42 protein-coding genes and 2 pseudogenes are annotated in these 57671 nt (G+C 71.3%); 25 read left to right on the top strand and 19 right to left on the bottom strand.

Going from position 1 to position 57671, the window contains the following annotated elements:
* The first annotated feature begins 1 nt into the window (after window position 1).
* The 6 genes and pseudogenes from ACZ5SK_RS29635 (at window position 2) to ACZ5SK_RS29610 (ending at window position 8112) form a co-directional block, all read left to right on the top strand.
* Window positions 2–973, top strand: coding sequence for a hypothetical protein (locus ACZ5SK_RS29635; RefSeq protein WP_334580419.1), 972 nt, complete (start codon window positions 2–4; stop codon window positions 971–973).
* A 144-nt stretch (window positions 974–1117) separates the two neighbouring features.
* Window positions 1118–2224 carry a multiple monosaccharide ABC transporter substrate-binding protein gene (gene chvE, locus ACZ5SK_RS29630; protein ID WP_334580417.1) on the top strand — a complete coding sequence of 369 codons (1107 nt, stop codon included), beginning with the start codon at window positions 1118–1120 and terminating at the stop codon, window positions 2222–2224.
* A 30-nt stretch (window positions 2225–2254) separates the two neighbouring features.
* Window positions 2255–3805, top strand: a complete 1551-nt coding sequence (gene mmsA / locus ACZ5SK_RS29625; RefSeq protein ID WP_334580415.1) for a multiple monosaccharide ABC transporter ATP-binding protein — start codon at window positions 2255–2257, stop codon at window positions 3803–3805.
* On the top strand, window positions 3802–5046 hold the full coding sequence (gene mmsB, locus ACZ5SK_RS29620; RefSeq protein ID WP_334580414.1) for a multiple monosaccharide ABC transporter permease: 1245 nt from the start codon (window positions 3802–3804) through the stop codon (window positions 5044–5046). Before mmsA ends, mmsB begins: the two co-directional genes overlap by 4 nt.
* Before the next feature lie 63 nt (window positions 5047–5109).
* Window positions 5110–6171: pseudogene (locus ACZ5SK_RS29615) on the top strand (aldose epimerase family protein); the annotation flags it as partial.
* Window positions 6172–6333: 162 nt separating this feature from the next.
* The gene (locus ACZ5SK_RS29610; protein ID WP_468576709.1) at window positions 6334–8112 is read left to right on the top strand and encodes a pyridoxal phosphate-dependent aminotransferase; all 1779 of its coding nucleotides are present in this window, start codon (window positions 6334–6336) and stop codon (window positions 8110–8112) included.
* Between the two features lie 19 nt (window positions 8113–8131).
* Here ACZ5SK_RS29610 and ACZ5SK_RS29605 read toward each other — a convergent pair whose 3' ends face one another.
* The 7 genes and pseudogenes from ACZ5SK_RS29605 to ACZ5SK_RS29575 form a co-directional block, all read right to left on the bottom strand.
* A complete protein-coding gene (locus ACZ5SK_RS29605; RefSeq protein WP_334580411.1) occupies window positions 8132–9130 on the bottom strand; it encodes an arabinan endo-1,5-alpha-L-arabinosidase in 999 nt (332 codons plus the stop codon).
* A gap of 32 nt (window positions 9131–9162) precedes the next feature.
* Window positions 9163–10419 (bottom strand): RNA-guided endonuclease InsQ/TnpB family protein, encoded by a 1257-nt coding sequence (locus ACZ5SK_RS29600; protein WP_468576725.1) that lies wholly within the window; start codon window positions 10417–10419, stop codon window positions 9163–9165.
* A gap of 388 nt (window positions 10420–10807) precedes the next feature.
* Window positions 10808–11389 (bottom strand): hypothetical protein, encoded by a 582-nt coding sequence (locus tag ACZ5SK_RS29595; RefSeq protein WP_361703292.1) that lies wholly within the window; start codon window positions 11387–11389, stop codon window positions 10808–10810.
* A gap of 207 nt (window positions 11390–11596) precedes the next feature.
* The gene (locus ACZ5SK_RS29590) at window positions 11597–11998 is read right to left on the bottom strand and encodes a hypothetical protein (protein ID WP_334580408.1); all 402 of its coding nucleotides are present in this window, start codon (window positions 11996–11998) and stop codon (window positions 11597–11599) included.
* A 382-nt stretch (window positions 11999–12380) separates the two neighbouring features.
* Window positions 12381–12614: pseudogene (locus ACZ5SK_RS29585) on the bottom strand (polymorphic toxin-type HINT domain-containing protein); the annotation flags it as partial.
* 65 nt (window positions 12615–12679) lie between these two features.
* Entirely contained in the window at window positions 12680–13087 is a 408-nt protein-coding gene (locus ACZ5SK_RS29580) for a hypothetical protein (protein ID WP_334580407.1), read from the bottom strand.
* A 2-nt stretch (window positions 13088–13089) separates the two neighbouring features.
* Window positions 13090–19953: a polymorphic toxin-type HINT domain-containing protein gene (locus ACZ5SK_RS29575; RefSeq protein ID WP_468576708.1), complete on the bottom strand. Its 6864-nt coding sequence runs from the start codon at window positions 19951–19953 to the stop codon at window positions 13090–13092.
* Window positions 19954–20251: 298 nt separating this feature from the next.
* Between ACZ5SK_RS29575 and ACZ5SK_RS29570 the strand changes: the two genes are divergently transcribed.
* Together ACZ5SK_RS29570 and ACZ5SK_RS29565 are read left to right on the top strand one after the other, a co-directional pair.
* A complete protein-coding gene (locus tag ACZ5SK_RS29570) occupies window positions 20252–23404 on the top strand; it encodes a VCBS repeat-containing protein (protein WP_361703299.1) in 3153 nt (1050 codons plus the stop codon).
* A 422-nt stretch (window positions 23405–23826) separates the two neighbouring features.
* A complete protein-coding gene (locus tag ACZ5SK_RS29565) occupies window positions 23827–24945 on the top strand; it encodes a terpene synthase family protein (RefSeq protein WP_334580404.1) in 1119 nt (372 codons plus the stop codon).
* A 64-nt stretch (window positions 24946–25009) separates the two neighbouring features.
* On the opposite strand, the gene ACZ5SK_RS29560 is transcribed toward ACZ5SK_RS29565, so the two are convergent.
* From ACZ5SK_RS29560 to ACZ5SK_RS29525, 8 genes are all read right to left on the bottom strand, one after another.
* Complete coding sequence (locus ACZ5SK_RS29560; protein ID WP_334580403.1) at window positions 25010–25660, bottom strand: DUF4360 domain-containing protein; 651 nt, start codon at window positions 25658–25660, stop codon at window positions 25010–25012.
* A 183-nt stretch (window positions 25661–25843) separates the two neighbouring features.
* Window positions 25844–26305 carry an RrF2 family transcriptional regulator gene (locus ACZ5SK_RS29555; RefSeq protein WP_334580402.1) on the bottom strand — a complete coding sequence of 154 codons (462 nt, stop codon included), beginning with the start codon at window positions 26303–26305 and terminating at the stop codon, window positions 25844–25846.
* A gap of 35 nt (window positions 26306–26340) precedes the next feature.
* Complete coding sequence (locus ACZ5SK_RS29550) at window positions 26341–26604, bottom strand: hypothetical protein (RefSeq protein WP_334580401.1); 264 nt, start codon at window positions 26602–26604, stop codon at window positions 26341–26343.
* A gap of 62 nt (window positions 26605–26666) precedes the next feature.
* Window positions 26667–28178: an arabinosylfuranosidase ArfA gene (gene arfA / locus ACZ5SK_RS29545; protein ID WP_361703305.1), complete on the bottom strand. Its 1512-nt coding sequence runs from the start codon at window positions 28176–28178 to the stop codon at window positions 26667–26669.
* A gap of 105 nt (window positions 28179–28283) precedes the next feature.
* Complete coding sequence (locus ACZ5SK_RS29540) at window positions 28284–29225, bottom strand: arabinan endo-1,5-alpha-L-arabinosidase (protein WP_334580398.1); 942 nt, start codon at window positions 29223–29225, stop codon at window positions 28284–28286.
* 44 nt (window positions 29226–29269) lie between these two features.
* Entirely contained in the window at window positions 29270–30133 is an 864-nt protein-coding gene (locus tag ACZ5SK_RS29535; RefSeq protein WP_334580397.1) for a carbohydrate ABC transporter permease, read from the bottom strand.
* Complete coding sequence (locus ACZ5SK_RS29530) at window positions 30130–31068, bottom strand: carbohydrate ABC transporter permease (protein ID WP_334580396.1); 939 nt, start codon at window positions 31066–31068, stop codon at window positions 30130–30132. Before ACZ5SK_RS29530 ends, ACZ5SK_RS29535 begins: the two co-directional genes overlap by 4 nt.
* Window positions 31065–32414: an extracellular solute-binding protein gene (locus tag ACZ5SK_RS29525; protein WP_334580395.1), complete on the bottom strand. Its 1350-nt coding sequence runs from the start codon at window positions 32412–32414 to the stop codon at window positions 31065–31067. The genes ACZ5SK_RS29530 and ACZ5SK_RS29525 overlap by 4 nt, the downstream gene beginning before the upstream one ends.
* Before the next feature lie 215 nt (window positions 32415–32629).
* Between ACZ5SK_RS29525 and ACZ5SK_RS29520 the strand changes: the two genes are divergently transcribed.
* The 3 genes from ACZ5SK_RS29520 to ACZ5SK_RS29510 are packed head-to-tail and all read left to right on the top strand — an operon-like array spanning window position 32630 to window position 36052.
* Window positions 32630–33313, top strand: coding sequence for a toxin-antitoxin system, toxin component family protein (locus ACZ5SK_RS29520; RefSeq protein ID WP_468576707.1), 684 nt, complete (start codon window positions 32630–32632; stop codon window positions 33311–33313).
* Window positions 33310–34584, top strand: coding sequence for an MAB_1171c family putative transporter (locus ACZ5SK_RS29515; RefSeq protein ID WP_334580393.1), 1275 nt, complete (start codon window positions 33310–33312; stop codon window positions 34582–34584). The genes ACZ5SK_RS29520 and ACZ5SK_RS29515 overlap by 4 nt, the downstream gene beginning before the upstream one ends.
* A 52-nt stretch (window positions 34585–34636) precedes the next feature.
* Entirely contained in the window at window positions 34637–36052 is a 1416-nt protein-coding gene (locus ACZ5SK_RS29510; protein ID WP_361703312.1) for an NAD(P)/FAD-dependent oxidoreductase, read from the top strand.
* Between the two features lie 170 nt (window positions 36053–36222).
* Here ACZ5SK_RS29510 and ACZ5SK_RS29505 read toward each other — a convergent pair whose 3' ends face one another.
* A complete protein-coding gene (locus ACZ5SK_RS29505; protein WP_334580390.1) occupies window positions 36223–37074 on the bottom strand; it encodes an SMP-30/gluconolactonase/LRE family protein in 852 nt (283 codons plus the stop codon).
* Entirely contained in the window at window positions 37071–37844 is a 774-nt protein-coding gene (locus ACZ5SK_RS29500; protein ID WP_334580389.1) for an IclR family transcriptional regulator, read from the bottom strand. The genes ACZ5SK_RS29505 and ACZ5SK_RS29500 overlap by 4 nt, the downstream gene beginning before the upstream one ends.
* Window positions 37845–37986: 142 nt before the next feature.
* Between ACZ5SK_RS29500 and ACZ5SK_RS29495 the strand changes: the two genes are divergently transcribed.
* Window positions 37987–38577, top strand: a complete 591-nt coding sequence (locus ACZ5SK_RS29495) for a hypothetical protein (RefSeq protein ID WP_443041294.1) — start codon at window positions 37987–37989, stop codon at window positions 38575–38577.
* 25 nt (window positions 38578–38602) lie between these two features.
* Here the strand turns inward: ACZ5SK_RS29495 and ACZ5SK_RS29490 are convergent, their stop codons facing one another.
* A complete protein-coding gene (locus tag ACZ5SK_RS29490) occupies window positions 38603–39478 on the bottom strand; it encodes an ATP-grasp domain-containing protein (protein WP_334580387.1) in 876 nt (291 codons plus the stop codon).
* Window positions 39479–39643: 165 nt separating this feature from the next.
* Here ACZ5SK_RS29490 and ACZ5SK_RS29485 point away from each other — a divergent pair, with 165 nt between their 5' ends.
* The 7 genes from ACZ5SK_RS29485 to ACZ5SK_RS29455 all read left to right on the top strand — a co-directional run bounded on the left by ACZ5SK_RS29485 (window position 39644) and on the right by ACZ5SK_RS29455 (window position 50362).
* On the top strand, window positions 39644–41110 hold the full coding sequence (locus tag ACZ5SK_RS29485; RefSeq protein ID WP_334580385.1) for an acyl-CoA synthetase: 1467 nt from the start codon (window positions 39644–39646) through the stop codon (window positions 41108–41110).
* Between the two features lie 130 nt (window positions 41111–41240).
* Window positions 41241–41567, top strand: a complete 327-nt coding sequence (locus tag ACZ5SK_RS29480; protein ID WP_079665104.1) for a CU044_2847 family protein — start codon at window positions 41241–41243, stop codon at window positions 41565–41567.
* Between the two features lie 86 nt (window positions 41568–41653).
* Window positions 41654–43405, top strand: coding sequence for a VMAP-C domain-containing protein (locus tag ACZ5SK_RS29475; RefSeq protein WP_457494266.1), 1752 nt, complete (start codon window positions 41654–41656; stop codon window positions 43403–43405).
* Between the two features lie 130 nt (window positions 43406–43535).
* A complete protein-coding gene (locus ACZ5SK_RS29470; protein ID WP_334580384.1) occupies window positions 43536–44600 on the top strand; it encodes an AAA family ATPase in 1065 nt (354 codons plus the stop codon).
* Complete coding sequence (locus tag ACZ5SK_RS29465) at window positions 44590–47898, top strand: SAV_2336 N-terminal domain-related protein (RefSeq protein ID WP_468576706.1); 3309 nt, start codon at window positions 44590–44592, stop codon at window positions 47896–47898. The genes ACZ5SK_RS29470 and ACZ5SK_RS29465 overlap by 11 nt, the downstream gene beginning before the upstream one ends.
* A gap of 167 nt (window positions 47899–48065) precedes the next feature.
* Complete coding sequence (locus ACZ5SK_RS29460) at window positions 48066–49106, top strand: rod shape-determining protein (protein ID WP_334580382.1); 1041 nt, start codon at window positions 48066–48068, stop codon at window positions 49104–49106.
* A 179-nt stretch (window positions 49107–49285) separates the two neighbouring features.
* Window positions 49286–50362, top strand: a complete 1077-nt coding sequence (locus ACZ5SK_RS29455) for a glycoside hydrolase family 5 protein (protein WP_334580380.1) — start codon at window positions 49286–49288, stop codon at window positions 50360–50362.
* Here the strand turns inward: ACZ5SK_RS29455 and ACZ5SK_RS29450 are convergent.
* Window positions 50352–51002 (bottom strand): hypothetical protein, encoded by a 651-nt coding sequence (locus ACZ5SK_RS29450; protein ID WP_334580379.1) that lies wholly within the window; start codon window positions 51000–51002, stop codon window positions 50352–50354. The two genes, ACZ5SK_RS29455 and ACZ5SK_RS29450, sit on opposite strands and share 11 nt — an antisense overlap.
* 196 nt (window positions 51003–51198) lie before the next feature.
* Between ACZ5SK_RS29450 and ACZ5SK_RS29445 the strand changes: the two genes are divergently transcribed.
* From ACZ5SK_RS29445 to ACZ5SK_RS29420, 6 genes are all read left to right on the top strand, one after another.
* Window positions 51199–52086: an LLM class flavin-dependent oxidoreductase gene (locus tag ACZ5SK_RS29445; RefSeq protein ID WP_468576705.1), complete on the top strand. Its 888-nt coding sequence runs from the start codon at window positions 51199–51201 to the stop codon at window positions 52084–52086.
* 124 nt (window positions 52087–52210) lie between these two features.
* On the top strand, window positions 52211–53395 hold the full coding sequence (locus ACZ5SK_RS29440) for an FAD-dependent oxidoreductase (protein WP_468155594.1): 1185 nt from the start codon (window positions 52211–52213) through the stop codon (window positions 53393–53395).
* A 99-nt stretch (window positions 53396–53494) separates the two neighbouring features.
* Window positions 53495–54235 carry a response regulator transcription factor gene (locus tag ACZ5SK_RS29435; protein ID WP_334580376.1) on the top strand — a complete coding sequence of 247 codons (741 nt, stop codon included), beginning with the start codon at window positions 53495–53497 and terminating at the stop codon, window positions 54233–54235.
* Window positions 54222–56417 (top strand): sensor histidine kinase, encoded by a 2196-nt coding sequence (locus ACZ5SK_RS29430; RefSeq protein WP_468155593.1) that lies wholly within the window; start codon window positions 54222–54224, stop codon window positions 56415–56417. The genes ACZ5SK_RS29435 and ACZ5SK_RS29430 overlap by 14 nt, the downstream gene beginning before the upstream one ends.
* Window positions 56418–56465: 48 nt before the next feature.
* Complete coding sequence (locus ACZ5SK_RS29425; RefSeq protein WP_443041292.1) at window positions 56466–56915, top strand: hypothetical protein; 450 nt, start codon at window positions 56466–56468, stop codon at window positions 56913–56915.
* A gap of 94 nt (window positions 56916–57009) precedes the next feature.
* The gene (locus ACZ5SK_RS29420) at window positions 57010–57657 is read left to right on the top strand and encodes a class F sortase (RefSeq protein WP_468415383.1); all 648 of its coding nucleotides are present in this window, start codon (window positions 57010–57012) and stop codon (window positions 57655–57657) included.
* The last annotated feature ends 14 nt before the right edge of the window (window positions 57658–57671 follow it).

The raw sequence follows: 57671 nt of genomic DNA, 5'->3' as shown, positions 1-57671 counted from the left end.
TGTGACGACCGACGCCTCCGCCACGGCCCCCCGTCGACCCGGTGAGCAGGCGCTCACCACGCTCGGCCTGGGCACGCCCGCGCCCGACCCCGCCGACGCCTCCGCCCACAGTTTCCCGGGCGGCGGCCGCTGGCGCACCGAGGTTCCCTCGTGCGAGGGTCCCGAAGCGCTGGCCGTCATCCTCAAGGAAGCCTCCCGCCTCGACGTGCCGATCCACCGGATCAGCCAGGGCAGCGGCGTGTGGATGCTCTCCGACGCCGAGATCACCGAGATGGTCGAGGCCACCGGCGAGCGCGACATCGAGCTCTGCCTGTTCACCGGGCCGCGCGGCACCTGGGACATCGGCGGCTCCACCCGGACCGACTCGCGCGGCGGGGGCCTCAGAGCCCGCGGGCACGACGCCGTCGCCGGGTGTGTCGAAGACGCCGTCCGGGCCACGGAGCTGGGCGTCAAGTGCCTTCTCGTCGCCGACGAGGGCGTGCTGTGGACGCTGCACCGCGCCCGCCAGGCCGGCATCATCCCGGCCGACACCACACTGAAGGTGTCGGCGCTCATCGGCCCCGTCAACCCGGCCTCGTACGCGGTGTACGAGGGGCTCGGCGGCGACTCGATCAACGTGCCCAGCGATCTCACGCTGGATCACCTCACCGAGATCCGCCGGGTGTCGGCCGCCCCCATGGACATGTACATCGAGGCCCCCGACGATCTCGGCGGTTACATCCGGATGTACGAGGTCGCCGAGCTGATCCGGCGCGGCGCACCGATCTACCTGAAGTTCGGCCTGTCCAAGGCCCCGGGGATCTACCCGTACGGCCACCACATGCGGGATCTGACGCTCTCCACCGCCCGGGAACGGGTGCGGCGCGGACGGCTCGCCCTCGACCTGCTCGCGCGCCACGGAGCGGACGGCGACATGGCGCCTCTCGGCTCTCGTCTGCCGGGCGAACTGAACAGGTTCGACGCCCGGTCATAACGTTCCGGAAACCTCGCTTCACAGAAGCCACCACAGGCACCCAGAATCCCACACATCTTCTTCTCGGTCTTCCCGGCGTCACCGCCGGGAGCGCCCTTGGCACCGCGAGACCGATCCCCTGCACACACATCAAGGATGATGATCATGCGTAACCGCAGAGCCGCACTCGCCGCCATAGCCGGAGCCGCCTCCCTCGCCCTGACCCTGACCGCCTGCGGGCAGTCCGGTGAGGGCGGCAGCGACGAGAAGCCGGCCGACACCAAGGGCGGGACCATCGGCATCTCGATGCCGACCAAGTCCTCCGAGCGCTGGATCACCGACGGCGCCAACGTCGAGAAGGACCTGAAGGCCAAGGGCTACAAGACCAAGCTGGTCTTCGGCGAGGACGACCCCGACCAGCAGGTCTCCCAGATCGAGAACCTGATCACCCAGGGCGTCAAGGCGCTGATCGTCGCCGCCATCGACAACAAGTCCCTGAACAACGTCCTCCAGCAGGCCGCCGACGCCAAGATCCCGGTCATCTCCTACGACCGTCTGATCCTCGGCACGAAGAACGTCGACTACTACGCGTCCTTCGACAACGAGAAGGTCGGCAAGCTCCAGGGCCAGTACATCGTCGACAAGCTGGGCCTGGCGAGCGGCAAGGGTCCGTTCAACATCGAGCTCTTCGCCGGCTCCAACGACGACAACAACACCAAGTACTTCTTCAACGGTGCGATGAGCGTGCTCCAGCCGTACATCGACAGCAAGAAGCTGGTGGTCAAGTCCGGCCAGACCAAGCTCACCCAGGTCACCACCCTGCGCTGGGACGGCGCCACCGCCCAGAAGCGCATGGAGGACAACCTCACCTCGGCGTACACCAAGGGCCGGGTCGACGCGGTGCTCTCGCCCTACGACGGCATCTCCATCGGCATCATCGCCGCCCTGAAGTCGGACGGCTACGGCACCGCGGCCAAGCCGCTGCCGGTCATCACCGGCCAGGACGCCGAGCTCGCCTCGGTGAAGTCGATCATCGCGGGCCAGCAGTCGATGACCGTCTACAAGGACCTGCGCAAGCTCGCCCAGGTCGCCACGGACATGGTCGACGCCTCCCTCAACGGCAAGAAGCCCGAGATCAACGACACCAAGTCGTACGACAACGGCACCAAGGTCGTCCCCGCCTTCCTGCTGCAGCCGGTCGGCGTCGACAAGACCAACTACGAGAAGGAACTCATCCAGGGCGGCTACTACACGGCGGACCAGCTCAAGTAAGTCGACCCTTAAGGATTGGAAGGCACGACCATGGCGGGACCCGTCCTGGAAATGCGCTCGATCGTCAAGACCTTTCCCGGCGTCAAAGCGCTGTCGGACGTCACACTGACCGTCCGTCAGGGCGAGGTCCACGCCATCTGCGGTGAGAACGGCGCCGGGAAGTCCACCTTGATGAAGGTGCTCTCCGGCGTCCATCCGCACGGAACCTATGAAGGCGACATCCTCTTCGAGGGAGAGGTCGTCCAGTTCAAGGACATCCGGGCGAGCGAGCAGCGCGGCATCGTTATCATCCACCAGGAGCTGGCGCTGTCGCCGTATCTCTCCCTGGCGGAGAACATCTTCCTCGGCAACGAGCACGCCAAGGGCGGGTTCATCGACTGGCGGGAGACCCTGCGGCACGCCACGGAGCTGCTGCGCCGGGTCGGTCTCAGCGACCACCCGGAGACCCGCGTCGCCGACATCGGCGTGGGCAAGCAGCAGCTCGTGGAGATCGCCAAGGCCCTGTCGAAGAAGGTGAAGCTGCTCATCCTGGATGAGCCGACGGCGGCCCTGAACGACGAGGACAGCGGCAAACTCCTGGACCTCATCCTGGAGTTGAAGAAGCAGGGCATCACCTCGATCATCATCTCCCACAAGCTCAACGAGATCCGCAAGGTCGCGGACTCGGTGACGATCATCCGCGACGGGCACACCATCGAGACGCTCGACGTGAAGTCGGCGGAGACGACCGAGGACCGGATCATCAGCGGCATGGTCGGCCGCGACCTCGACCACCGCTTCCCCGAGCGCACCCCGCACGAGGCGGAGAAGGACGCGGCCCCGGCCCTGGAGATCCGCGACTGGACCGTGCACCACCCGATCGACCAGCAGCGCAAGGTGGTCGACGACGTGTCGATCCAGGTGCGCCGCGGGGAGATCGTCGGCATCGCCGGCCTCATGGGCGCCGGCCGCACCGAGCTCGCCATGAGCGTCTTCGGGCGCACCTACGGCCGGCACGCGGGCGGGACGGTCCTCAAGGACGGCAAGGAGATCCGCACGAAGACGGTCGCCGAGGCGATCGGCCACGGGATCGCGTACGTCACCGAGGACCGCAAGCACTACGGCCTGAACCTCATCGACACGATCAACCGCAACATCTCGCTGACCGCCCTGAAAAAGGTCGCCAAGCGGGGCGTGGTCGACGAGCAGGAGGAGCGGCAGGTCGCCGAGGGCTACCGCAAGTCCATGAACATCAAGGCGCCGACCGTCTTCGAGCCGGTGGGCAAGCTGTCCGGCGGCAACCAGCAAAAGGTCGTCCTCAGCAAGTGGATCTTCGCCGGTCCCGACGTGCTGATCCTGGACGAGCCGACGCGCGGTATCGACGTCGGCGCCAAGTTCGAGATCTACACGGTGATCGACCAGCTGGCCGCCCAGGGCAAGGCGGTCGTCTTCATCTCCTCCGAGCTGCCCGAACTGCTCGGCATGTGCGACCGCATCTACACCATGGCCGCCGGACGGCTCACGGGCGAGTTCCCGCGGGCCGAGGCCACGCAGGAAGTGCTGATGCGTCAGATGACGAAGGACAAAGAGGTAACGCGATGAGCACGGACGTGACCAAGACCCCGGCGGCCGCGCCGCCGGAGAAGAGCGGAGGCTCCGCCTCCGGCGGCGGGCTGCTGCAGCTGGTGCTGAACGGCCTGCGCAGCAACATGCGCCAGTACGGCATGCTGATCGCGCTCGGCCTGCTCGTGATCCTGTTCCAGGTGTGGACCGGCGGCGACCTGCTGCTGCCGCGCAACGTCTCCAACCTGGTCCTGCAGAACAGCTACATCCTGATCCTCGCGATCGGCATGATGCTGGTGATCATCGCCGGCCACATCGACCTGTCGGTCGGTTCGGTGACGGCGTTCACGGGCGCCTTCGCGGCCGTACTGACCGTGCAGCACGGTGTGGCGTGGCCGCTCGCGCTGGTGCTGTGCCTGGCGATCGGCGCGGCCGCCGGCGCCGCACAGGGCTTCCTGATCGCCTACCTCGGCATACCCTCCTTCATCGTCACCCTCGCGGGCATGCTGATCTTCCGCGGTCTGACGGAGATGTTCCTGAAGGGCCAGACGCTCGGCCCGTTCCCGGACGGTCTGCAGAAGATGGGCAACGGCTTCCTGCCGGAGGTCGGCCCGGACACCAACTACCACAACCTCACGCTGCTGCTGGGCTTCGTCCTGCTCGCGTTCGTGATCCTCCAGGAGGTCCGCGACCGCAAGCGTCAGCAGGAGTTCTCCCTGGACGTGGCGCCCACGAACCTCTTCCTGCTGAAGCTCGTCGCCATCTCCGCCGCGGTCCTCGCCGTCACGATGCTGCTCGCCAGCTACAAGGGCGCGCCGATCATCCTGATCATCCTCGGCGCGCTGGTCGTCGGCTACGGCTACGTCATGCGCAACGCCGTCTTCGGCCGGCACATCTACGCGATCGGCGGCAACCTCCCGGCGGCGAAGCTGTCGGGCGTCAAGGACAAGAAGGTCACCTTCCTCGTCTTCCTGAACATGGGCGTGCTCGCGGCCCTGGCGGGTCTCGTGGTCGCCGCCCGTCTGAACGCGGCCTCGCCGAAGGCGGGCCTCAGCTTCGAACTCGAGGCGATCGCCTCGTCGTTCATCGGCGGCGCGTCCATGAGCGGCGGTGTGGGCACCGTCCTCGGCGCGATCATCGGTGGTCTCGTCCTCGGTGTGCTGAACAACGGCATGAACCTCCTCAGCGTCGGCACCGACTGGCAGCAGGTCATCAAGGGCCTGGCCCTGCTCGCGGCCGTCGGCTTCGACGTGTGGAACAAGCGCAAGTCCGGCTCGTAGGTTTCGTAGATCCGGATCGGGCCCCGCCGGAAGGCGGGGCCCTTCGCATGAGCATGAGCATGAGGGAGGCGGAAACCCGTGAAGACGCTCTTCGGCAAGCTCGCCGACGGCACGGAGATCCACAGCTGGGCACTGGAGAACGGCGGGACCCGGCTGAAGGTCCTCTCCTACGGCGGGATCGTGCAGTCCCTGGAGGTCCCCGACGCGGGCGGCCGGCCCGCGAACATCTCGCTCGGCTTCGACACCGTCGAGGAGTACGTCGCGAACTCCCCGTACTTCGGCGCGCTGATCGGCCGCTACGGCAACCGGATCCGCGAGGGCGGGTTCACCCTGGACGGCGAGGCCCACCGGGTCGACGTCAACGACGGCGCCAACAGCCTGCACGGCGGCGCCCAGGGCTACGACCGGCATGTGTGGGACGTGGAGCCGTTCACCGAGGGCTCCGACGTCGGCGTGTGTCTGCACCGCACCAGCGCCGACGGCGAGATGGGCTACCCGGGCACGCTTGACGCGAAGGTGACGTACACCCTCACCGCGCGCGGCGAGTGGCGCATCGACTACGAGGCCACCACGGACAGGGCCACCGTCGTCAACCTCACCAACCACGTCTACTGGAACCTGGCCGGCGAGGGCAGCGGCACGATCGAGGACCACGAGCTGACGATCGCCGCCTCCCGCTACACCCCCACCGACGCGGGCCTGATCCCCACGGGAGAACTCGCCGAGGTCGCGGGCACCCCCTTCGACTTCCGCGAGCCGAAGACGATCGGCCGCGACCTGCGGGCCGGCCACGTCCAGCAGCTCCGGGCCAAGGGCTACGACCACAACTGGGTCCTGGACAAGGGCGTGACCGCCGAGCCGGTGCACGTGGCCACCCTGCGCGACCCGCGCTCCGGCCGCACCCTGAAGATCGCCACCGACCAGCCGGGGCTGCAGTTCTACTCGGGCAACTTCCTCGACGGCACCCTCACCGGCACCGGCGGCCGCGCCTACCGTCAGGGCGACGCCCTCTGTCTGGAAACCCAGCACTTCCCGGACTCGCCGAACCAGCCGTCGTTCCCCTCGACGGTGCTGCGCCCCGGGCAGACATACCGGACGACCACGATCCACACGTTTGAAACCTGATCCGCCTTCACAGACGGCTCACAAGTTCTTACCGATTTCCCAACCGTTGAACGGTGTCACCCCCGTCTCCGTATCTACGGGTGGCCCGCGCTCCCCCGCGCGGGCCACCCAATGACGACGGGCCCGGTCGTCCCCGCCGGGCCCGCCCCATACGGAGGTTCCATGGCCGACAACGTCTCCTCGTTGTTCCGCAACACCGCGGCGCACAGCCCGTCGATGGCGGCGCTGACGCGCGAGGGCGGCGAGGGTGTCGGCCCGGTGGACTTCTGCATCCCGTGCAACCCGTACTTCCCGACGCCGGCCATGTTCGACGAGATGGCCGCCCGGCTGCGCGACATCATCACCTACTACCCGAGCAGCGCCGACACGATCACCGCCGAGCTGTGCAGTCTGCTCCAGCTTCCGCCGCAGGCCGTGGCGATGGGCAACGGCTCGACCGAGCTCATCACCTGGATCGACCATCTGCTGGTCCGTGAGTCCCTCGCCATCCCCGTCCCCACCTTCGGCCGCTGGACCGACCAGCCCATGGAGACCGGCAAGCGGGTCGACATGTTCCCGCTCCAGGAGTCCAGCGGCTTCGCCCTGGACCTGGCCCAGTACGCCGAGTTCATCCGCGCCCGCGGCACCCGTGTCGCCGTGATCTGCAACCCGAACAACCCCGACGGCGGCTTTCTGCACAAGCACGCCATCGTGCAGTTCATGGACGCGATGGCCGACCTGGACCTGATCGTCATCGACGAGTCGTTCCTGGAGTTCGCGGACGCGGAGGCCGAGCCGAGCGTCGTCCAGGAGGCCATGCTCCGGCCGAACGTGATCGTGCTGCGCAGCCTGGGCAAGAACTTCGGCCTGCACGGCATCCGCTTCGGCTACCTGGTCGCCAACCCGGCGCTCGCGGGCAAGGTCCGCTCGATGCTCCCGAAGTGGAACCTCAACTCCTTCGCGGAACACGTGGTGTTCATCCTCAAGCACCACGGCGCCGAGTACGCGCAGAGCCTGATGCAGGTCCGCCGCGACCGCCTCGACATGGCGAGCCAGCTCAGCGCGCTGCCGGGCCTGACCGTCTACCCCTCCCAGGGGAACTTCCTCTTCGTGCGCCTTCCCGTCGGCGCCGAGGGCACCGTGGTCCGCGACCGGCTGCTCGCCGAGCACCGCATCCTGGTCCGCGAGTGCGGAAACAAGATCGGCTCCTCCAGCCGCTTCCTGAGGCTCGTGGTGCGCCCCCAGGTGGACGTGCGTCGCCTGGTGTCCGGCCTGGAACAGGTGCTCTACGGGACCAGGAGGGGAGCCCCCGTGCCCGAGCTGAGCGCCGGCGCCGGCTACAGCTCGGGCACGGCGGCAGTGGACCGGCTGGTCACCAACGGGGCGGGCATGCAGGGCCTTGCCGCTCAGGCCATGGGCATGCCGGCGCCGGGGCTGGTCGCGGCCACGGCCGCGGCTGCCCCGGCGATGCCCGCTCCGGCGGCGCAGCCGTCTCCGTCCGACGGGGCGGGCATGCCGATGCCGGCCGCCGCGCAGATCTTCCCCCAGCCGGTACCCGCACCGGCCCCTGCCCCTGTCCCGGCCCCCGTGCCGGCGGCGGCTCCGCCGATGGCTCCGGCGGCGGCGATGTCGCCTGCTGCCATGGCCCCCGCGATGGCACCCGCGGCCATGGCCCCGCCCATGGCCCCCGCCGCCATGACGCCTGCCGCCATGACGCCTGCCGCCATGTCACCCGCGATGGCGCCCGCCGCCATGTCACCCGCGATGGCGCCGGCGGCCATGTCACCCGCGATGGCACCCGCCGCCCCGCCGATGGGGCCCACCCCCACCGGCGTTCCGGCCCGCGGCGGCCTCACCGCCGCCCAGGTCCGCGGCACCAACGGCCTGACCCCCGCAGCGGCCACCGGCTGGCCCAACGCCCAGAGCTGGCCGAACGCGGCGGGCATGGGACAGGCCGGCTGAGTGGCGGACCGGGGTCGGGTCAGTAGGCGACGGGCCAGCCGGTGCTCCAGTTCAGCAGGTTGATGCCCAGCTTGGGCGTGCCGTTGTCGTTGCCGTCGTAGTAGTGGTAGACGATCAGGTCGCCGTCGGTGTCGTGCATGATCGACTGGCCGCCGGGGCCGATGTAGCGTCCGTGCGACTCCAGCACCGGGGTGCCGCCGTTGTTGGTCATGGCGACGCCGCTCTTGTCGTAGTACGGCCCGGTGACGCTGGTGGCGCGGCCGACCTTGACCTTGTAGGTGGAGCTGGTGCCGGCGCAGCAGGTGTCGTAGGACGCGAAGAGGTAGTAGTAGCCGTTGCGCTTCACGATGTACGGTGCCTCGACGGCCTTGGTCCCGGTGGGGCGGGCGGCGATCGAGCGCCGGGCGGTGTCGGAGGCGAGCTGTTTGCCGGTCGCCGGGTCGATGCGGATCATTTTGATGCCCGTCCACCAACTCCCGAAGGACAGCCACCACTTGCCGTCGTCGTCGACGAAGAGGTTCGGGTCGATGGCGTTGTAGTCGCTGGAGGTGGTGGAGGTGTAGACGGCGCCGTAGTCGGTCCAGGAGCCGGGCAGGCCCGTCGACGAACCGGCCAGTCCGATCGCGGACTTGTTGGAGCCGAAGGTCGAAACGGCGTAGTACATCAGGTACTTGCCGCCCTGGTACGAGATGTCGGGTGCCCAGGCCTCCGTCGCGCCGTACGACGACCACCAGCCCGGCTTCGTGGCGAAGGCGTCGCCGCCCGCGCTGAACGCGGTGCGGTCGGTGGAGGTGCGGTAGGCGAGACCGCCGCCGGTGGCGTAGAGGAGGTAGCGGCCGCCGGAGGTGCGGATCATGGTCGGGTCGTGCACGACCGTGGAGCCGGTGACCGTGCCGGGGTTGGGATAGGCGGAGGCGCTGGTGGGGGTCAGGGCGAGCAGGACCGCGGCCGGAACGGCCAGCAGGGCGGCCCTGCGTGAGGTGCGGGGCGTGCGGGGCGTGCGTGAGGTGCGGCTCATGCGGACGCTCCTTCATTGACATCCTCCCCCTCTTAAAAGAGGGGGATTCCAACCCAGGTGGGTTGAGGTTCACGGGTACTCGAACAGCCGGTGGCCATTGTCACCCCTCCGGCACCGGCTGTCCGCCGGGGACGGGGGATACCGCCCTGTCCTGCCGCGACGTTGGCTGCTGCGTTGGTATCCGCGTTGCAGGTGAAGCCGCAGGACACGCACTCGAAGTCGGCTTGGCTCTTGCGCGACTTCTTCTCGATCCACCCGCAGGCACTGCACCGCAGAGATGTGTACGGGGCGGGAACGTCCTCGACCCGGCCCGGCGCTTTGTGTTCAGTGCGCTGCCTGAGCAGGCCCCAGCCCTGGGCAAGAATGCCCCGGTTCAGCCCCGCTTTCTGCGCCACGTTCCTCCCAGGCTGCTCCACGGTGCCCTTCGCGGAGCGGGTCATGCTCTTGATGTTCAGCTTCTCGAAGCGGATCAGGTCGTAGGACTTGGCGAGCAGGGTGCTGGTCTTCTCGCACCAGTCCTTGCGGCGGTTCACCTCGCGGGCCTTGAGCTTCGCGGCCTTCGCGTACGCGGCAGCCTTGGCTTCGCTGCCCTTGGGCGCACGGGCCGCGCGCCGCTGGTGCTCGCGGATCTGGGCGCGTTCCCTGACCGTGAGCTGCGGGCAGTTCAGTTTCCGCCCGTCGGAAAGAGCCGCGGTGATGGTGACACCCCGGTCGATGCCGATGACCTCGCCCGTGCCAGGCGCGGGCATCGGCTGGGGAACGACGGCGAACGCCACATGCCACTGCCCGTTGCGGAACGTGACCCGGAACGTCTTCGCGCTGGGCAGCTTCGCCCCCTTGCCCTGGGCACTGAGACGAAAGCGCACCCAGCCACAACCGGGCACCTTCACCTGCGCCCAACGACGGTTCAGCTTCCGTAACACCACGGACCGGCCCATGACCTGCCTACCGGTCTTCGCGTTCAGCTTCACCGAGCCGTCTGCGTCGTACTCGGGCACGCGGTCAGTGCCGATGACACGGAAACCCTCGTGCCGGTGCTTCCTGCGCCAGGTCGGCTCACCGAACCCCGACGTGAAGCGCGCGTTCTTGGCCTTGGCAAAGTCCTTGAGGGCCTGCTGCTGCACGTCCGCGTTCCCGGTGCCCAGCCACCCGTTGTCCCGCCGGGCCTCGGTGAGCTGACGGCACTGCTCGGCGAAGGAAGGCGCCGACCTGCGGCCCGGCGTCCAGTGCGCGTGCTGCTCGACGGCGAGGTTCCAGACGTACCTCGCGTGCGCGCAGTGCAGCAGCATCTGCCGCTCCTGCCCACCCGTCGGGTACATCCGAAACCGCGCCATGCCGTGAACCTAGACCACACGTTCCCCGTCCGCGCACACCATGGATCACCATCACCCGCCCGAGTGACGACCCCGCCCACCGCCAACCCCCGGCCACCAGCCCCAGGACCCTCGACTCCACGTCACCACCACCCGTCCGCGGCCACCCCCGGCATCCCGGACGACGACGCCGGATCGCCCTGACTGCGATCCGGCCATCCATGCCCCGCTCCGCGGGAGGGGGCATGCACCCCGGCCCTGAAGGACGGGGCGCCCTGCCCGAAAGCGCAGGTGTATGTGCACCAGCGCCACGTCCGTGACTGCGCGGAACGTCCGTTCAGCCTCGGCTCATACCTGATTCAGGTCACACGCCGGAGGCTGGATGGTCGTCCAGCCAGCGGCGGGCCGCCGCCTTGGCCTGCGGGCCGCAGAGGGAGGAATCCGACTGCACCACCCACCCGGCGAACTTCCGCAGCACCTGCGACCGGTGTGGTTCCTTCACCACTACCGTGCCGATCGAGAACTGACTCGTGGTCGCGCCCAGCAGGACGCTCCCGTCCAGCGAGAGCATGGTGAACTCGGGACGGCAGTGGGCACTGCCGAGCGGGCCGGCGGCGCCCTCGCCCATGACGTCCCACTCGGGCCTCAACTCCACACAGACCCAGGACGAGCCGGCGGCGAGGAAGAACCGGGCGTCCTCCGACCGGAAGAGCCCCTCCTCGACCGCCAGCCGGTACCAGTCGGCGTTCGCCTTCCGATGCAGTTCCGGGTCGTCGATGTCCGCCCAGGCCTCACCGCGGCGCTCCTCCCGGGGGACGCTCATCAGCTGGCCGGTCACCAGCGAGGGGATGAACCCCTCCGGGTCACCGCAGCCGTCCCGGACCACGAGCCCGGCCTTCGCCAGGCCCGCCGTCCATTCGCTCGTTCCTGCCCTTCGACTGGTCATCTCAGGATTCCCTCTCACCGAACCCGAACGTCCCGTGTAGGCGGCCCGTGCCGCGTAGACCGTCGCGCCCACCCACCTGAGGTACTTGCGCGGAGTCCCGTCCCAGCCGTTCCCCGGCCCGTGAAAACGGCCGCCGGACGACGAGGCCCCCGGCCGACTGGCTGTCGGCCCGGGGCCTCGTTCGCTTTCGTTCGGTGCCGCCTGGCGTCAGCCGATCTCCAGCTCGATGCCGAAGTGGTCCTTCACGTTCTGGGCCATCTCCTCGTCGGCCACCCGAGGAATCCTGCGAGCCCACCACTCGGGGCCACCGCCCGGCACCGCGAACCCGGCGTTGAGGAGTTCCCTGAACTTCCCGTCGATCCGGGCCACTTCCGCGGCGAACCAGTCGATCTCCGCGGTCTCCCGGATGACGGGATCGTCCAGTACTCCCTGCAGGAACCGTCTCACCGAGAGCTCGTCCCAGTATTCGAACAACGTCCCCGCGTAGCCGTCGCAGGCATCGTCGACGAATGACTCCCAGATTTCCAGCACACGGAAGGGAGTACTCGCCTGACGGCGTCCCGCCCGCACGGCCAGGTATCCGAACCTGTCGACGAAGGCACTGCCCATGCCGCTTGCCACCTGCCTATCGAGCGCTCATCGCTGAGCGCCGGAAGTACGACAACCCTTCGGCCGGACGGAAGAAGGTGGAGATCGTGCCTCCACTGTTCAGGTAACCGTAGTAGCCCGTGCTGGGGTCGAACCGGTGCACGGCACCGCTGGGCGTCCGCACTGTGATGGAGCCGTCCGGTCCATCGCCGTGCATGAAGTCCCTGGCCGCCTCTCGATACGCCTTCCGACCACCGAGCCTGTCGAATTCCGGCAGGCTCGCATCCCACGCCTGCGGTTCACGCACGCGCCCCTTCTTGATGCGGAAGTCGACGCCCTTCACGTGCTTGGAGTAGTGGCCGTTGGCAGAGAGATCCGAGTTGAAGTCGGGCCGGGGATCGATGCAGTTGTGCGCCAGGACCGGCGCCGCCCCCACGAGCACGTAGTACGTGTGGACGTCCGTGACGGTCAGGTTGTGGACCGTCGCCTTCTTCGCCGTCCAGGCCTCGACCGCGCCGATCTGGATCCAGGCGCCCGAGGACGTCTGGAGCCACTGGCCCGGCTTCAGCTCACCGGCGTCGACCCATTCCCGCAGGGACGGCACCCAGAACGGGTGGCCGGCCGTCGCGGTGACCGTCGTCGCCTCGGCGGTCGAGGCGAGGTCCCGGCCGACAGGCTGTCGGCCGGGACCTCGGTCCTTCGCTATTCGCTCCGGGCACGCACGAGAGCGTCGGTGGCCTCACGTAGAGCCGCCTTCAGCCTGTCCCGCTCGTCCCGCACCTGATCGAACTTGCGGCCCGAGGCCTGATAGGCCGTCTCGAATTCCACCCATGCCTCGTAGGCGAGGCGCAGCCCCTCGTTCGGGGCGACGCCCCGCTCGAACTGCTGCCGGAAGCCGAGGGGCGGCTCGTGACCGCCCATCCACAGTTCGAACCTGGCGTGCTCGGCCATGAACAGCGCGGCGAGTTCGACCACGTCGTTACCGACGATGTTGCTGCCGATCACCTGCACCCCAAGGTTGAGAGGCGGTGACGCGGTCGGGGTGAGCAGGTGTTCGGGCGCGTCCCAGCCCTGCGGCAGATTCCTCAGCCATTCGTACTCGTCCGACACCGTCACAGCTTCCTTCGCTCGAACATGGTTTCCAGGAGCCAACCCGCGATGCGCTGCGATCTGCTTTCCGGAACGGTGTATCCCCCGGCCCTGAGGATGGCCGCGCAGTACGTCACGCAGTTGTTCGTGTCATTGTTGTGCGGGCCCCGGTTGTTGTCATCCAGGAAGTACCTCTGTGCCCTCATGGCGTTCCGGGCGTTCGGCAGAGGGATCCGGATGACGTCGGTGCCGGGAGCATGCGGCCGGTCCCGCCTGCCGACGATGGAGTCCTGTCCGGGCCGGGAACCCGCCTCGGTGTGCAGCGTCTCACCGTTGTGCGTCACCGAGATGGAGGCGTGCCCCTGCGCCATATCCAGGTACACGTCCGCATACCCCGCGTCCCCGCAGTTGTGCGCCAGGACCGGCGCCGCCCCCACGAGCACGTAGTACGTGTGGACGTCCGTGACGGTCAGGTTGTGGACCGTCGCCTTCTTCGCCGTCCATGCCTCGACCGCGCCGATCTGGATCCAGGCGCCCGAGGACGTCTGGAGCCACTGGCCCGGCTTCAGCTCACCGGCGTCGACCCATTCCCGCAGGGACGGCACCCAGAACGGGTGGCCGGCCGTCGCGGTGACCGTCGTCGCCTCGGCGTCGGCGGTCGAGCCGTCGTGGACCGTCAGGGTGATGCGGACCAGGTCCTTGCTGCCCTTGCCGACGATCGTCGCCGTGGCCGTCCGGACGGTGGTCTTCCCCGTCCTCGGGTCCGTGGCGACGACCTTCTCGCCGGCCTTGACCTTCTCGATCGGCTTCGCCGAGCCGTCGGCCATCAGGACCTTCGTGCCGGGGACGAAGCTGTTGACCTCGCAGGCCTGGGCCTGGACCTCTTCCTTGACGGTCTCCTTGGCCTCCTCCCTGACCTCCTTCGCGACCTTCTTCACCGCCCGCTTGACCTGCGACGGCTTGGGACGCGGCTTCGGCTGCGAGCGGGGCTTGGCGCGCGGCTTCGGACGGGCCGCCGCCTTGCGGGCCGCGGCCCGGCGGGCCGCCGCCTTCTTCGCCGCCGCACGCGCCGCGCGAGCGCGGGCCTGGGCTGCCGCCTTGCGGGCCGCCGCCCGCTTGGCCGCCGCGCGGGCCGCCGCCTTCCTCGCCGCGGCTCGCTTCGCCGCGGCCGCCTTGCGGGCCGCCTCCCGCTTCGCCTTCGCCGCCGCACGCTTCGCGGCCTCCAGGGCACGCTTGCGGGCCAGCGCCGCCGCCCGACGAGCCGCCGCCTGGGCCGCCTTGCGGGCCGCGATGATCGCCGCGCGGCGGGCTGCCGCACGGATCGCCGCCTGGATGGCGATGCGGGCCGCGATACCGGCCAGGACCACGACCGGGAAGAACTCGCCCGACGGGTCGGAGAACGTGGCCGGGGCGTTGTTGCTGTAGGCGTACGGGTTCATCGTGGCCGGCTGGCCGTAGTCGACCATGGGGTCGACCTGGATGAACCGGCCCGTCGCCGGGTCGTAGTCACGGGCTCCGAGGCGGGTCAGGCCCGTGTCCTTGTCGACCGTGCCGCCGACGAAGCCGCGCTGTCCGGGCCAGGTGCCGGGCTGCTGCCCACGCTCCTCACCGAACGGCATCGACTTGCGGCGGGTGACTCCCATCGCCGGGTCGACCATGTCCACGACCGTGTGGGACGTGCCGTGGTGGTCGGCCAGCATCAGCTGACGGACGCCGCCGGTCGCGCGGACCGTCACCGAGCCGTCCGGATGCCCGTAGAACCGCTCCGCCTTCGCGCTGGAGTTGGCCGCGTCGACCGTCAGCTCCGCGTCCGCCAGGTACAGCGTGCGGCTGCCGTCCGCGCCGGTGCGGATGAGGCGTTCGCCGTTCGCGCCGTACAGATACGACGTGGTCTTGGCGCCGCCGCCCTCGACCGGCGCGGTCACCTTGCGCAGCTGGCCCTCGACGTCGTATTCGAGGGTCTGCTCGGTGCCGCCGTTCTGGCGTCCGACGGTGTTGCCGGCCTTGTCGTAGGCGAAGGTGTTGAGGCGCTCGCCCTGCGGGCCGACCGACCTGATCTCCGCCAGCGCGTTGGGGCCGCCGACGCCCGCCTTGCCGTACACGTACGAGCGGGTGACGTCCTGCGTGGTGTCGCCCGTCGTGTCGTGCTCGACGAGCGTCTTGCGGTTGCCCGCCTCGTCGTACTGGTACGACTGCCAGTAGGCCTCGGGGCCGCCGACCGTTTCCTTGGTCGGGGTCGCCGCGCACTCCTGCGTCTTCGCCGTCCACGCCGAGGTCATCTGGCGCAGCTGGTCGTAGACGAAGCACTGGGTGTCCGTCTTGCCCGAGTCCGGGGAGGCGCTGCCGGGCACGTCGGTGATCCTGGTGACGTTGCCGGCCTGGTCGTAGCCGAACCGGGTCTCGCTGATGCGGCCCGGGGCGAGCGAGCGGTCGAAGGTCGCCGACTGCAGACGGCGGGTGAACTCGTCGTAGACGTAGGAGCCGTAGACCTTCCTGCCCGCCGGTCCGGCGTCGGTGCGCAGGACCTCGCCGAACGCCGAGTAGTCGACGCCCGCCAGGTAGGCCGAGGCGCCGGCGATGGAGATGGGCAGGTCGTCGGAGTTGTAGCGGAAGACGACCCGCTCGGTCGTCAGGCCGCCGAGGCCCGGAACCTCCACCCAGGCGAGGTTGCCGGTCGGGGTGTAGGAGTAGGTGTACTCGTAGGCGCCGGCGAGGCCGGTCTCCTCCGTCGGGATCACCGTCCTGGACGACTTCACCCGGTAGGCGTTGTCGTAGGCGGTGACCTCCTCCCGGTACTCACGGCCGTTCTCGTAGCGGACGGCCGCCGTCGGGAGGCCCTTGGCGAGGCTGTCGTACGTCCACTCCAGGCGCTTGGGGCCGGTGTCGCTGCCCTCGCGCAGGGTGGTCGGACGGCCGCCGTCGTCGTACGTGGTGACCAGGGTCCGCTGGAACGGGTCGACGGTCGCGATCACGTTGTCCGCGTTGTCGTACCGCATCTCGGTGCGTCCGCCGTCGGGGTCGACGACCGCGGTCTGGCGGCCCCGTTTGTCGTACTCGAAGGAGGTGGTGGCGCCGCCGGGGGCGGTCACCTTCTCCAGGTTGTCGAGGGCGTCGTACTGGTAGAGGGTGTCCCGCCACTTCGTGCGTGCGCTGTCGGTGTACTCGCGCAGTTTCTCGACGCGGCCCTCGGCGTCCTCGAAGACGGCTGTGACGGTGTCGCCGCCCGGCGGGATCGTCGTGGAGACGTCACCGTCGCGTTCCGTCGTGGTGCGCAGCTTCTCCGTGCCGTGGTAGTAGGTGATGTCGGCGGTGGGCTGGCCCAGGCCGTCGAAGAGGGTGCGGTTCTGGGACGGGACCTCGTTGTCGCCGACCTGGAGGAGTTTCGCCTCGGGCTCGGCGGTGTTGTAGTACCCCTCGTTCTCCTTCCACTGGCGGCCGGCGCTGTCGTAGAAGGTGTCGTTGACGATGCGGCCCGTGCCGACGGCCTCGTCCTGCGTCTGCCGCTCGCGCATCAGACCGTCGAGGATCTCGTAGGAGACCGCGTACTCGCCGTTGTCCTTCAGGGTGCGCGCGGTGGTGATCGTCGGCCCGTCCCGGCGGACGGTGTAGTCGTACGTGGCCGTCGGGGTCTGGGTCGCCGGGTCGCGGTCGATCTCCCAGACCTTCAGGAGCCGGCCCAGCGGCTCGTACTCCATGGTGGCCGTCCGGCCGTTGGCGTCCGTCTCGGTGAGCGGCAGGCCGCGCACGTCGTCGAAGACCGTGGTCTCGGTGTGCAGCAGCGGGTCGGTGGAGACCTGCTTGGTGGGACGGGCCACGGTCGCGGGCGTGTACTCGACCCATGTCTTGCGGTTGTCCGCGTCCCAGGTCGCGGTCTCGCGGCCGTGGATGTCGTATTCGGTGCGGTCGATGGTGACGTAGCCGTCGCCCTTGCCGTTCAGTTCCTGGACCTCGGTGGGCAGCCCCTTGGTGGGGGCGGCGCCGAAGGCCAGGCCGTCGTAGAACGTGCGGGTGTCCTCGACGACTTCGCCGCCGGTGGTGCCGCACGCGCCGAGCACGGTCTTCTCGCGGGACTCCGGCTCGATCAGATACGCGGTGGTGTTGCGGGCGTAACCGACGGTGGAGCAGCGGACCTTGCCGCCCGGGGTCTTCTCCTCGACCTCGTACGGCAGGCCGTAGCTGTCGTACTTGGTGGTCTCGGTGGAGGTGCGCCAGGTGTCGCCCTTGACGCGTTCGCGGGTGCGGACGCTCTCCGGGCGGGTCATCCACGCTTCCAGGGGCGTGGTTCCGGCGCGGGTGCGGGTGGCCGTCTTCACCGCCCAGGGGGTGGTGACGGTCGCCGAGTCGACGGGGCCGCCGTCGGAGTCGTAGGCGATCTGCTCCAGCAACTGGCCCTGGTACTGCGGGAGATCGGCGTACGCCTTGCCCTCGCTGTCTGTGACGTCCGAACTGCGGGTCCCTGAGGGCAGTTTGTCGCCGTGCAGGCCGCGGTAGTAGCGGTGCTCGGTGAGCTGCTTGACGTCGTCGCCGGCGCCCTGGCGGGTGCGGACGCGTTCGTAGCCGCGGTACTGCGACCAGGTGCGGTGCTTGTTCTCGGTGAACTCGCTGTCGTCGTAGGCCCATCCGGCGCCGCCGAGGAACTCGTAGCTGGTCACCTTGGCGGGGCTGTCGGTGACCAGGTCCTCCTCGCGGACCTCGGTGACGACGTACTTGTGGAACCAGTCCTTCACCGGGTTGAGGGCGCCCTTGGGCGTCCAGTACTGCGGGAAGCAGCGCATGGTGTTGGACTCGGGGGACGCCGGCATCCGCCTGGGCTCCAGGGCCTGGCAGTCGCGCGCCGAGTAGGTGACGCCGATGCGGCCGCCGGTCTCGGTGTCGATGGCGTGCACCCGGTAGCGGGAGAAGGGCGGCAGGCCCTCCACCTTGTCGACGCGGTTGTCGAGCTGGATGCCGGCGAAGGTGACCTTCGGCATCGCGGCCGTCGCGCCGGCGCCGTGGCCGGTGCGGGCGATGGCGTCCAGCCACAGGGCCGGGGAGGTGCCGTCGCCGGTGGCCGGGTAGGACTGCTCCAGCGCCCAGGAGTCGACGGTCTTCAGGGCGCTGCCGGAGAGCACACTGGTGGTGATCTTCGTCAGGCGCTTGGTCGTCCAGAACGTCGGGGAGTACTTGTCGGTGCACTTGGCGCCCGACGCGCACTCCTGGTCCAGCGGCACGTCCGGCCAGTTCTTGGCGTTGGCGGCGGTGCGCTTGGCCTCGGCGCAGTCGAACGTCGCGGTGGGGATGCAGCGTTCGGCGGTGGTGAAGGCGACCCGGCCGGCCGGCTGGACGCCGAACAGCTTGTCGGAGCGCAGGCCGTAGTCGATGCGGGCGAGCTGCGCGGAGCGGGTGTAGGAGATCTGCTGGTCGGCCTTCATGTTCTGGCCGTAGAAGTTGGTCTCCTTGGTCCACCACAGGGTCATGGCGTCACCGAGCGGGTCGACCACGTAGTCCAGGTTCCAGCGGTAGGCCTGGGCGCAGTCGGAGTCGATGAAGGCGGTGGCGTGGCAGGGTTCGCCCGGGTGGTTGCCGAACACCGGGACGGTGAGCGCCGAGTTGGTGGCGGTGCCGTCGGGGGCGTTCGGCAGCTTGTTCAGGCCGAAGTGGTACTGGGTGCCGTCGGTGGTGGTCAGGACCCAGTGCTCGCCGTCCTTGGCGCCGTTGGCCGCGCCGGTCTTGCGCTGGAGGCGGGAGCCGTCGTCGTCGGCGGGGCGCCAGTCGTCGGTGCCGTCCTTCTTGACGAGTTCGGTGGTGTTGCCGCCCAGGGACATCACGACGTGGTCGGAGCCCCAGCACAGGTCGCCGCTGTCACCGGAGTTGTTGGGCTTCTGCTCGACGCCCTTGTCGTCCTTGACCGGATCCTTGTCGTCCGAGCAGGAGCGGAAGCGGCGCTCGATGTAGCCGGGCTCGTAGTCCCAGCCCTCGGCGATCCAGGAGGACTGGGCGTTGGTGGAGGCGGTGCGGCCGTCCACGGCCTGAGAGGAGTAGGAGAGTTCGACCTCGGGCTGCGGGCCGCCGGGGACCTCGGGCGCCTCGATGGGGTAGCTCCACGAGAAGCCGCCGGAGGAGGAGCCCGCCATCCAGGAACCGGACGGCGACAGCGAGGTCGCCGTATGACTGCCGCCGGGGCCGGAGGCCTCGGCGGCGGCGGCGAACACGGCGGGCGCGGCGGGCGCGGCGGCCAGGTCGGCGCTGCCCGAAACGGTGTGCGCGGACGCGTCGTTGGCGCCGGGCAGCGCGCTGCGGGTACGGCAGCGCTCCAGCTCGGGCGTGGTCAGCGCGCAGGCCGGAAGCCGGTAGAGGCGGAGCCGGGAACCCCAGTCGCCGCCGTAGGTGTCCTTGAACGAGGCGTAGTCCAGCTCCAGTTCGACCGTGCCGGACGCGGCGGGACCGAGGCCGTTCTTCGCGGGGGCCGCCGTGAACAGCAGTCCCCGCACCCCGGCCTTGCGGGCGGCGGTCGCGTCCTTGACCTGGACCTGGACGGCGCTGCCGGGGTCGGCGGCGGCAGCACGGGCCGCCTGGGCGGCCTTGGCTGCGGGCTGACGGACCTTCACGGGGCCGGTCTGTACGGGAGTTGCGCCCGGCGTCGTACCCGGTTCGGCGCCGGCGGTCAGCGGCGCCCGCTTCGGCAGCTTGTCGCGCCGGTCGGTGACCAGGGTCGTGAAGGTACGGGCGGGGACGGTCCCCGCGGCGGGCTTGAAGGCGCCCGTGGCCTCGTCGCGCGTGGCGGGCCGCTTTTTGCTGAAGTCCCGGCCCGGGACGGACGGATCGCGCTTGACGTCGGAGATCCGGGTGCTCCCCGAGGCGGCGCTCGCGTCGTCGGGTATCAGCCCGATGAACAGCACGAGCCCCACGAACAGGGACGTGGATCTGGTCCAGTGACCGAAATAGCGCAATTGTCTTATCAAGTGGCCCACAAAAGGACCTCCCCCTCACTCTGTGTGACCGAGTGTTGAACGGTCAGACAGTAAGCGCTGTCGATCACCCTGACAAGTAATGCGCAGGCAATGCGACAATCCCCACTTTCGCCATACCTTGGCAAAGAACTGGCCATGCCGCGTGTACTGTTCGGCGACGCGGCCCAGGTGAAAGGGCTCGCGGCGGCCCCCGGGAGGGGGCTCGCACGGCAACGGACTCCGGGGGGATTCGCCCATGCCAGACACATCCCGAAGACAGCGCCGGACGCGCCGGAACGGGCGCTCGGCGCGCCTCGCGCTCGTCGCGGCGCTCGCCGGCGGGACGCTCGGGCTGACGCCGCTCACCGCGGTCGCGACCGACACCGCCGGCTCGGCCGCCGACGCGGCGACGGTGGCCGCGGACGCCGAACAGGACGCCCTCCGGCAGGCCGCCGAGACCGGTGAGCCCGTGGAGCTGGTGTCCGAGCGCACCGAGACCAGCGAGACTCACGCACTACCCAACGGCAACCTCCGCCACACCCAGCACACCCTGCCCGTCCGCGTGAAACGCGAGGGTGCCTGGACGGCGGTGGACACCACGCTCGCCGAGACGGCCGGCCGGATCCAGCCCAAGGCGGCACCCGGCCGGGTCACGTTCTCGGCGGGCGGCGACAACCGCCTCGTCACCCTCTCCGACCGCGGCGGCGAACTGGCCCTGACCTGGCCGAAGGACCTTCCCGAGCCGGTGCTCGACGGCCCCACGGCGACCTATCGGGAGGTCTTCCCGGGCGTCGATCTGGCCGTGAAGGCGAGCGTGGACGGTTTCAGTCAGGCGCTGATCGTGAAGACCCCCGAGGCGGCCGACCGCCCGGAGCTCGCGCAGATCGGCTTCGGTCTGCGCACGGAGGGCCTGGATCTGCGTGAGGACGCGGAGACGGGCACGCTCAGCGCGGTCAACGCGGCCGGGCAGACCGTCTTCGCCTCCTCCACGGCCAGGATGTGGGACTCGTCGGGGACGGCGGAACAGGCGCCGGCGGTCAAGAGCCTGCGTTCGGCCGCCTCCTCGGCCAGAGCGGAAACCACCACCGCGACCGGCCCCGTCTCCGACCCCTCCCCGCTCACCCCGGGCACCAAGAGCAGCGAGGTCGGCGTGGAAGTGGCCGACGACCGTATTTTTCTGACGCCCGATCAGAAGCTGCTCGACGCCCCGGACACCGAGTTCCCGGTCTACATCGACCCACGGATGACCGGCACCCGCGAGGCCTGGACGATCGCCTACAAGCCGCATCCGACGAGCAGTTACTGGAACGGCACGGGCTGGGACGGCGGTACGACGAGCGAGGCGCGCGTCGGCTACGAGTCGTCCACGGGCGGCACGGCCCGCTCCTTCTTCCGCGTGGGCTCCAAGTTCCTGGCGGGCGTGAAGGTGATCGACGCGCAGTTCCAGATCACCGAGACGCACTCCTGGTCCTGCACGCCCAAGCCGGTAGAGCTGTATCTGACGGGGTCGATCAGCTCGTCGACCACCTGGAACAAGCAGCCCTCCTGGTCGACGCGCCAGGACAGCCGCAGCGTCGCGCACGGCAACGAGACGTTCGGCTGCCCCAACGCGGCGGTCGACTTCAACGCGAAGGACGCGGCCGTCAAAGCCGCGGCGAGCAAGTGGTCGAGCATCACCTTCGGTCTGCGGGCCCCGCAGAGCGCGGAGGACAACAAGGACGAGTACAGCTGGAAGAAGTTCAAGCCGGACGCCAAGCTGATCGTCGAGTTCAACCGGCTGCCGAAGGCCCCGTGGGCCCTGGACACCATCCCCAGCACCAAGGTGAGCGCCACCGAGTGCGGCAACGGCTCCTCGTACGTGACGGTCGGCAACACGGACGTCACGCTCACCGCGCAGGCCTGGGACCCGGACGGCGGGGCGGTGAACGTCCAGTTCCACCTGTGGGCCACCGGCAAGCACGATGTGTCGCCCGGGATCATCTTCGACAAGCGGGTGAAGGTCACCGTCAAGTCGACCGACTCCAAGGGCGCGCAGGCGCGGGTCGTCGTGCCGAAGGCGCTGCTCGACCAGCACAAGGGCGCGAGCGGCGGGCAGTTCTCGTGGAAGGCGCAGGCCGAGGACACCTCGGACGCGGCCTTCGCCTCCGACTGGACGCCGACGGCGGGCGCGCCCGGCTGCCGCTTCGGCTTCGACCCGACCGCGCCGACGGTGATGCCGACCGTCGACTCCAAGGACGACCTGTACCCCGAGACGACGCCCGACATCGAGCCGGTCGAGGGCGCGCTGGCGCGCACCGAGGGCGTGTTCGAGTTCGGCGCCAACGGCGTGTCGGACACCGCCGAGTACCTGTACGGCCTGGACCGCACCCCGCCGAGCAGTTCGGCGAAGCCGACGACGAAGGGCGGCCCGGCGCAGGCGAGGATCACCCCGCTCACGCCGGGACCGCACACGCTGTACGTCCGTTCCGTGGACGCGGCGAAGAATCCCGGCCCGATCTACCCGTACCGCTTCTACGTCAAGAGCCCGGGTGTGACGGACAAGCCCGGTGACGTCAACGGGGACGGCATGCCGGACCTGTTCGCCGTGGACGGCTCGAACAACCTGCGGCTGTACGGCGGGACGGGCAGCGGCAAGGTGGACACGATGATCCCGCTGTCCTCCGGCGGCGGCTGGAACGGGGCGCTGCTGACGCACCGGGGCGACTGGTCGCTGGACTTCTACGAGGATCTGGTGGCCCGGCGCTCCGACGGCAAGCTGTGGCTCTACCCCAACAACGGACAGGGCGAGTTCACCGAGGACACCAAGCAGGAGGTGTACGTCTTCCCGGACCCGGAGACGGAGGTGGCGACCGACACGGCGGCCATCAAGCAGATCGTCTCGGTCGGCGACATCACGCCCGACAGCGAGCTCCAGAATCCCGACTTCGTCGCGGTGATCGGCGACCAGTTGTGGTTCCTGCCCGGCCAGGCGAGCGGCACGGTCGACTCCGGTTATCTGATCGGGAACTCGGGCTGGAGCGGCATGCAGCTCGCTTCCCCGGGCGATGTGGACGGCGACGGCTTCACCGACCTGATCGGCCGCAACACGGCCAACGGCGAGGTGTGGCTGTACCACGGGCGCAGTCCGGGCGACGCGGACGGCGACGGGGTCTCCGACGGCGGCACCGACCCGGCGTCGCTGGGCGCGGGCGCCAACCGGACGGCGTATGCGACCGGTTGGACGACGGCGGCCCGGCCGCTGATCACCGCCTCGGGCGACACCAACGGCGACGGGGTCTCCGACCTGTGGACCACGACGGCCAACACGTCGGCGGGCCTGGAGTTCGTGCCGGGCCGGGCGAGCGGGCTCGTGGGCACTCCGGTGGCGGTCGGCACGACGGGCTGGCAGGCGATCAAGCTGCTGTCCTGACAGCCGCCCGGTAGGGAAAAGAGGGGTGGCCGACCGCGACGGTCGGCCACCCCTCATCAGCACCATCGGCCGTACCACGTGGCCCCGCTGCCCCAGCTGACCGGACGTCACCTCTTCTTTGGTGGCGTCCAGTCGGCGTTCGGCCAACCAGTTTCGGACAGATGGGTTTTACGACACCGCCGAGGTGGCCGACGATCGCCCCGGTCGGCGAAGTGGCCTTGTCGGGCGCGCCGTTACCAGGCCCCGCCGCATTGCCGAAACGTGCCCTCAAACCGGCCCGGCCACCCGGCCCGATGGGGTATGAACTCCCCTGTGACAGGAACGGCCGATGCTGCTGTGAGGCGAAATGGCTGGCGAGGTACCGATGTTGTGGCCAGAACCAGCCATTCCCCGAAGTGCCCTCACACCGCACCATAAGATGCATGAATAGCGACACATCCACACGGGAACTGTCAGTGCCGAGTGTGTTGTGCCCGTTTCCGGTCACGTACGACGAGTCGGCGGCTCGCAAGGCGGACGACGACATCGTTGCCTGGGCGCTCAGCCTCGATCTCTTCCCGGGGCAGCGGAACGAGCTGGACGGCTACCGGTTCGGCACGTTCGCCGCGCTGACGCACCCTGACGCGGTCGACCACGATCACCTGATGCTCGCGGCCCGCAACATGACCGCCCTGTTCGCCGCGGACGACCACTACTGCGACGAGGGCATCGAAGGCGTCCACCTCGCCATGAGCGCCTCACGGCTCGCGGGTGCGCTCACCGCGCTGGAGAACGGCCCCCGGCTGCCCGACTGCCCCTCGGTCGAGGCCTTCGTCGCCGGCGACCCGGTGACCCGTGCGCTCCGCGAGACCGCGGAACACGTCACCCGCCTCGGCGCACCGGCGCAAGTGGGCCGACTACGCCACGAGACGATCGCCACCTTCCTCGCGATGGCGGCCGAAAACTCCTGGCGTATCGCCGGGCACGTACCCGAACCCGCGGAGTACCTGGCTCATCGGAAGTACAACGGGGGCATGGCCTGTCTGGTCCTCATCGACGTCGTCGGCGGCTACGAACTGTCCGTCCGGGACTGGGAGACGCCCGGCGTCCGCGACCTGTCCCTCGCCGCCTCACTCATGATCATGCTGGTCAACGACCTGTACTCGGTCGCCAAGGAGAGCGCCGACATCGGCAGTCACAGCCTGCCCACCGTGCTCGCCGCACGCCACGGCTGGTCCATCGAACGCAGCATGTGCGCGACCGGCGAGCTCCACGACGACCTCATGCGCGACTATCTGCGCCTGGAACCCGAGGTCAGGCGCGACGCCTCGCCCGAACTCGCCCGCTACCTCACCGGCCTGCGGCACTGGATGCGGGGAAACCTCGAATGGCACACCCTCACCGGGCGCCACAACAACCGCGCGGGACGCCCCACCCCCAGGACGGGGCCGCTGGGTCCCACCCACGACCGGCTCACGGCCGACGCACGCTCCTCGGCCGCCGCGGCCGGCGTCTGCCGCCACTGCGGCGACCGGCACGACCCGGCCACGGCGGTCGCGTGAACCGGCCCGGCTCCCCCGCCGCGTGGGCCGGCTTCGTGGCGCGCGGCGGGGTGCGGCGCTCCGCCTACTTGCCCGGGCACTCCTTCCAGGCCATGTGGTAGATGGTGCTGAGGTCGCCGTCGGTCGAGTCCATCGTCATGAAGCTGACCTTGCTCGACGGCGAGGTGCCCGCGTTGACCCGGAGCTCGGTGTTGATGTTGAAGTTGCGCTGAACTCCACAGGGCGCCCAGACCAGTTGGGCCCAGTCCGTGGTGTCGGTGGCCTGCCAGTTGTCGCTGTAGGAGCCGTTGAAGTTGTGGTTCTTGAACACCGTCTGCGACGAGCCCTGGAAGTAGTACGAGGCCCGCTGCACGGCGCTCGCGCCGGACTGCAGTGAGGCGTAACCGCGGTAGTCCGCCTTGGCGATGGCGTACGTGAAGCCCGAGGGCACGTGCACGATCAGGTTGAGCTGGCAGTTCTTGCGGAACGCCGTGGGGTTGGAGCTCCCGCCGACCTGGGCGAGGTAGTCGCTGTAGGTCACGGTGAAGGCGGTGTTGTCCTCGGAGACGGCGACGGCCGCGGTACCGGCGGGACAGCCTGAGCCGTTCACCGTGGCGACGTCGATGACGATCTTGTCCGGGGGCGGGTTGTCGAAGACGGGGGACGAGTTGTGCGCGGGTATCGCCGCGGTGAGGAGCGCGGCGACCGCGCCGCCCAGGAGCAGCCCACTTGCCATGGTGATTCTCCTTGGTTCAACGGAACACCTGTGGAGTTCCTGTGAAGAACTGGGGGGGGGCGCTCGCATCGTAGGGAGGCCCTCGGGGCGCGCCCAGGTCGAACTCCGGCCATTCACCCCGTCCCGTTCACACCACCCGGCCACCGGGCCACTCGGCCACCGGGCCACCAGGCCCACTGCGGGCTACGGGTTCTCCCACGCCGCCGGTTCCGCCGCCAGTTCCTGCACCGGAGTCGGCAGCGCGTCCGCCGCGATGTCGGCGATCGTGACGCCCTCCAGGATCCGCCGCACGTTCGCCCGCAGCGCGATCCACAGCGGAAGCAGGGGCTGCGCGGAGCCCGTGTAGGTCAGTCCTGTCGGACGTTCGCCGCGCACGGAGACGATCGGGCCGTCCACCGCCCTGATCACGTCCGCGACCGTGATCGCCGCCGGGTCGCGGGCCAGCCGGTAGCCGCCGCCTCCCCCGCGCCGGCTGTCGACGATCCCGCCGCGCCGCAGGTCGCCGAGGATCCCCTCCAGGAACTTGTGCGGAATGTCCTGCTCGACGGCGATCGACTCCGCCTTCACCGGGTCCCCGCCGCCCTGCCGTACGGCAAGCTCCAGTACCGCCCGTACCGCGTAGTCCGCCCGCGCCGAGATCCTCATGGCCCCATTGTGGGGTCGACGACACCTGTGAGACGTCAGGCGATCTCGTCGTAGTCCGTCGGCACGTTCTCGTCGGCGCCGGGGCGGCCCGCGCCGGTCGTTCGTTTCTCCCGTGCCCGCAGCGCCGCCCACAGCAGGGCCCAGAAGGGGACCAGGTACCAGGGCAGGGGCCAGGCCGTGCGCCACCAGCCGGCGCTCGGCTTGACGACGGCTTCGACGGCGGCGAACGCCATGGCTGCGGCCAAGGTCCAGCACAGGAGCCTGCCCGCCCACCGCGCCGCCAGGCCCGGACGGTTCATGACGCAAGTGTGCAGCCAACCGAGCTCTGATCGGAAGTGACTGCACACGCGTCGCGCAAGCCCTACGCCAGTCTGATCACGTTCCAGGACAGCGGTTCCAGTGTCGCCGTCAGCGTGCCGTCGTCCGTCAGCGCCGTGCCCTCGGCCGCGTGCGGGGCGACCCGCTCGGGGTCGGCGAGGGTGTTGCGGGCGTCCGGGTCGGCGTCCGCGAGCACGCTGTGCTCGACGACGTTCGTCAGGTCGAGGCCGTTCAGGGCGACTTCGAGGGGCAGCGCGTCGGTCCGGCTGCGGTTGACGGCGAAGACGGTGACCGTGCCGTCCCCGGCGCGGACAGCCGTCGCGTGCAGCAGATCCGTCTCGCCGTACTTCCGCGTCTCGTACGTCGGCGAGTCCACCCGGACGTCGAGGACCGTGCCCCGGCCGTACCGCGAGGCCTGCGCGAACGGGAAGAACGTCGTCTGCCGCCACGCCGGGCCGCCCGGCTCGGTCATGATCGGCGCGATGACGTTGACGAGCTGGGCGAGACAGGCGACGGTGACGCGGTCGGCGTGCCGGAGCAGCCCGATGAGGAGGGAACCGAAGACGACGGCGTCGGTGACGCTGTAGTTGTCCTCCAGCAGGCGGGGGGCCTCGGGCCAGTCGGTCAGCGTCTTCGCGTGCTCCTCCCACTCGGGCAGGTACCAGACGTTCCACTCGTCGAAGGACAGGTTGATCTTCTTCTTCGACTTCAGCCGTGCGCCCACATGGTCGGCGGTCGCGACGACGTTGTCGATGAACGACTCCATGTCGACGGCTGAGGCGAGGAAGGAGTCGATGTCGCCGTTCTCGGGCCAGTAGTAGGCGTGCAGGGAGACGTAGTCGACCAGGTCGTACGTCTCCTTCAGGACCGTGGCCTCCCATTCGGCGAAGGTCGGCATGGACTGGCTGGAGGAGCCGCAGACGACGAGTTCGACCTTCGGGTCGATCTGGCGCATCGCGCGGGCCGTCTCGGCGGCGACCCGGCCGTACTCCTCGGCCGTCTTGTGGCCGGTCTGCCAGGGGCCGTCCATCTCGTTGCCGAGGCACCACAGTCCGATGCCGAAGGGGTCCTTGTCGCCGTGGGCGATGCGCCGGTCGGAGAGTGCGGTGCCCTCGGCGTGGTTGGCGTACTCCTGGAGTTCCAGGGCCTCGGCGACACCCCTCGTGCCCAGGTTGACGGCCATCATCGGCTCCGCCTGGGGTCCTATCTTGCGGAGGAAGTCGATGTACTCGGAGAGTCCGAAGCGGTTCGTCTCCGTCGAGTGCCAGGCGAGGTCGAGGCGGCGGGGGCGCGATTCGGCGGGGCCCACCGAGTCTTCCCACTTGTACCCGGAGACGAAGTTGCCGCCGGGGTAGCGGATGGCGGTGACGCCGAGTTCGCGGACCAGGTCCAGGACGTCCTGGCGGAGGCCTGCCGTGTCCGCGGTGGGGTGGTCCGGTTCGAAGATGCCGGTGTAGACGCAGCGGCCCAGGTGTTCGACGAAGCTGCCGAAGATTCGGGGGTTCACTTCGCCGATGGTGAAGGCGGGGTCGAGAGTGAAGCGGGCGGTGTGCATGTTCGCCTTTCCAAAGGGGGGTGCGTGTTTCGTTGGCGGGTGCGGGTGCTTCGTGGCTGGTCGCGCCCACGCGGCGGAGCCGCACAGGGACACAGCCCCGCGCCCCTAAAAGACCCTTGGCCAGCCGTTTCTTTGCCAGTCCAGCCTGTTGAGGCCCAGCTTCGGGGTGCCGTTGTCCTGTGCGTCGTAGTAGTGGTACGCCAGGACATCTCTGCCCCTGTCCTTGAAGATCGATTCGCCGCCCGTGCCGATGAAACGGCCATGGCCCTCCAGCAACAGGTCGCCGCCGCCCTCCAGCAGGGGCTTGCCCGTGCTGTCGACATACGGGCCCGTCACCTTCGTCGAGCGGCCGACCTTGATCTTGTATGTCGAGTTCACGCCCGCGCAACAGGCGTCGTAGGACGCGAAGAGGTAGTAGTAGCCGCCGTGTTCGACGATGTACGGGCCCTCGACCGCGTACGGGGCGTCCGGGCGGGTGGCCAGGTGGGCGACCGTCGCGCCGGGGAGCGCCTTGCCCGTCCCCGGGTTCAGTTCGACCATGCGGATGCCCGTCCAGTACGAGCCGAACGACATCCACAGCCTGCCGCCCGTCCGGATGATCGCCGGGTCGATGGCGTTCCAGGTGTCGGTCGTCTCGGAGGTGAAGACCTTGCCGTGGTCCGTCCAGGTGCCGGGCAGGCCGGTCGGGGACGTGGCCACGCCGATCGCGCTGTGGTTGGTGCCCCACGACGACACGGCGTAGTACAGCCAGTATCTGCCCGCGCGGTAGGAGATGTCCGGCGCCCAGGGGTCGCCGGTGTCGTTGTACTCGTACCACCAACTCGGCGGCGTCGCGAAGGCGTTGCCGGCGTCGTCCCAGTGCCTGAGGTCCTTCGAGAGGCGGGCTCCGATGATGCCGCCGGTCGAATAGGCCACGTAGCCGCCGGACTTGAGACGGATGACGGTCGGGTCGTGGATGATCTGCTGGCCGGTGATCGGAAGCGGATCGGGGTAACTCTGCGCCGCCTGCGCCGTGTTGGGGAGGAACGCCAAAAGGAGCGCCGCCATCACCGCCGTCACCGCTCTGCCCGCTCTGCCCGCTCTGCCCGCTCTCACTGTCCCGCCAATCCCGTGTGGGCGACGCCCGCCACGATCTGCCGCTGGAAGAAGACGAAGACGACGATCAGCGGCAGGCCCGCCATGAGACCGCCTGCCATGAGCTGCGCCCACTGGATGCCGTAGGAGTTCATGACGGTCGCGATGCCGTTCGGCATGGTCATCAGGTCGGGGTTGTTGGTCACCATGTACGGCCACAGGAAGTTGTTCCACGAGGCGATGAAGGTGAAGATGCCGACCGCGGCGAGGGAGGGGCGGGAGAGGGGGAGCACGATGGTGAAGAAGACCCGCCAGCGGCCGGCGCCGTCGATGAACGCCGCCTCCTCCAGTTCTCGCGGGATGCCCTGGAAGAACTTGTAGAGGATGTAGACCATCGCGGCGGGCGCGCACTGCGGAAGGATCATGCCCCAGTAGGTGTCGACCATCCCCATCTGCTGGACGGTGCTGAAGAGGGGCACGCCGAGGACGGCCGGGGAGATCATCAGGCCCGTCATCATGACGCCCATCAGGACGGACTTGCCCCTGAACTCGGTGCGGGCGAAGCCGTATCCGGCGAGGGCGGCGACGGTGACCACGATGGCCGTCACCAGGATCGACACCACGAGGGAGTTGACGAACCAGTTCGTGATGTTGCCGGTCTCCCAGAGGGCTTTCCAGGCCTGGACCGTCCACACCTTCGGCAGCCAGTGCGGCGGGATCTCGGCCGCCTCGGTCTCGGACTTGAGCGAGGTGAACAGGGCGGCGGCGATCGGCGCCACGAAGACGGCGGAGACGGCGACGCCGAGCAGCGTGAGGACGATCTGGCTGGGCGTCCAGGGCTTGCGGGACTTGACCTTCGGGGTGGTCGCGGCGGTGGTCATCGGCCGCCCTCCTCACGGTTGCGCAGCAGCGCCATCCGCACGAGGGCGACGGCCGCGATGATCACGAAGAAGATGATGGACATCGCGGAGGCGTAGCCCACGCGGTAGCTGGTGAAGCCCTGTTCGAGGGTGTACTGGACGAAGGAGCGGGTGCTGAGCTCGGGTCCGGGGCTGAAGTCCATCATCACGACGGCCTGGTCGAAGAGCTGGAGCGAGGCGAGGACCTGGAGCGCGATCACCAGGCCGGTGATGTGGCGCAGCATCGGCAGGGTGATGTGCACCATCCGGTGCCAGGCGTTCGCGCCGTCCAGCTTGGCGGCCTCGTAGAGGTGGTCGGGGATGCCCTGGAGCGCGGCGAGGTACAGCAGGAAGCTGAAGCCGACCGTCCACCACAGTGTCTGGATGACGATGGCGAGCATCGCGTACGACTTGTCGGTCAGCCAGGGCGTGGTGAGCCCGAAGGTCTCGTTGAACAGGCCGATCCCCTGGGTGAACAGCCACTGCCACATGTTGGCGGCGACCGTCGACGGCAGCAGGAACGGTGCGAAGAAGCACAGCCGCCACAGCCACTTGCCGCGCTCGATGTGGTGGGCGAGCATCGCGAGCAGGAAGGCCAGGACCGTGATGCACGGCACGACGAGCAGCGTGAAGTAGGCGCTGTGGCCGAGCGCGTCCCACATCGCCTGGTCGTGCAGGGCGTCGCGGTAGTTGTCGAGGCCGACGAAGCTCGCGCCGTCGCCGGAGATGTTGGCGTCGGTGAAGCTGAGGTAGACGCCGCGCAGCAGCGGCCAGATCACGAACAGCGCGAACAGCAGCAGGAACGGGGCGACGAACCAGCCCCCGTGCTGGAAGCCCTGCTTGCGGCGCGGGGTCGCGGTGGCGGCGGCGGTCTTCGCCCGCGCCGGTGCGACGACGGTCTGGGCACTGGTCGTCATGCGACCGCACCTCCCTGCGCGGCGGTCTTGCCGTCCATCGGGTTCGTCGAGGCGAGGAGCTTGGTGAGATGGGACTTCATCCGCCGGCCGACGGTGGCCGGCTTCGCGGAGCCCATGGTCGAGGAGACGACGACGGGGCCGAGGTCCTGGGCGAGGACGCCGGTGGAGCCCGCGAACCACACCTTCGGCTCGGTGGCCTGGTGGTTCATGGCGGAGACGTACTCGTTCTGCGGGGTGAGCTTCTTGTAGGCGGCCGTGGACAGCGTCGGCGTGTACGCGGGGATGTGGCCGCCGGCCGCCCACTGCAGGGCGTGCGTGACGACGTATGCGGCCAGCTCGTGCGCGGCCTCGTCGGTGGCGCCGCCACGGCCCGCCTGGTGCGGCAGGACGAAGGCGTGCGACTCGGCGTGGGTCGCCTGCTTGCCGAAGACGGGCGGGAGCGGGGTCGCGCCGTAGTCCAGCTTCGCGCCGGAGAAGACCGGGACCGACCAGTTGCCCTCCCAGGTGAAGGGGGCGCCGTTGATGAACTGCTCGCCGGTCGGCGCGCCCGGGATGACGTATCCGTCGGTGACGTGCCTGCGGAGGAACTCCAGGACCTGGGTGGCCTTGTCGGCGTCGAAGAGGACCTCGGTGTTGTCGTCGCTGAACCACCGGCCGCCGAGCTGGGTGTAGAAGGCGACGAAGAACCACCACTGGAAGTTCTGGTCGTTGGTCCACAGTCCGATGGTCTGCAGGCCCTTCTTCTGGACCTGCTTGGCCTTCTTGAGGACGTCGAACCACTCGTCGGTGGAAGTGACCGGGATCATCCGGCCGTCGTCGCCCAGCAGGTCCGCCTTCTTCAGGACGTCCTTGCGGTAGAAGCAGAGCTGTACGTGGATGTCGAGCGGCAGGGCGTAGAGCTTGCCGTCGATGACACCGCGGTTCCACAGCGCCGGGTTGTAGTCCTCCTTGCGTATGCCGTACTTGGCGAGGAGGGTCTCGTCCCACGGGTCCAGGAGCCGTCCCGGCGAGAATCCCGCGACCCGGCCCATGTGCATGACGCCGAGCTCCGGTGCGCGGTCGCCCGCGGCGGCCATGGCGAGCTTGGTGTAGAAGGGGTTGCCCCACTGGAGGGTGGAGTCCTTCACCTCGATGTCGGGGTGTTCGCCGCGGAAGGCGTCCAGCATCGCGATCATGTTGGCGCCGTCGCCGCCGCTGAAGAGGTTCCAGTACCGCACCCGGGTGTGAGCGTCGGAGGCGAGCGCGTCGGCGCCGGTGCCGAGGGCGGCGAAGCCGAGGCTGCCCGCCACTGCCAAACCGCCTGCTGCGGCGAGAAGTTGCCTGCGATTCAGGCCAGGTTGTCCCATACCGTGCCCCTGTCGTTCGCGTGGTTCGACATTTCGAATCATGCTCGTAACTTCGAACGGGACCGTAAGATCGAAGCGCTTGCGCGTCAATGGTTTCGACAGGACTTCTGATAGCGCTTTCTATCCGTGACCCTCACGGACTTCTCGTGACGCGGACACAACCAGCCGCGTAGGCTCGAACAGGCTGCCGCAGGGCGGTCGAGAAGGGGGAGCGGATGGACATCGCGGGCGCGCGCGGCGGTGCGGCCCGGATCGCCTCGGCGCTGCGGCGCGTGCGGACCGGACCGGCGATGCGCGAGCTGACCGCCGAGCTCTCCGCCGCGGTGCGGGCGCGCCCCTGCCGGCCGTCCGGGGTGCGGAACGTGTGCCGGGCGCTGTGCGAGGAGATGTCCGCGCGGCGCGGCGGGCGGCCCGTCGAGGTGCGGTTCGAGCGGTTTCCCGACGAGATCGAGGTGACCGGACTGTGGGTGGAGTTCCATGACTTCGACCTGGTCATCGTCGAGGAACGGGCCGAGGCGGTGCAGCAACTCGTCATTCTCGGCCATGAGTTGTGGCATCTGCACGCCGGCCACCGACACCACCACCATGGCGTCGGCACGGCGGCGGCGGACGCCCTGGCCAGACGGTCAGGCCCGTCGGAGCCGACGGGGCGGTCGGGGCAGTCGGGGCAGTCGGACGAGGTGAACGAGAGGTCGGAGCGGTCCGACTGGGACTCCGTCGCACTGGCCGTCGCCGCCCGCAGCGGCTCCCGGGCCGACGACGAGGCCGAGGCCGACGACTTCGGTCACCGGCTCGCGGCCCGCTTCCGACGCTATCTGACCGACTCCGGGGCGGCCGCGGAGACGGCCGCGGTCCAGCGGACCCTGGGCTATCGCGGACGGAGGGGTTCGGCGCGGTGAGCCACGGGCTGTACATCTCGTTCTGGCTGCCCACCGCGGTCCTGGGCACCGCCCTCGCCATCAAGCTGCCCAGCATCCTCAAGCTCTGGCGGGACCCGCTGCTGCGGGCCGTCGGCGGGCTGCTGGTCTTCGCCTGCGCGGTGTTCGTGTTCGCGGCGCCGAAGACCATCGCCTGGACCAACCGGGTCACCGGCGTGCCGAACATCGCGGCGCCCTGGGTGTACTCCCTGATCACGGCGCTGTCCGCGTCCTGGCTGCTGCTGGTCATCGCCTGGCGCAACAACCTCACCGAGCGCGGAGCGCAGACGCGGCGCGCGACCCGGTGGGTGGTGTCCGTGTACGCGGGGGTGGTGGTCGCGCTGTGGGTGCTCTTCGCCCTCGCCGACGTCCCCGTGGAGCGGATCCGGGACCTGGACACCTACTACGCCAACACGCCGTTCATGCGCGAGGAGATCCTGCTCTACCTGCTCGCGCACACGGTGGCCTGCTCGATCACGGCCCTGCTGGTCTGGAACTGGAGCCGCACCGAGGGCCTGGACGCCTGGCTGCGCTGGGGACTGCGCTTCCTGGGCGCCGGCTACGTGACGAACCTGCTGTTCAGCGCGGCCAAGCTGACGGCCGTCGTGGCCCGTTGGACCGGGCACGACCTGGACTGGCTGAACACCAACATCGCCCCGTCGGCGGCCTGTATCGCCGCCACTCTGGTCGCGGTCGGCTTCATCGTGCCGCACGCCGGCCAGTACCTTCAGGAGCGGTGGCGCGTCCGGCGCCGGCATCGGAGCCTGCGGCCGCTGTCCCGGCTGATGCGGACCGTCACGGGCGGCCGCGAGCCCTTCGACCTGCGCGCCACGCCGGAGTTGCGGCTGATCCGCCGTGAGACGTTCATCCGCGACGCGCTCCTCCAACTGTCCCGGCACCTCGACGACGACCTGCGCACCCGCTCCTACGACGCCGCCGTCGCCGTCGGTTTCGAACGCGGCCGCGCCCAGGCGTTGGCCGCCGCCGTGACCCTGCTGGACGCCGTCGAGGCGAGGCAGCGGCGGCGACAGCACCCGGCCACGGACACCGAACGCCCGCCGGCAGAGGCTGCCGCCCCCGGCGCCCCCGCTGCCTCCGGCACCCCCGGTGCCTCTGGCCCCTCCGGCCCGGACACCACCTACCTCCTGCGGGAGATCCAGGCCGTGTCCCAGGCCCTTCGTCACCCCGTAGACCTCCAGGCGGTCCGCGCCCGCGCGGCCGCCCCGGCAGAGAGCATGTCCACGCATGAGTGAACCCTCCAACCCCGCCAGAACCGCCGTAGTCCTGGGGGGATCCCATGCGGGCATGCTCGTGGCACGCGCCCTGGCCGGCCTCGCCGACCGGGTCGTCGTCATCGAGCGCGACGCGCTGCCCGACGGACCCGCCCCCCGCAAGGGCCTGCCCCAGGCCCGTCACGCCCACATGCTGTGGTCCGGCGGAGTGCGGGCGGTGGCGGACCTGCTGCCGGGCGTCACCGACGCGCTCCACGACGCCGGCGCGCGCCGGGCCCCGGTGACGACGGACATGGTCGTCCTCGGCCCGCGGGGCTGGTTCCGCCGCTGGCCCGAGTCCCACCACGTGATCCTGGCCGGCCGCGACCTCCTGGACGCCACGATCCGCACCCAGGTCCTGACCGACCCCAGGATCGAACTCCTCCCCGACACCGAGGTACTGGGCCTGGTCGGAGACGCGAAAGCAGTCACGGGCGTACGCGTGAGAACACGGCGGACGAGGGCGACGGCCACGGGCACGGGCACGGGTGGGGAGGCGGGCGCCGGGGCCGGGGCGGCGGTCGGCGTGGGTGATGAGTGGGTGATTTCGGCCGGGTTGGTCGTCGATGCCACGGGGCGGGGGTCCCGGGCCGGGGGGTGGCTGGCGGGGTTGGGGCTGGCCGAGGTGGAACGGCGGGAGGTGGATTCCGGGCTGGCGTATGCGAGTCGGCTGTATCTCGCGCCCGAGCAGGCGCGTTCCGGGTTTCCGATCGTCAACGTGCAGCCCGATCCACGGGACGGCGCGCCGGGGCGGGCGGGGTTTCTGCTACCCATCGAGGACGGCCGCTGGATCGTCACGCTCAACGGCACCCGGGGCGCCGAGCCCTCCACCGGGAACGACGACTTCGTCCGCTTCGCCCGTGAGGAACTGCGCCACCCGGTCATCGGGGAACTGCTCGAACAGGCCGAGCCGCTGTCCGACGTGGCGTACACCCGGGCGACCGTCAACCGCCGGCACTTCTACGAGCGGATGCCGGCCTGGCCGGAGCACTTCGCCGTCGTCGGCGACGCCCTCGCCGCGTTCAACCCGCTCTACGGTCACGGCCTCGCCGTCGCCGCCCAGAGCGCGGTGATCCTTCGGGACGTCGTCCGGCGGCACGGCTGGGGCGCGCCGGGGCTGTCCCGTCGTATCCAGAAGGCGGTGGCCCGGCCCGCCGGCGCCGCCTGGGACCTCGCCGTCGGCCAGGACGTGTTCTATCCCGGTGCGACGGAGGACGGGCCCACGCTCCGCGACCGGCTCGTGGCGGCGTACGTCGGCCGGCTGATGCACACCGCCACCGGCAACGGCCGCATCGCCCGCCGGGTGACCGACGTGACCTCGCTGGAGCGCGGGCCTCAGGTGCTGTTGAGTCCGTCGGTGCTGGCGGCGGCCGTGGTGGGGCCGTTGAAGCCGGCGTTGACCGGGCCGCCGTTGACGGGCGACGAGTTGAAGCGGGCCGGGCTGCGGTAGTCGCCCACCGCCCCCGGCCCCCCGGCCCCCTGGCCCCCCGGCCCGCAGTCGCCGGGGCTCGGGGGCCGGGGCGGGGCTCGGGGGCCGGGGCGGGGCTCGGGGGCCGGGACGCGACGACTCCGCGGCGACCACTCCCCCGGCCACCGCGGCCACCGCGGCCCGCAGCCGTGTCAGCCCGCGAACGCCGGCTGGGCGAGCCCCTTCCCCGCGCCCGGTACCACCAGCAGCGACCCGGCCACCGGATGCGGGGCGTCCAGGCCCACGCGGGCGGTGGTGATGTACAGGTCGGTCAGGTCGGCGCCGCCGAACGCGCAGGCCGTGATCCTCGGGGTGGGCAGGGTGATCACGCGGTCCAGTTCGCCCGCCGGGGTGTAGCGGCGTACCGCTGCCCCGTCCCACAGCGCCACCCACACACAGCCGTCGGCGTCGACGGTGAGGCCGTCGGGGAAGCCGGCGCCCTCCTCTATCTCGACGAGCGGACGGCGCTCGGAGAGCCGCCCGTCCGCCGCGTACGCGAAGACGTCGACCCGGCGCGTCGGTGAGTCGACGTAGTACATCAGCGTGCCGTCCGGGCTCCAGCCGGTCCCGTTGCTCACCGCCACGTCGTCGAGGACGACGTCGGCCGTGCCGTCGCCGGTGAGGCGGGACAGGGTGCCGCCGCCGGGCGCCTCGTCGTAGCGCATGGTGCCGGCCCACAGGGAGCCGTCGGGGGCGACGGCGGCGTCGTTGGCGCGGCGGCCCGCGACCGGCTCGTGGTGCAGCCAGCGGAAGCTGTCGTCGGGGTCGAGGAGGCCCACGCCGTCCCGCAGGTTCAGGACCAGGCCGCCGCCCGCGCGGGGCTTGGCCGCGCCCACGTGCTGGTCGGTCACCCGGACCGTGCGGCCGCCCGTCACGGGGTCGTAGGTGTGCAGTCGGGCGCCCAGGATGTCGAGCCAGAGCAGGCGGCCGGTGGCCGGGTCCCAGGTCGGGCCCTCGCCGAGGGTCGCCTCGGCCCGCACGGCCACTTCGTACGACGTCGTCATGCCACGCTCCGGTAGCCGAGGTGTTCGGACAGTTCGGCGGCGCCCTTCGCGGCGAGCTGCTCCAGCTCGACCCGGCGGTCGTCGCTCCAGCGGATCATGGGGACGGAGATGGAGAGGGCGGCGACGACCTGCCCGGTGCGGTCGCGGACCGGTGCGGCGACACAGCTGACGTCCGGGTTGGACTCGCGGCTCTCGACCGCGACGCCCCGCTCCCGGATCTCCGCCAGCGCCGCTCGCAGGGCGCCGGGCTCGGTGATGCTGTTGGGGGTCATCCGGATGAGGTCGGCGTCGTCGGGGATGCGCGCGCTGAGCTCCGGCTCGGGGAGCGAGGCCAGCAGCATCTTGCCGACGGAGGTGCAGTGGGCGGGGAGGCGGCGGCCCGCGGCCGAGACCATCCGGACCGCGTGGGTGGAGTCGACCTTGGCGATGTAGATGACGTCTGCGCCCTCGAGGATCGCGACGTGGACCGTCTCGTCACACGTTTCAGCGACGGACCGCGCGACCTGCTGACCCTCGGCGGCGAGGTCGAGCTGCTCGGCGTAGCGGCTGCCGAGCTGGTACGGGCGGACGCCGAGACGGTACCGTCCGGGCTGTCCGGGCACGGGGACGATGTAGGACCGCGCGGAGAGCGTGGTCACGAGTTCGTGCACGGTGGTGCGCGGAAGCTGGAGCTTGCGCACTATGTCGGGGGCGGAGAGCGAACCGTCCCCGTCGAGGAAGAGCTCGAGAATGTCGAGAGCTCGGGTCACGGCAGGTACGAGGCGTCCCACGACCGGCCCCCTCCCTTAGTAGTCGTTCTCAGTGCCTGTGTTCGAGATTTCAACAGGCGATCGGCATGACGAACACAGGCTGTCATAAGCCTTTGCGCTGGGCAATGGTCGTGAAAGGTGCGGGTGCGCCAGGATGGGGCGCATGCCGACTCAGAAACGCCTCGCCGGCTCCTTCACGCCTCTCGACTTCCAGTTGGTCCTGCTGCGCCGTATGGCCGACCACAACCAGGACCTGGTGGAGAACGCCCGTCATGGACTGGGCGTCTCCCTGTCCCAGATGCGAGAGGCCAACAAGCGTTGGCAGGCGATGGCCCACTCCCCGCACGCACGGGGCGCACTCTCCCGTTACCGCGCCGCCCTCGGCGAACCCGAGTCCCGCGCACCCCGCCGCGTCGGCGACGCCGACTGCGAAGTCTGGGTGTGGCCGGTGTCCCTCTGGCCCGACCTGCGCTTCGAACTGCTGCTCGCGCCGAACGGCAGCGTCTGGAACGAGCGGCTGGTGCGCGCCCCGGGCGCCGAGCCACCGCCCCTGAACACCCTCGACGACCTCACCTCGTGGTCCTGCACCGTCGACGAGGTCGCGGCCGCCTTCGCCCCCGCCCGCCCCCTGGAGGGCACCGCCCCGACCCGCTGTGGCCTGGCCTTCAGGGCGCCCGACGCGCTGGGGACGCCGCATGAGGTCGTCGCCGAGTTCACCTGGGGGCTGCTGCAACGGACGACGATCAGGGAGTAGCCCCGTCCGCAGGCGGTGGCGGTCGTCAGCGCGTGCCGGCCGCCGCCATGATCGCCGCCGCGACGGCCGGCACCGACTCCGGGTGCAGGAACAGGAAGAGGTTCGGCTCGACCAGTTCCAGCTCCATCACGCACGGCTGCCCGTCGTCGCCGTCCACGAGGTCGACCCGGGCGTAGAGCAGCCCGGACGCGTCCGGTACGGCGGCCAGGGCGCGCTCGGCGACGGCGATCTCGGCCGGCGTCGGGACCCAGGGCTCCAGGCCGGGGTGGGCGATCTTCTGCGCGTCGTAGGCGGTGCCGGGGGCCAGGACCGCCCGCTTGCGGCTGGCGTGCAGCAGCCGGCCGCCGAAGAACTGCAGGGCCCGTTCACCGCCGGCGTCTATGCCCCGCACATAGGGCTGCACCATCGCGGTCAGCCCCTCGTCGTGCATCCGCGCGAGCTGCCGTACGGCCGTCTCGTGCTGGTCGGGCGTGTAGCGGGCGGCATAGCGGGCGCCGGCCCCGGAGGTGGGCTTGACGACGTACTCGTGGTCGGCAGGCAGGTCGGCCGGGTCGTCGGGCGCGAGGTAGCGCGTCGGGACGGTCGGCACTCCGGCCGCCGCGAGCTCCCCCAGATACCGCTTGTCGGCGTTCCAGCGCACGACGGCGGCCGGGTTGGCCAGCCGGGTGACCTCGGCGACCTTCTGCGCCCAGGCCGTGAACTCGTCCGCGCGCCAGCTGTAGTCCCAGGTCGAACGGATGACGACAAGATCGTAGGAGGCCCAGTCGACGTCGGGATCGTCCCAGAAGACGCCGTCCGCCTCGGCCCCGGCCCGCTCCAGCGCCGCCCGCAGCACGGGCAGATCACGGTCCCTGCTCGGCTCCGGCCGGGGGTCGTAGGTGACGAGTGCGATACGAGCCACGACGGATTTCACCCTTCGTACGAAAGTCCGATAACCCGAAGGCTAACAAGGGTTCGCGATCACACCACCGGCCCGGACATCACCCTCGGTAGCCGGTGGTGGGGGCCCTGGCAACGGGGTAGGAACCGGCTTGATTGTTCCCGCAGCCGCCAAGGAGTCCGTCCCGTGTCCTCGTCCTCTCTCTTCCCGGCCCTGACGGACGCCCCGTCGGGCCGCCCCGCGCTGCGGTTCGGCCGGCGCTCCCTGACGTATGCGGAACTCGCCGGGGCGGCCGGCGCCGTCGGGGAACGGGTGCGGGGTGCGAGGGGGAGGGTCGCCGTGTGGGCCACTCCGTCGCTGGAGACGGCCGTCGGGGTGGTGGGCGTGCTGCTCGCCGGGGCGGCCGCCGTGCCGCTGAACCCGAAGTCGGGCGACAAGGAGCTCGGACACATCCTGTCCGACAGTGCGCCGGGGGCCGTGCTGGCGGCTCCGGGCGATGAACTGCCTGCCGCGCTGCGGGGGTTGGAGCGGATCGACGTCGATGTGCGCGGGGTCGCAGCGGTGCAGGAGGAGGCCGTGGGGGGTGAGGCCGTGGGGGATGAGGAGGCCGCCTTCGTCGTCTACACCTCCGGCACCACCGGGCCGCCCAAGGGGGCGGTCATCCCGAGGCGGGCGATCGCCACGACGCTCGACGCGCTCGCCGACGCCTGGCAGTGGACCGGACAGGACGTCCTCGTGCACGGGTTGCCGCTGTTCCATGTGCACGGGCTGGTGCTGGGGGTCCTCGGACCGCTGCGCCGGGGCGGGTCCCTGCGGCACCTCGGACGGTTCGACACGGAAGGCGTCGCCCGGGAGTTGAACAGCGGCGCGAGCATGTTGTTCGGGGTGCCGACGATGTACCACCGCATCGCCGAAGCGCTCCCCGACGATCCGGAGCTGGTCAAGGCGCTCTCGGGGGCACGGCTGCTGGTGTCCGGTTCGGCCGCGCTGCCCGTGCACGACCACGAGCGCATCGCGGCCGCGACCGGACGGCGGGTGATCGAGCGCTACGGCATGACGGAGACGCTGATGAACACCAGCGTCCGAGCGGACGGGGAGGCGCGGGCGGGAACGGTCGGGGTGCCGCTGCCCGGCGTGGAACTGCGGCTCGTCCAGGACGACGGGTCGGCCGTCGAGGCCTGCGACGGGGAGAGCGTCGGGGAGATCCAGGTGCGCGGGCCGAACCTGTTCACCGAGTACCTCAACCGGCCCGACGCCACCGCCGCCGCCTTCACCGCCGACGGCTGGTTCCGGACCGGCGATGTCGCGGTGCGCGATCCCGACGGGTACGTCCGGATCGTGGGGCGCAAGGCCACCGACCTGATCAAGAGCGGGGGTTACAAGATCGGGGCCGGGGAGATCGAGAACGCGCTCCTTGAGCATCCGGGGGTGCGTGAGGCCGCCGTCACCGGGGAGCCGGACCCGGACCTCGGGGAGCGGATCGTGGCGTGGGTCGTGCCGGTGGATCCCGGATCGCCCCCGGCGGAGGACGAGTTGGCCGACCACGTGGCCCGTCGGCTCGCCCCGCACAAGCGGCCCCGCACGGTGCGCTACCTCGACGCGCTGCCCCGCAACGACATGGGGAAGATCTTGAAGCGGGCGCTGCCGTCTTGACGTACGGCGGCACGGGACGCTTTCCGGGCGGTTCACGAAGGCGCGGTGAACGCGGGACAAGCTCAAGTACCGTCCGTGACAATGGATGTGCACAGAGCCGCAGTTGAACGGAAAGGACAACGGGGACACCGTGGACGGACTGGTGGAGTTCAAGACCGACGACGGCGCCGTGATCGCCGTCGAAGCGGCCACGGAGAGGCGGCCCGGTTCCCGCCTGGTGGCCCGGGGCGACGGTACGGTCCAGGCGGCCCGCACCTTCGAGGGCGCGTTGGACGGCGTGCGCGCCGCCGCCGAGTCCGCGCTGCGGGTCTTCCGGGACGGGGCGTTGCGGCCGGACGGCGTGGAGATCGAGTTCGGGGTGAAGCTGTCGGCGGAGACGGGCGCGATCATCGCCAAGGGCACGGCGGAGGGCCACCTCGTCGTACGACTGACCTGGTCGCCCTCCACCCCCTCATGAACGGCCCCCGCACGACCGGCTCCCACCCGACCGACCCCCGCACGACCGACCCCCGCACGAACAGCCCTTTCCTGAACGGCCCCCTCATGGACAGCGCCGAGTGGCACGCCCGGATCGAGAGCGCCGGCGAGGTGGTGGGCGCGGGCTTCCTCATCACCCCGCGCAGGGTGCTGACCTGTGCCCACGTCGTGCACGAAGCCGCCGCTGACGCGTTGACGGTGACCTTCACCGAGCGCCCCGGCTCCGCAGCCGTACCGGCCCGGGTGATCGCCGACGGCGGCTGGGGCGGCGGCTCGACCGACCTCGGCGACCTGGCCGTCCTGGAGCTGGCCCACGACGTGCCGATCGCGCCCGCCGCGCTCGCGCCGGTGGACGCGGCCCACGGACAGTGGCCCGACCGGCCCCGCAAACTCCTCGTCTACGGCTTCCCTGTCGGTTTCGACGAGGGCACCCTCGCCGAATACCGCATCACCGCCGCCCAGTTGCTCAACCGCGAGTGGATCCAGCTGGAGGCCTGGCAGCCCGGCGGGCAGCCGCTCGCCCCCGGGTTCAGCGGCGCCGCCGTCACCCTCGTCGACACCGGCGAGGTCGTCGGCATGGTCACCGCGGCCGCCGGCGACCGGGGCGTGCACAACGGGCGGATGATGCCCACCGAGGTCATGGCCCGCTACTGGCCGGCCCTGAGGGGTCTGGTCCCCACCTCCGACCACCGCACCGCCGACCGCGCCCGGCTGCGCGAACTCGTCGAGCGCGCCGTCCGCGCCGGCCTGGACGACGACGCCGGGCGGCGCGTGCAGCTGTACGAGGCCTCCCGCGGCCCGCTGGACCCGGACGCGCCCGAGGAGGGCTTCGACTCCCTGTGGTCGGCGGCCCTGTTCGTGCTGTGCGAGGTCGACGGCGACGACGCGGCCACCACCGTCGCCCGCTTCACCGCCCACGTGGCCTCCGTCTACCGGACCCCGGTCAAGCAACCTGCCGAGACCCCCGCCGAGACCCCCGCCGAGCCGGCCGCCGCACCGGACTGGTCGCCCATCCTCGTCGACCTCCAGCACAGCGGCGCGGGCGACGGACACGTCCGCGTCGAGGTGTCCGCGTACAGCGGGGGCCGTCGGCATCCGGTCGGCTCCGACACCGTCCCGCAGGCCGGGCTGCGCGCCTATGTACAGGACCGCATCGAGGCCGCCTTCCGCTATCTGACCCCCGGCTGCGACGAGTTGATCACGTTCGCGCTGCCCCGCGACTGGATCGACCTGCCCGTCGACCGCTGGGCGTCCACCCCCGACGACGACACCCCGCTCGGCTGCGTGTACCCGCTGGTCGTCACCGACCAGGCCCGCCGCCGGCCGGGCGTCCGGCACCAACTGACCCGGGTGTGGAACCGGCTCGACACCGTGCCCGGCGCGCGCGTGCACCGCATCGAGTGCGGCAGCACCGAGGAACCGCGCCGGCTGCGCCTGCGACTGCGTCAGGACGACGCCTGTCTCGCCGGCTTCTCCACCGCCCCGGCCGCGCCCCGCACCCGCCCCCACTTCGAATCCTCGCTCAACGCGCCCGCCCCGATCGTCGTCTGGTCCCGCGAGGGCTGCGCCACCGGGCCGGACGAGCCCTGCGCCGGCGGGGACGGCTGCGCGGGCAAGGTGTTCCTGGACGAGCTCGACACCTGCCTGTCCGGCGTCCCGCCCGCCGAACTCCCGCGCCGCGTCCTGGCGTTGCGGGAGGAGGCCGACGCCGAGGACGGCCACTGGGCGCACGACATCCAACTGCTGTGGGACGACCCGCGCGTCTTCACCGACCCGCACGGCGAAGCACCCGCCCACGCCCACTCCCCCGTGGCCTGAACCACCCCGCCACCAGCGCCGCCCACCGTCCCCACCGCCCCCACCCAGCACCACCTACCGCCCCAACCGCCCCACCGCCCCCACTGAGTCACACCGGGTCACACCAAGTCACACCAAGTTTCGGAGAACCATGCCGCACTGGTCCGTCTACACCGGGAACAGCGAGCCCCACGACGGCATCGACCGGCTGCCCGCGCCGCCGCCCTGGCGCGCGTTCGACGGCGAGCCCGTCGTACCGCCGCCCCGGGACGCCGACGACGAGGCGGCCGTCTCCCCCGACCGCGTCCACCGCGCCCGCTCCTACGTCGCCACGCCGGAGAGCGTTCAGCTCGTCAACGCGGCCCTGGTGCTGCGCCGCCCCCTGCTGGTCACCGGCCCGCCCGGCACCGGCAAGTCCTCGCTGGCGTACGCGGTGGCGCGTGAGCTGGGGCTCGGCCCGGTGCTGCGCTGGAACATCACCAGCCGCTCCACCCTGGCCGACGGCCTCTACCAGTACGACCCGCTGTCCCGGCTGTACGCGGCCCGACAGGCGGCCTGGCGCCAACGGACCGGCCGTTCCGGCGCCGAGGAGCCGGCCGAGCTCTCCGGCGCCGAGGGCGTCGAGGACCATCTGCGCCTCGGCCCCCTCGGCACCGCCCTGCTCCCCTACGACCGTCCCCGCGCCCTCCTGGTCGACGAGATCGACAAGAGCGACCTCGATCTGCCCAACGACCTGCTGAACGTCCTGGAGGAGGGCCAGTACGAGATCCCCGAACTCCTGCGCGCGGCCCGCCACCTGGTCGAGGACGGCACCGGCACCGCCGAGGTCCTGGCCGACGGCTCGGACGCGCCGGTCACCGTCACGCGCGGCCGGGTCCGCTGCCGCGCCTTCCCCTTCGTCGTCCTGACCAGCAACGGCGAGCGCGAGTTCCCGCCCGCCTTCCTGCGCCGCTGCGTCCGGCTGAAGCTGCGCCGGCCCGACCGCGCACAGCTCACCGAGATCGTCCGGGCCCACCTCGACACCCCGCCCGGCGAGGCGGAACACCTCATCAACCGCTTCCTGACCCGGGCGGCCGACGGCGAACTCGCCACCGACCAGCTCCTGAACGCCCTCTACCTCACCGGCGTCGCCGGCCTCGACGCGGACTCCCGCGACGCCCTGGCGGAACAGCTGATGCCCTACCTGACCACGACGGCGGACGGCGATGGCTTCTGAGGACCCGCCTAGGAGAGACACGCCGAGGGAGGACCCGGCGAGGAGTGACCAGTCCGCCCTGGAACGGCTGAGCGCACTGCTGACGGCCGCGTCGGGCACGGCGCCCACACCCCGCGAGCTGGCCGAACTGCTGTGGCTGGCCCGGGAGTCGGGCAATCCGGAGGCAGAGCCCTGCGGGGACCCGAGCGGCGTCGGGGCCACGCCGCCGTCGGCGCCCCCGGCCGCCGGCCCCACGCCCGCCGACCGCGGGAACCGCCCGGCAGCTTCTCCGCCCCTCCCCGCGTCCCAGCCCTCGTCGCCCGCCGACCGCGTCCCCCTGCACCTGCCCACCCCGCAACCGCACAAGGACCCCGCGCACCCCACCACCTCCGCCGGCAGACCCGTCCTCGCGCCCGCGCCGCCGATGCTCCCCCACCCCCTCGCCCTCCAGCGGGCCCTGCGCCCGCTGAAGCGGACGGTGCCCTCGGCGCGCGCCCGGCTCCTCGACGAGCGGGCGACGGCCGACCGCATCGCCCGGCTGGGCGCCCACCCCGACGTCTGGCTGCCCGTCCTGCGGCCCGCGCGCGACCGCTGGCTGCGCCTCAGCCTCGTCCACGACACGGGCCCGACGATGCCGGTCTGGCGGCCCCTCATCCGTGAACTGCACACCGTCCTGGCCCAGTCGGGCGTCTTCCGCACGGTCACCCTGCATCCGGCCACCCCCGACGGCCGGGCCCGGCACGTCCCCGACCCGGCGGACGGCCGTACGGTCACGCTCGTCGTCAGCGACTGCATGGGCCCGCAGTGGCGCCCCGGCCCGGCGGGCGAACTCTGGTACGGCACCCTGCGGCACTGGGCGACGCGGATGCCGCTGGCCGTCGTCCAGCCGCTCCCCGAGCGCCTGTGGCCGACGACGGCGCTGCCGGCCGAGCCGGGGCTGCTCGCCTCCCCCACCGCGGCGGCCCCGCTCTCCGCCGTCACGTTCACCTCCTACGACCCCGAGGCCGAGCCGCCGCCGCCCGCGTCCCTCCCCCTGCCCGTCCTGGAACCGGGCGCACCCTGGCTGGCCAACTGGGCGGCGCTGGTGGCGGGCCCCGGCGGCGCCCACACCCCGGGCGCGGCGGCCTGGCTCCCACCGGCCCCGGCCCCGGCCCTCTCCGCCGGCCCGCAGACCCCCGACCCGGCCCGACTCCCCGCCCAGGACCTGGTCCTGCGCTTCCGCGCCACCGCCTCCCCGGAGGCCTTCCGGCTGGCCGGCCATCTGGCCCTCGCGGTGCCCTCCGTGCCGGTGATGCGCCTGGTCCAACGCGCCGTGAACCGCGACCCGCGCCCGGCGCAGCTGGCCGAGGTCATCCTCAGCGGCATGCTCACGACCGTCCCCGGCCCGCCCGGCTCCTACGACTTCCGCCCGGGCGTACGCGACCTCCTCCTGCGCACCCTGCCCCGCACGACCCGCGGCCGCACCCGCGCACTCCTGGACCGCATCGGCGGCCTGATCGACGAACGCGCGGGCCGCACGACGGGCGAGTTCCACGCGGAGGCGGCCGCCGTCGAGACCGACGGCACCGACACCGGCCCGGCGTTCGCAACGGTGAGCGAGGAGACGGTACGCCGACTGGGCGGCGCCGTGGACGAGCCCGCCCAGCCCTCGATCCGCTTCGAGACCGACGCCGACCTCACCGCCCACCCCGAAACCCGCATCACCCTCGAACTGGCCGTCCACGAGGTCCTCGCCCGCGGCGATCTCACCCCCCAGCAGTACGAGATCCACGTCCGCGGGGACGGCTACGTCGTCCAGGTCCATCCCGACGCCTACCTGCTCCCCGTCCTCGCCGCCGCCCTGCGCTGGCTCCCCGGCCCCCTCACCGACCTGGCCGAACCGCCGCGCCTGCGCGTGACGTTCCAGAACGGCCCGCCGGCCCCCGCGCCCCCGGAGGCCGGCGCGCTCGTCCTCCTCACCGTCCACCCCGACCTCTACGACGACTTCGCGCACAGTTCCGCCGCCTTTGGGCCCCATCGTTTTCGGCCGCTGTACGGCGATGCCCCGGACGGGCCGCCGCTCGCCTGGTACTGCCCGCTGCCCGCGCCGCGCGCCGAGGACGAGGAGCGGGATCTGGTGCGGGGGCCGCTGCTCACGCAAGATCTGCGGCAGTTGGGGATACCCGCCCCCGGTCGCACCGCGATCGTGCACACGCGTCCCGACGGCCCCTTCACCCTCCTCAACCCCGTCGACCCCTACGGCGGACGCCCGCCGGGTCCGACGACGTACTACGAGGTCGACCTCGGTCCGCAGCACGCCGTCCACCGGGTCCTGCTGCCCAGCTCCGGCAAGGGCGAGTTCAGGGCGGCCGTGGAGCTGTCCTGGCGGGTGGCGGACCCGGTGGCGTTCGTGCGGGCGGAGGCCACCGGTGTGTCCGGGCGGCTGCTGGCGCATCTGCTGGAGTCGGGGTCGCGGATCACCCGTCACCACTCCGTCCGCCGGGCGGCCGGCGCACAGCGGGCGGTCAACGCCCAGCTCGGCCGGTGGCCGGTGCCGGGGCTGGCGGTGACATGTGCGGTGACGCTGGCGCCGGACTACGCGCCGCCCCCGCAGGTGCGTAACTCCGCCGCACCCGCCGCGCGCCCGCCGGCGGAGCTGCTCGCCGACGCCGAGACCGTCCTGTTCGGCTTCGACGGCCCGCTGACCCGCCTGTTCACGGCCCCCAGCGCCCGCGCGGCCGCCCTGGACCTGCTCTCCCTCGTCGCCGAGCACCGCGACCCCGAGGACGCCCTGGCGGGTCGTCCGCCGGGCGACCCGGACGTGGCGGGGCGCGAGCTGTTCGCGCACCCGCTGGACGTGCTGCGCACCTTCGCCCGCGACCGCCTCGGCCCGCTTCTGCGCGACCGTCTCGACGAGCTGGAGCTGAGGGCCGTTCCGGACGCGCCGACGACGCACCACTCCGTCGTCCTCGTCCGCACCCTGCACGGCACCGGCCGCCGGGTCGGGGTGGTCACGGACGTGTGCGAGCAGGCCGTGCACCGCTCCCTGGAGGCCTACCGGCTGCCCCTCGCCGGCGTGCACGGCCGCGACGACGACCTGCGGCGCCTCATGCCGGACCCGCACTGTCTGCTGCGCGCCCTGCGCCCGCTCGGCACGCCCGCCGCCACCGGCGTCCTGATCGGCTCCTCGCTCGCCGAGCTCGCCGCCGCCAAGACCGTGGGCCTGCGCTTCATCGGTCTCGCCCGCAACCCCACCGCCGAGCAGGCCCTGGTCGAGGCGGGCTGCGACGCGACGGTCTCCTCCCTCACCCCCGTCCTGGAGGCGGCACGCACCCTGTAGAGGGACGCGACACGCCCGGCGCAGGGGGACGCGACACGCATGTGACCCGTTCGGTCGCGCCCCGCCCGGCCCACCTGAGAAGGCGGCCCCGTCCGCCCGCCCGCACGATGCGAAGGAGGCCGACCGACCGGCGGCCCGAACGGTCTGTGCTCTCGGGAGGACCCGTCATGACCGCCAGCCTGGAGCAGCTGCGCCGCTGCCACTTCGCCGTCGACCTGGGAGCGGCGCGGACGCGGGTGTACGTGAAGGGGGCCGGGCTCGTCGTCGACCAGCCGTCCGCCGCCGCCGTGAACACCCGCACCGGCGCGCTGATCGCGGTCGGTGAGTTCGCCGAGAAGATGACGGGGCGCACGCCGCACTACATCCGCGTGGTGCGGCCGGTCTCCGGCGGCACGGTCGTCGACATCGAGATGGCGCAGCGCATGCTGCGTCACCTCCTCGGTGACAAGATCCGCCGGCAGCTGCGTCGCAAGCCGTTCCTGCGCGCCGCGGCCTGCACCCCGCACGACGCCGACCCGCTCGCCCAGCGCGCCGCGATCGAGACGCTGGTCGGGCTCGGCGCGCGGCGCGTGGAACTCGTCGACACGCTGATCGCCGCCGCCGTCGGCTGCGGGCTTCCCGTCGAGCGCCCCGAGGCCACCATGATCATGGTGTGCGGGGCGGCCGCGACGCAGGTCGCCGTGCTCTCCCTCGGCTCGATCGTGACCGCCGAACGCATCCCGGTCGGCGGCGAGGCGGTGGACCACGCGATCGTCCAACACCTGCGCCACGAGCATGAGTTGATGCTGCCCAGCCAATCCGTACGGCCCCTGCAACTGGCCCTGTCCGGCAACGGCCTCACCCCGCACGGGCCGACGTCCACCGAGATCCACGGGCGGGACGTCGCCACCGGCCTCGCGCGTTCCGTGCGGGTCGACACCGCCGCCGTACGGGATGCCATCGAGACGCCGCTGACCGCCGTGCTCGACGGCATCGGCCGGGTGCTGCGGGAGTGCCCGCCCGACCTGGTGGCCGACCTCGCCGACCGCGGGATCATGATGGTCGGCGGCTCCGCGCTGCTGCCGGGCTTCGACCAGATGCTGCGTCAGGCCACCGGCATGCCGGTGCACATCGCGGAACGGCCCGACATCTGCGCCGCGCAGGGTCTGGGCGCGATGCTGGAGGGCAGGATCGAGCCCCTGACGCTGGAGCCGATCGCCTCTGCCTGAGCGCAGGGGCGGTAACAGGGGGCAACGCTCGCCACAGGCGGCAGCAGACGTTACTCGCGTGAAACCTTGACGATCACCCGGCCGGGTGCCACGATTCCGGCGCCGCCATGTTTACGTAAACATCAGCCATTGCCGGGCTCCGATGTTTACGCAAACATCAGAGCCGAAAGGGCACGTCCATGCGCCAGTCCCCCGCCAGAGCCTCCCTCTCCCCCCGCCTGCGCGCCGCTCTCGTCGCGGTCGCCGTGGCCGCGGTCAGCGGCAGCACCCTCGCCGCCACTCCCGCCTCCGCCACCGCCGCACCCGCCTCCGCCCGCCCGGCCACCGACACCACCCAGTTCAAGGGTGTGAACTGGGCCGACCCGCGCGACAACTTCGCCGACGACCTGCTTCAGCTGTCCGGTCTGTCGACGACCGACACCTACAAGCAGACCTACGCCAAGGCGACCCGGATCATCGCGGCGTTCCGCGCGAACCTCGGCGCCAACACGGTCCGGCTGCCGATCAACCCCTACACGGTCAACGGCGCGTACTGGAAGTCCTACCGCGGAGTCATCGACGCGGCCTCCGACCAGGGCTTCAAGGTCATCGTCTCCTACTGGGAGGGCACGGGTGACCGCAAGGACGGCTTCATCGACGACGAGGCCACGTACTGGCCGATGTGGGACACCGTCGTCAAGGCGTACAAGAACGACAGCCGCGTCTACTTCGAGCCGATGAACGAGCCGCACGGCTACACGGACACCGCGTGGGCCGACATCGCGGCGAAGTGGCTGTCGACGTACTCGAAGGTCCCGCGGAACCGGGTGTTCGTCAGCGGCGCCGGCTACAACGACCACGTGACCACGGTCTGCGCGGACCCGCGCCTCAAGGGCACCTACCTCTCCCTGCACCACTACGGGTTCTGGAAGGACTACGCGACCTACGACCAGTGGGTGGCCGACCTGAAGGTGCGCATCGGCGACTGCGCGAACCGGACCGTCGCGGACGAGTTCGGCTCCCCGATGACGACCGGCCTGAACTACGACGTGAAGACCCCGGACAACAACTTCATCAACTACCTCCAGGCCGTCACGGACACCTTCCGCGAGCTGAAGATGGGCTCCGTGTACTGGCCGGGCCTGCGCACCGACGACACGTACTCCCTGCAGAAGCTCACCGGCCCCGCCTCCCGCCCCTGGCTGGCCACCACCAACCAGTCCGGCGCGGACCGCCTCGCGTGGGGCTGGGGCCGGGGGAAGCCGGTCAAGGGCTGAGGTCCGTCGACCGTTGACGTCGGCCTCCACGACCCGATGCGGTCATGGGGGCCGACGTTCGTGTTCTGCTTCTGCGGTCGATGCACCACAGGCCCAGACCCACCAGTGCGGCCACCCCGAGCGCATACACCGGCAGCCACAGGGTCGTGGTGGCCGACAGGCAGTCGGCGACCGCCTCGTGGATCCTGGCCTCCCGCGCCCGCGCCAACGCGGTGCGGTCGCGACCGGCCAGGTTCGCCAGCGCGGCCTCCGCCTGGATGCCCTCGTACGCCCCCAGCTCAGGGCACCCGCGTCGTGTGCCCGGCATCGGGAACAGCCACGCCGAGCGTTGCAGCGCAGGGGCCAGCGCGATCGCCACGCACAGGCCCACGACCAGGGAGAACGCGGTCAGATTCCGCAGGTAGGGGGAGCCGGGGCCGGGCGTCCGGGCCGGCAGCCGGTAGAAGGAGAAGATCACCGCGAGCAGCGTCACCCCGATGTAGGTGGAGAACCACTGCCACGAGCCCTGCGCGAGTGCGGCCGTCAGCACGGCGGCGAGCGCGATGCCGATGACTCCGGCCTGCCCGGACGGGTCACGGCCGCGGCCCGCACCGGTGGACGTCGGGGGCGGGGCTTGCCGAAGGCTGGGGCGGTCGTCCATGGTCTCTCTCCCGCACGGTCGGAGGCAGGACCTCAGCATCCGGGCAGGACGCGCCTCGCCATGACGCCATGCCGGACCTGCCCGCAAGCCCCGCCCGGTTGGCGGGGAAGAGGATCGGGCGTCCGGCCGCCGGGCGGCTGCCGTCACCGGGTTTTCGCCGTTGATCAACCGTCGCCCACCCCGTAGGTTCCTGGACATGACGAACCTACGGATCGGTGTGATGTTCGACCGCGACTGGGCGCCGGAAGGGCTCCCCGGGTTCGCCCGGCAGGTCGAGGCGCTCGGCGTGGACGATCTGTGGGTGGTCGAGGACCTCGGATGGAACGGCGGTCTGTCGGCGGCGGCCGTCGCGCTGGGGGCGACCGAGCGGCTGCGCGTCGGCATCGGCATCGCCCCCGCCCCGTTGCGCAGTCCGGCGCTGCTGGCGATGGAACTGGCCACGCTGGCCCGGGTGTTCCCGGGGCGGCTCGTGGCGGGCGTCGGGCACGGGGTGCGGGAGTGGATGGTCTCGGTCGGCGTCGCGCCCCGGTCGCCGCTGGCCCTGCTGGAGGAGACGATCACCTCCGTGCGTGCGCTGCTGCGCGGCGAGCGGGTCGAGGTGGACGGGCGGGAAGTCCGGCTGGACGGCGTCCAGTTGGTGCATCCGCCGGTGCAGGTGCCGCCGGTGGTGGCCGGGGTGGTCCGGCCGCGGTCCCTCGAACTGTCCGGCCGGGTCGCGGACGGCACCCTGATCGCCGAGGGCCACGGCCCGAGCGACCTGGAGAACATCCGCGAGCTGACGGCGAAGGGCGGCGCCGGGAGCGACCACACCCACACCGTGTTCTCCTTCACGTGCGTGGGTGACGACCCCGACGAGGTCGCCCGGACCCTGCACCCCCACACCGAGGGCCACGGCGCCTGGCTGGGCCGCCCGCAGGAGGAGGTGTTCACCGTCTCCGGGACGCCCGCGCAGGCCGTCGGCGACATCCGCGCCCTGGCGGCGTCCGGAGCGGACACGGTCGTCCTGCGCATCGTCGGCGCCGAACCGCTGCCTCAGCTGGAAGCCGTAGTGGACGCCCTTCGCGCAGGGCCGGCCGCCGACTGACACGCGGCCGCTCGCTCCTGCCCGTGCCGCGGACCACAACCCCGGGCCGCCGCCCGGACGTTCCACCGCGGGCGGGCGCGGGCACGAGGCTCTGGACGGCGAAGTACGCGAGGAGTGGGTGGACATGGCGCGTTTCCTGGTCATCGGCGGCGGCACGGCCGGTGCGGCGACGGCTCTGGCGCTGAACAAGGCGGGCCGGGAGGTCACCGTGTACGAGGCGCACCCCGACTCCGCCGAGGACATCGGCGCGTTCCTCACCCTGGCGAGCAACGGCCTGCGGGCCCTCGCGCAGCTCGACGCCTCCCCCGCGGTCACCGCGCTCGGGTTCCCGCTGACCTCGATGCGCGTGATGGACCACACGGGCGCCGAGGTGGCGTACGTCCCGCTCGGCGAGGCCGACGACCCCCGGCTGCGGTACCGGTGCCTGCGGCGCGGCGAGCTCAACGCCGCCCTACAGGCCGAGGCCGTACGGCGCGGCATCACCCTCGTCCACGGCGCCCGGCTCACCGCCGTCCGGGACGGGCCCGACGGCGTCACCGCGCACTTCGCCGACGGCAGCTCCGCGTCGGGCGACCTGCTCATCGGCGCCGACGGCCTCAACTCCACCGCCCGCCGCGCCATCGCCCCCACCGTCCGGCCCCGTTACGCGGGACAGCACGTCTTCTACGGCTACACCGACGCCGCCCCGAAGGCCGCCGAGGACCGGGCCGCGTGCATCACGATGGTGCGCGGCAGCACGGCCGCCTTCGGCCACGCGACGTCACCCGACGGCGAGACGTACTGGTTCGCCCGCGTCGCCGCCGACGCTCCCCTGACCGCCGAGGAGACGGCGGGCGCCGCCCCCGACCGATGGCGCGACCTGCTGGTCCGGCTGCTGCGCGAGGACCCCACCCCCGCCGCGGACATCGTCGCGGCGACCACGGCGCCCGTCCTGGTCACCAACGCCACCGAGATGCCCAACGGCTCCCCGTGGCGCTCCGGGCGGACCCTGCTCATCGGGGACGCGGCCCACGCGGCCTCCCCCGCGACCGGACAGGGCGCCTCCCTGGCCCTGGAGGACGCGGTGGTCCTCGCCAAGTGCGTGCGCGACGCGCAGGACGTCGACTCCGCGCTCGTGCGCTACGAGGCGCTGCGCCGGCCGCGCGTGGAGCACAACACCACCGTCAGCGGAAACATCTCCCGGGGAGTCCACACGCCGTCCCGCCCCGCCGGCGCGACTCCCGCACCCCGGCGGGCCGACGACGAACTCGTCCGCCAGCTGGACTGGGACTCCCCCATCCCGGCCGCCCCGGCCGCCCCGACCTCCTGACCACTCGCGGAGTTCGGTCGTTTCACCCGCGGAACTCCCTTCGGGACAAAGCCACTTACCGCCGCCTTCCGGCTGGGGTGCTCGCTTACGATCCTCGGCGTGTGCGCAAACATCCTGGTCGCCGAAGACGACACGAAGCAGGCAGAGCTGGTGCGCCGTTACCTGGAGCACGAGGGACACGCGGTCACGGTCGTCGAGGACGGCCGTGCGGCTCTCGAGGAGGTGCGGCACCGGGAACCCGACCTGGTGGTGCTCGATGTGATGATGCCCCGGGCCGACGGTCTCGACGTCGTACGGATCCTGCGCGCCGAGTCCCGGGAGGTGCCGGTGCTGATGCTGACGGCCCGCAGCACCGAGGACGATCTGCTGCTCGGGCTGGATCTCGGCGCCGACGACTACATGACCAAGCCGTTCAGCCCGCGTGAGCTGGTGGCCCGGATCCGCACGCTGCTGCGCCGCAACAAGCGCGCGTCCGCCCCCGAGGCCACACCGGCTCCCGTGGCGGACGACGACGCGTTGTCGGTGGGCACGCTCAGGGTCGATCCGGTGCGGCACGAGGTGTCGGTCGGCGGGACGCCGGTCGTGTGCACGCCCGGGGAGTTCCGCATCCTCGCGGCGATGGCTGCGGAGCCCGACCGGGTGTTCTCCCGGCAGCAACTGCTGGCGGAGCTGCACGGCTTCGACAAGTTCATCAGCGGCCGCACCGTCGATGTGCACGTCATGAATCTGCGCAAGAAGATCGAGCGGACCCCGCGGCGGCCGGACCGGCTGCTCACGGTCTTCGGCGTCGGCTACAAGCTGACCGACCCGGCGAAGGGCATACGCCGTGCGTCGTCGTGACAAGTTCGACAAGCGTGATGAGCGTGACAAGCGTGACGAGCGTGCCGAGCGGGACCGCCGGGCCGGGCGGGCGCGGCTGCCGCTTCGCAGGAGCCTGCTCGGGCGGCTGCTGACCGTTTCGGCGCTGGTGGCCTTCTGCTCGGTCGCCGCCACCGCCTGGCTCGCCGTGCAGACGACCACCGTCGCGATCCGCCAGGAGCAGGGGCAGAACCTCAGCGCCGACGCGAAGATCTACAACACGCTGCTGGGTTACGCGGCCGGCCATCCCGACTGGGCCGGCGCCGACGCCACCGTCCGGAAACTGGCCCAGCAGTCCGGACGCCGCATCGTGCTGACCACCGAGGACCGGCGCCCGCTCCTCGACTCCGCCCACACGGGCGGCGACTCGTCCGCCCCGTCCTCCGCGTCCACCGCCTCGCTGCCGTCGCAGGCCTCGGCGGTCGTCGACCCGCTGTCGGTCGACACCGTGCTGGTGCCCGACGCCGTTCCGGTCGGCGCGGACCGCGTCGACCCACGGGCCGTGGGGCCGTTCCTGCTGCCCGCGAAGGAGCGTGCGGTCCTGCGCAGCGCCACCGCCCGCAGCGTGGGATGCCTCGCCGAGGCGGGCATCGCCGCGGACGTCGTCCAGAGCCCGAGCGGGCGGCCCCGGGTCCAGTTCGTGAGCGACGCCACCGACCGCTCCGTGGAGCTGAAGTGTCTGGCGATCAGCGGGGCCGCCGAGGCCACCCCGACCGAGGAGAAGGCCCTGCGCGCGCTCGAACTGCTCGCCGGCGCCTGTCTGAAGCGGCAGGGCCGCACGGGCGTGAAGCTGAACCTGGGCCTGTCCTGGGAGCGGGGATACGGGCAGGACGGCACGGACATCGGCGCGTCGGCGCCGGTCCCCGTCCCGGACACCGCCATCGCCGAGGGCCTGACCGACGAGGAGGTGCTCCAGCGGAAGGTCGCCGAGGACCGGAAGGCCGCCGCGGCCGCCGGCCGGGGCGAAGAGCGCAGTGCCGACGCGACGGACGGCACGAGGGACGGCGTGACGGACAACCCGAGGAAGGTGCGCGACAGCGGGTACGACCGGGCCGTGGCCGCCTGCGTCGGCAGCGCCCGCCGCGAGCAGCTCACGGCGTATGTCGCCGCGCCCGCACTGCTGTTCATCGACGGGCCCGGCGCCGTCAGCGTGCCCGGTTTCGACCTCTCCCCGGCCAGCACCGCCCGCATCGCCGGTGTCACGGCCCTCGTCCTCGCCCTCACCGTCGGCGCGTCGATGCTCGCCGGAGCCCGGCTCGTACGCCCGCTGCACGCGCTCACCGGCGCCGCCCAGCGGATGCGGGACGGGCTGGACTGGGCGCCCGTGCCGGTCGGCGCGGACAACGAGATCGGACGGCTGGCTGCGGCGTTCAACGACATGGCCGCGCACCGGACCCGGCTGGAGGAACAGCGCAAGGCGATGGTCAGCGACGTCGCGCACGAGCTGCGTACCCCGCTGAGCAACATCCGCGGCTGGCTGGAGGCCGCGCACGACGGGCTGGCCGAGCCGGACCCGGCGTTCGTCTCCTCTCTCCTCGACGAGGCGGTGCAGCTCCAGCACCTCATCAACGATCTGCAGGACCTGGGGGCGGCCGAAGCGGGCGCGCTGCGGCTGCACCTGGAGCCGGTGCGCGTGGACGAGCTGCTCGGCCAGGTCGCCGCGGCGCACCAGGCGCCGGCCGAGACCGCGGGCGTCACCCTGCGGCACTCCGCGCCGCCCGACTCCCCCGCGCCGCCCGACTCCCCCGCGCCGCCCGACTCCCCCGCGCCGTCGGCTCCGCCGCTGATCGAGGCCGATCCGGTGCGGCTGCGGCAGGCCGTCAGCAACCTGCTCTCCAACGCCGTGCGCCACACCCCGCCCGGTGGCCGGGTGACGCTGCGCGCGTATGTGAACAAGGCCGGGGACGAGGTGGCGGTGGAGGTGGCCGACACCGGCAGCGGCATTCCGGCGGGCGACCTCCCGCATGTGTTCGACCGCTTCTGGCGGGCGGAGAAGTCCCGCAACCGCAGCACCGGCGGCAGCGGGCTCGGCCTGGCGATCGTCCTCAAGCTCGCCGAGGCGCACGGCGGCACGGTGGACGTGGTGAGCACCGAGGGACTGGGCTCGGTCTTCACCTTGAGGCTGCCGGCCCTGCCCGACCCCGAAACCACCCTGATGCGATGACCACGGCGCTCTGACAGGTTCCTCACAAGTGGTCGCGAGTCTTCGGTCATGCCCGCGGCCACCGAGGCCGGGCCAGAACTGGAGTCCTACATGTCCCGCATGCCCCGCCGTCTCACCCTGCGTTTCGCCGTCCTGACCGCCGTCGCGGCCGGCGCCCTGCTCGCCCCGGCCGGCGCGGCGCTCGCCGACGGCCCGACCCCGTCGGCGAGCGCCGTCGCGGGAACCGACTCGGACGCGGCGAAGGAGAAGGAGGACCTCGCCAGGAAGGTGAAGGAGGACGCGGCGCAGAAGCGCAAGGAGGCCGCGGTGGCGGAGGCCCGCAAGGGCGCGGCCGAGAAGCGGATGCCGCGTGGCGGCGTCAACGCCGGAGAGGCCGTGGTCAAGGACGGCGGCACCAGCACCACCGCTCTTGCCGGTTCGGCCGCCGGCGCCCTGCTGCTCGCGGGTGCGGGCACCTTCGTGATCCGTCGCCGTGCCGCCGGACGCCGCGAGGGCTGATCCGGCCCGCCGTCCGACCGGACACATCTGTGGCGCCGTCCCTCGTCGGGCGGCGCCATCGCCTGTTGCACCCACCCCTGCTCTGGAGTCCGTCGTGTCCCCTGCACACTCTCCGGTACGGCGCTTCGGCACGCTGCCGGCCCGTGCCCGCCTCGCCCTCGTGGCGCCCGTGGCCCTCGCCGTGCTCACCGGCTGCTCGTCCGCCTCCGAGAAGCCCGCCGTGCCGGTCGCCTCCGCCGCCGCCCCGTCCGCCGCCGGGGCCCCCGTGCCCGCCGGCGGCACCGCGCCGGCCGAGCAGCCCGCGGCCCCCGCCGAGGTGGCCGTCCCCTCGCTCGGCATCACCAGTTCGCTGATGAAGCTCGGCCTCGCCACGGACGGCGCCGTCGAGGTCCCGCCCGCCGAGAAGGGCATGACCGCCGGCTGGTACACCGGCGGTTCCGTGCCCGGTGAACCCGGTGCGGCCGTCATCATCGGCCACAACGACACCCGCTTCGGCAAGGCCGTCTTCCACGACCTGCACAAGATCGCCAAGGGCGCGGAGATCACCGTCACCGATGTGCGGGGAAAGTCGGCGCACTTCACGGTCACGGGCACCGAGAGCGTCAGCAAGACCTCCTTCCCCACCGAGAAGGTCTACGGCCCCACCCAGGACCGCGCTCTACGGCTGATCACCTGTGACGGCGACTTCGACGCCCAAGGCCACCCGGTGAACAACCTCATCGTCTACGCGACGCTGAGGTGAGCGCCGGCGCGGGA

It is taken from the genome of Streptomyces sp. NPDC031474 (genome assembly GCF_055581185.1).
This window is presented reverse-complemented; position numbering and strand designations above follow the sequence as displayed.

Coding starts and splice junctions, on each gene's coding strand:
- ACZ5SK_RS29445 (WP_468576705.1), top strand. CDS start 51,199: ATGACGAACCTACGGATCGGTGTGATGTTCGACCGCGACTGGGCGCCG.
- ACZ5SK_RS29470 (WP_334580384.1), top strand. CDS start 43,536: ATGCCGCACTGGTCCGTCTACACCGGGAACAGCGAGCCCCACGACGGC.
- ACZ5SK_RS29555 (WP_334580402.1), bottom strand. CDS start 26,305: ATGAGGATCTCGGCGCGGGCGGACTACGCGGTACGGGCGGTACTGGAG.
- ACZ5SK_RS29535 (WP_334580397.1), bottom strand. CDS start 30,133: ATGACCACCGCCGCGACCACCCCGAAGGTCAAGTCCCGCAAGCCCTGG.
- ACZ5SK_RS29610 (WP_468576709.1), top strand. CDS start 6,334: ATGGCCGACAACGTCTCCTCGTTGTTCCGCAACACCGCGGCGCACAGC.
- arfA (WP_361703305.1), bottom strand. CDS start 28,178: ATGCACACCGCCCGCTTCACTCTCGACCCCGCCTTCACCATCGGCGAA.
- ACZ5SK_RS29590 (WP_334580408.1), bottom strand. CDS start 11,998: ATGGGCAGTGCCTTCGTCGACAGGTTCGGATACCTGGCCGTGCGGGCG.
- ACZ5SK_RS29560 (WP_334580403.1), bottom strand. CDS start 25,660: ATGGCAAGTGGGCTGCTCCTGGGCGGCGCGGTCGCCGCGCTCCTCACC.
- ACZ5SK_RS29595 (WP_361703292.1), bottom strand. CDS start 11,389: ATGACCAGTCGAAGGGCAGGAACGAGCGAATGGACGGCGGGCCTGGCG.
- ACZ5SK_RS29530 (WP_334580396.1), bottom strand. CDS start 31,068: ATGACGACCAGTGCCCAGACCGTCGTCGCACCGGCGCGGGCGAAGACC.
- mmsB (WP_334580414.1), top strand. CDS start 3,802: ATGAGCACGGACGTGACCAAGACCCCGGCGGCCGCGCCGCCGGAGAAG.
- ACZ5SK_RS29460 (WP_334580382.1), top strand. CDS start 48,066: ATGACCGCCAGCCTGGAGCAGCTGCGCCGCTGCCACTTCGCCGTCGAC.
- ACZ5SK_RS29425 (WP_443041292.1), top strand. CDS start 56,466: ATGCCCGCGGCCACCGAGGCCGGGCCAGAACTGGAGTCCTACATGTCC.
- ACZ5SK_RS29525 (WP_334580395.1), bottom strand. CDS start 32,414: ATGGGACAACCTGGCCTGAATCGCAGGCAACTTCTCGCCGCAGCAGGC.
- ACZ5SK_RS29565 (WP_334580404.1), top strand. CDS start 23,827: ATGAATAGCGACACATCCACACGGGAACTGTCAGTGCCGAGTGTGTTG.
- ACZ5SK_RS29570 (WP_361703299.1), top strand. CDS start 20,252: ATGCCAGACACATCCCGAAGACAGCGCCGGACGCGCCGGAACGGGCGC.
- ACZ5SK_RS29450 (WP_334580379.1), bottom strand. CDS start 51,002: ATGGACGACCGCCCCAGCCTTCGGCAAGCCCCGCCCCCGACGTCCACC.
- mmsA (WP_334580415.1), top strand. CDS start 2,255: ATGGCGGGACCCGTCCTGGAAATGCGCTCGATCGTCAAGACCTTTCCC.
- ACZ5SK_RS29540 (WP_334580398.1), bottom strand. CDS start 29,225: ATGGCGGCGCTCCTTTTGGCGTTCCTCCCCAACACGGCGCAGGCGGCG.
- ACZ5SK_RS29600 (WP_468576725.1), bottom strand. CDS start 10,419: ATGCTGCTGCACTGCGCGCACGCGAGGTACGTCTGGAACCTCGCCGTC.
- ACZ5SK_RS29505 (WP_334580390.1), bottom strand. CDS start 37,074: ATGACGACGTCGTACGAAGTGGCCGTGCGGGCCGAGGCGACCCTCGGC.
- ACZ5SK_RS29495 (WP_443041294.1), top strand. CDS start 37,987: ATGCCGACTCAGAAACGCCTCGCCGGCTCCTTCACGCCTCTCGACTTC.
- ACZ5SK_RS29550 (WP_334580401.1), bottom strand. CDS start 26,604: ATGAACCGTCCGGGCCTGGCGGCGCGGTGGGCGGGCAGGCTCCTGTGC.
- ACZ5SK_RS29605 (WP_334580411.1), bottom strand. CDS start 9,130: ATGAGCCGCACCTCACGCACGCCCCGCACGCCCCGCACCTCACGCAGG.
- chvE (WP_334580417.1), top strand. CDS start 1,118: ATGCGTAACCGCAGAGCCGCACTCGCCGCCATAGCCGGAGCCGCCTCC.
- ACZ5SK_RS29510 (WP_361703312.1), top strand. CDS start 34,637: ATGCTCGTGGCACGCGCCCTGGCCGGCCTCGCCGACCGGGTCGTCGTC.
- ACZ5SK_RS29520 (WP_468576707.1), top strand. CDS start 32,630: ATGGACATCGCGGGCGCGCGCGGCGGTGCGGCCCGGATCGCCTCGGCG.
- ACZ5SK_RS29465 (WP_468576706.1), top strand. CDS start 44,590: ATGGCTTCTGAGGACCCGCCTAGGAGAGACACGCCGAGGGAGGACCCG.
- ACZ5SK_RS29440 (WP_468155594.1), top strand. CDS start 52,211: ATGGCGCGTTTCCTGGTCATCGGCGGCGGCACGGCCGGTGCGGCGACG.
- ACZ5SK_RS29475 (WP_457494266.1), top strand. CDS start 41,654: ATGGACAGCGCCGAGTGGCACGCCCGGATCGAGAGCGCCGGCGAGGTG.
- ACZ5SK_RS29455 (WP_334580380.1), top strand. CDS start 49,286: ATGCGCCAGTCCCCCGCCAGAGCCTCCCTCTCCCCCCGCCTGCGCGCC.